61 protein-coding genes (2 of these 61 only partly in view) are annotated in these 54,609 nt (G+C 65.9%); 32 read left to right on the forward strand and 29 right to left on the reverse strand.

Annotated elements, in window-relative coordinates:
- Both J0H39_01345 and J0H39_01350 read right to left on the reverse strand, forming a co-directional pair.
- Window positions 1–429 carry the 5' portion of an RNA-binding protein gene (locus J0H39_01345; protein ID MBN9495371.1) on the reverse strand. Its footprint begins 135 nt before the window's first position, so the window shows 429 of its 564 coding nt (coding positions 1–429); the start codon lies at window positions 427–429; its stop codon lies off the left edge, out of view.
- 259 nt (window positions 430–688) lie between these two features.
- Entirely contained in the window at window positions 689–973 is a 285-nt protein-coding gene (locus J0H39_01350) for a hypothetical protein (protein ID MBN9495372.1), read from the reverse strand.
- Window positions 974–1,174: 201 nt separating this feature from the next.
- Here J0H39_01350 and J0H39_01355 point away from each other — a divergent pair, with 201 nt between their 5' ends.
- Window positions 1,175–1,903: an aldolase gene (locus J0H39_01355; protein ID MBN9495373.1), complete on the forward strand. Its 729-nt coding sequence runs from the start codon at window positions 1,175–1,177 to the stop codon at window positions 1,901–1,903.
- Here the strand turns inward: J0H39_01355 and J0H39_01360 are convergent.
- Window positions 1,900–2,607, reverse strand: coding sequence for a Crp/Fnr family transcriptional regulator (locus tag J0H39_01360; GenBank protein MBN9495374.1), 708 nt, complete (start codon window positions 2,605–2,607; stop codon window positions 1,900–1,902). The two genes, J0H39_01355 and J0H39_01360, sit on opposite strands and share 4 nt — an antisense overlap.
- 104 nt (window positions 2,608–2,711) lie before the next feature.
- On the opposite strand from J0H39_01360, the gene J0H39_01365 reads away from it, so the two are divergent.
- The 8 genes from J0H39_01365 (at window position 2,712) to J0H39_01400 (ending at window position 11,038) form a co-directional block, all read left to right on the forward strand.
- Window positions 2,712–3,158: a MaoC family dehydratase gene (locus J0H39_01365; GenBank protein MBN9495375.1), complete on the forward strand. Its 447-nt coding sequence runs from the start codon at window positions 2,712–2,714 to the stop codon at window positions 3,156–3,158.
- 14 nt (window positions 3,159–3,172) lie between these two features.
- Window positions 3,173–4,117: a bifunctional riboflavin kinase/FAD synthetase gene (locus tag J0H39_01370; protein MBN9495376.1), complete on the forward strand. Its 945-nt coding sequence runs from the start codon at window positions 3,173–3,175 to the stop codon at window positions 4,115–4,117.
- 109 nt (window positions 4,118–4,226) lie between these two features.
- On the forward strand, window positions 4,227–4,745 hold the full coding sequence (locus tag J0H39_01375; protein ID MBN9495377.1) for a sigma-70 family RNA polymerase sigma factor: 519 nt from the start codon (window positions 4,227–4,229) through the stop codon (window positions 4,743–4,745).
- Window positions 4,742–5,542 carry an anti-sigma factor gene (locus J0H39_01380; GenBank protein MBN9495378.1) on the forward strand — a complete coding sequence of 267 codons (801 nt, stop codon included), beginning with the start codon at window positions 4,742–4,744 and terminating at the stop codon, window positions 5,540–5,542. The genes J0H39_01375 and J0H39_01380 overlap by 4 nt, the downstream gene beginning before the upstream one ends.
- 48 nt (window positions 5,543–5,590) lie before the next feature.
- On the forward strand, window positions 5,591–7,312 hold the full coding sequence (locus J0H39_01385; GenBank protein ID MBN9495379.1) for a cation:proton antiporter: 1,722 nt from the start codon (window positions 5,591–5,593) through the stop codon (window positions 7,310–7,312).
- Window positions 7,313–7,365: 53 nt separating this feature from the next.
- Entirely contained in the window at window positions 7,366–9,069 is a 1,704-nt protein-coding gene (locus tag J0H39_01390) for a thiamine pyrophosphate-binding protein (GenBank protein ID MBN9495380.1), read from the forward strand.
- The gene (locus J0H39_01395) at window positions 9,057–10,115 is read left to right on the forward strand and encodes a malate/lactate/ureidoglycolate dehydrogenase (GenBank protein MBN9495381.1); all 1,059 of its coding nucleotides are present in this window, start codon (window positions 9,057–9,059) and stop codon (window positions 10,113–10,115) included. Before J0H39_01390 ends, J0H39_01395 begins: the two co-directional genes overlap by 13 nt.
- A 2-nt stretch (window positions 10,116–10,117) precedes the next feature.
- Window positions 10,118–11,038, forward strand: a complete 921-nt coding sequence (locus J0H39_01400; protein MBN9495382.1) for a hypothetical protein — start codon at window positions 10,118–10,120, stop codon at window positions 11,036–11,038.
- On the opposite strand, the gene J0H39_01405 is transcribed toward J0H39_01400, so the two are convergent.
- The gene (locus J0H39_01405; GenBank protein MBN9495383.1) at window positions 11,035–12,024 is read right to left on the reverse strand and encodes a magnesium transporter CorA family protein; all 990 of its coding nucleotides are present in this window, start codon (window positions 12,022–12,024) and stop codon (window positions 11,035–11,037) included. The two genes, J0H39_01400 and J0H39_01405, sit on opposite strands and share 4 nt — an antisense overlap.
- Before the next feature lie 229 nt (window positions 12,025–12,253).
- On the opposite strand from J0H39_01405, the gene J0H39_01410 reads away from it, so the two are divergent.
- The 5 genes from J0H39_01410 to J0H39_01430 all read left to right on the forward strand — a co-directional run bounded on the left by J0H39_01410 (window position 12,254) and on the right by J0H39_01430 (window position 16,517).
- Window positions 12,254–12,730, forward strand: coding sequence for a GcrA cell cycle regulator (locus tag J0H39_01410; protein MBN9495384.1), 477 nt, complete (start codon window positions 12,254–12,256; stop codon window positions 12,728–12,730).
- Between the two features lie 95 nt (window positions 12,731–12,825).
- The gene (locus J0H39_01415; protein ID MBN9495385.1) at window positions 12,826–14,277 is read left to right on the forward strand and encodes a DUF853 family protein; all 1,452 of its coding nucleotides are present in this window, start codon (window positions 12,826–12,828) and stop codon (window positions 14,275–14,277) included.
- Window positions 14,274–14,798, forward strand: coding sequence for a hypothetical protein (locus J0H39_01420; GenBank protein ID MBN9495386.1), 525 nt, complete (start codon window positions 14,274–14,276; stop codon window positions 14,796–14,798). The genes J0H39_01415 and J0H39_01420 overlap by 4 nt, the downstream gene beginning before the upstream one ends.
- Before the next feature lie 151 nt (window positions 14,799–14,949).
- Window positions 14,950–15,450 (forward strand): RNA polymerase sigma factor, encoded by a 501-nt coding sequence (locus J0H39_01425; GenBank protein ID MBN9495387.1) that lies wholly within the window; start codon window positions 14,950–14,952, stop codon window positions 15,448–15,450.
- Window positions 15,451–15,464: 14 nt separating this feature from the next.
- A complete protein-coding gene (locus J0H39_01430) occupies window positions 15,465–16,517 on the forward strand; it encodes a hypothetical protein (GenBank protein MBN9495388.1) in 1,053 nt (350 codons plus the stop codon).
- A 9-nt stretch (window positions 16,518–16,526) separates the two neighbouring features.
- On the opposite strand, the gene J0H39_01435 is transcribed toward J0H39_01430, so the two are convergent.
- Window positions 16,527–17,066: a helix-turn-helix transcriptional regulator gene (locus J0H39_01435; GenBank protein ID MBN9495389.1), complete on the reverse strand. Its 540-nt coding sequence runs from the start codon at window positions 17,064–17,066 to the stop codon at window positions 16,527–16,529.
- A 203-nt stretch (window positions 17,067–17,269) separates the two neighbouring features.
- On the opposite strand from J0H39_01435, the gene J0H39_01440 reads away from it, so the two are divergent.
- Complete coding sequence (locus tag J0H39_01440; GenBank protein MBN9495390.1) at window positions 17,270–19,180, forward strand: PAS domain S-box protein; 1,911 nt, start codon at window positions 17,270–17,272, stop codon at window positions 19,178–19,180.
- Here the strand turns inward: J0H39_01440 and J0H39_01445 are convergent.
- Entirely contained in the window at window positions 19,177–20,601 is a 1,425-nt protein-coding gene (locus tag J0H39_01445; protein ID MBN9495391.1) for a PAS domain-containing protein, read from the reverse strand. The genes J0H39_01440 and J0H39_01445 overlap by 4 nt on opposite strands.
- Before the next feature lie 157 nt (window positions 20,602–20,758).
- Entirely contained in the window at window positions 20,759–21,292 is a 534-nt protein-coding gene (locus tag J0H39_01450) for an RNA methyltransferase (GenBank protein MBN9495392.1), read from the reverse strand.
- Between the two features lie 52 nt (window positions 21,293–21,344).
- Here J0H39_01450 and J0H39_01455 point away from each other — a divergent pair, with 52 nt between their 5' ends.
- The gene (locus tag J0H39_01455; GenBank protein MBN9495393.1) at window positions 21,345–22,349 is read left to right on the forward strand and encodes an asparaginase; all 1,005 of its coding nucleotides are present in this window, start codon (window positions 21,345–21,347) and stop codon (window positions 22,347–22,349) included.
- Between the two features lie 7 nt (window positions 22,350–22,356).
- On the opposite strand, the gene J0H39_01460 is transcribed toward J0H39_01455, so the two are convergent.
- A complete protein-coding gene (locus J0H39_01460) occupies window positions 22,357–22,656 on the reverse strand; it encodes a BrnA antitoxin family protein (protein ID MBN9495394.1) in 300 nt (99 codons plus the stop codon).
- Window positions 22,634–22,909, reverse strand: a complete 276-nt coding sequence (locus J0H39_01465) for a BrnT family toxin (GenBank protein MBN9495395.1) — start codon at window positions 22,907–22,909, stop codon at window positions 22,634–22,636. Before J0H39_01465 ends, J0H39_01460 begins: the two co-directional genes overlap by 23 nt.
- 112 nt (window positions 22,910–23,021) lie before the next feature.
- Here J0H39_01465 and J0H39_01470 point away from each other — a divergent pair, with 112 nt between their 5' ends.
- The gene (locus J0H39_01470; GenBank protein ID MBN9495396.1) at window positions 23,022–23,999 is read left to right on the forward strand and encodes an NADPH:quinone oxidoreductase family protein; all 978 of its coding nucleotides are present in this window, start codon (window positions 23,022–23,024) and stop codon (window positions 23,997–23,999) included.
- On the opposite strand, the gene J0H39_01475 is transcribed toward J0H39_01470, so the two are convergent.
- Together J0H39_01475 and J0H39_01480 are read right to left on the reverse strand one after the other, a co-directional pair.
- A complete protein-coding gene (locus J0H39_01475) occupies window positions 23,996–24,391 on the reverse strand; it encodes a GFA family protein (protein ID MBN9495397.1) in 396 nt (131 codons plus the stop codon). The genes J0H39_01470 and J0H39_01475 overlap by 4 nt on opposite strands.
- Window positions 24,392–24,401: 10 nt before the next feature.
- The gene (locus J0H39_01480; protein ID MBN9495398.1) at window positions 24,402–24,632 is read right to left on the reverse strand and encodes a DUF1127 domain-containing protein; all 231 of its coding nucleotides are present in this window, start codon (window positions 24,630–24,632) and stop codon (window positions 24,402–24,404) included.
- Window positions 24,633–24,739: 107 nt separating this feature from the next.
- Between J0H39_01480 and gcvA the strand changes: the two genes are divergently transcribed.
- The 8 genes from gcvA (at window position 24,740) to J0H39_01520 (ending at window position 31,497) form a co-directional block, all read left to right on the forward strand.
- Window positions 24,740–25,651 (forward strand): transcriptional regulator GcvA, encoded by a 912-nt coding sequence (gene gcvA / locus J0H39_01485; GenBank protein ID MBN9495399.1) that lies wholly within the window; start codon window positions 24,740–24,742, stop codon window positions 25,649–25,651.
- Entirely contained in the window at window positions 25,644–26,573 is a 930-nt protein-coding gene (locus tag J0H39_01490) for a glycerophosphodiester phosphodiesterase (GenBank protein MBN9495400.1), read from the forward strand. Before gcvA ends, J0H39_01490 begins: the two co-directional genes overlap by 8 nt.
- A 116-nt stretch (window positions 26,574–26,689) precedes the next feature.
- Window positions 26,690–27,391, forward strand: a complete 702-nt coding sequence (locus J0H39_01495; GenBank protein ID MBN9495401.1) for a CoA transferase subunit A — start codon at window positions 26,690–26,692, stop codon at window positions 27,389–27,391.
- Between the two features lie 10 nt (window positions 27,392–27,401).
- Window positions 27,402–28,031, forward strand: coding sequence for a CoA transferase subunit B (locus tag J0H39_01500; protein MBN9495402.1), 630 nt, complete (start codon window positions 27,402–27,404; stop codon window positions 28,029–28,031).
- Between the two features lie 223 nt (window positions 28,032–28,254).
- Window positions 28,255–29,154, forward strand: a complete 900-nt coding sequence (locus J0H39_01505; GenBank protein MBN9495403.1) for a DMT family transporter — start codon at window positions 28,255–28,257, stop codon at window positions 29,152–29,154.
- Window positions 29,151–30,029 (forward strand): DMT family transporter, encoded by an 879-nt coding sequence (locus tag J0H39_01510; protein ID MBN9495404.1) that lies wholly within the window; start codon window positions 29,151–29,153, stop codon window positions 30,027–30,029. Before J0H39_01505 ends, J0H39_01510 begins: the two co-directional genes overlap by 4 nt.
- Entirely contained in the window at window positions 30,026–30,922 is an 897-nt protein-coding gene (locus tag J0H39_01515; GenBank protein ID MBN9495405.1) for a DMT family transporter, read from the forward strand. Before J0H39_01510 ends, J0H39_01515 begins: the two co-directional genes overlap by 4 nt.
- On the forward strand, window positions 30,919–31,497 hold the full coding sequence (locus J0H39_01520) for a hypothetical protein (GenBank protein MBN9495406.1): 579 nt from the start codon (window positions 30,919–30,921) through the stop codon (window positions 31,495–31,497). The genes J0H39_01515 and J0H39_01520 overlap by 4 nt, the downstream gene beginning before the upstream one ends.
- A 12-nt stretch (window positions 31,498–31,509) precedes the next feature.
- On the opposite strand, the gene J0H39_01525 is transcribed toward J0H39_01520, so the two are convergent.
- Entirely contained in the window at window positions 31,510–32,952 is a 1,443-nt protein-coding gene (locus tag J0H39_01525; GenBank protein MBN9495407.1) for a Do family serine endopeptidase, read from the reverse strand.
- Between the two features lie 101 nt (window positions 32,953–33,053).
- Window positions 33,054–33,350, reverse strand: a complete 297-nt coding sequence (locus J0H39_01530; protein ID MBN9495408.1) for a 4a-hydroxytetrahydrobiopterin dehydratase — start codon at window positions 33,348–33,350, stop codon at window positions 33,054–33,056.
- A 54-nt stretch (window positions 33,351–33,404) separates the two neighbouring features.
- On the opposite strand from J0H39_01530, the gene J0H39_01535 reads away from it, so the two are divergent.
- The 3 genes from J0H39_01535 to J0H39_01545 all read left to right on the forward strand — a co-directional run bounded on the left by J0H39_01535 (window position 33,405) and on the right by J0H39_01545 (window position 34,713).
- Window positions 33,405–33,806: a metallopeptidase family protein gene (locus tag J0H39_01535; protein MBN9495409.1), complete on the forward strand. Its 402-nt coding sequence runs from the start codon at window positions 33,405–33,407 to the stop codon at window positions 33,804–33,806.
- A gap of 1 nt (window position 33,807) precedes the next feature.
- The gene (locus J0H39_01540; protein ID MBN9495410.1) at window positions 33,808–34,242 is read left to right on the forward strand and encodes a cytidine deaminase; all 435 of its coding nucleotides are present in this window, start codon (window positions 33,808–33,810) and stop codon (window positions 34,240–34,242) included.
- A 282-nt stretch (window positions 34,243–34,524) separates the two neighbouring features.
- Window positions 34,525–34,713 (forward strand): hypothetical protein, encoded by a 189-nt coding sequence (locus J0H39_01545; protein MBN9495411.1) that lies wholly within the window; start codon window positions 34,525–34,527, stop codon window positions 34,711–34,713.
- 220 nt (window positions 34,714–34,933) lie between these two features.
- Here J0H39_01545 and J0H39_01550 read toward each other — a convergent pair whose 3' ends face one another.
- The 8 genes from J0H39_01550 to J0H39_01585 form a co-directional block, all read right to left on the reverse strand.
- Window positions 34,934–36,169 (reverse strand): methyltransferase domain-containing protein, encoded by a 1,236-nt coding sequence (locus J0H39_01550; GenBank protein MBN9495412.1) that lies wholly within the window; start codon window positions 36,167–36,169, stop codon window positions 34,934–34,936.
- Between the two features lie 31 nt (window positions 36,170–36,200).
- On the reverse strand, window positions 36,201–36,977 hold the full coding sequence (locus J0H39_01555; GenBank protein MBN9495413.1) for a succinate dehydrogenase iron-sulfur subunit: 777 nt from the start codon (window positions 36,975–36,977) through the stop codon (window positions 36,201–36,203).
- A gap of 10 nt (window positions 36,978–36,987) precedes the next feature.
- A complete protein-coding gene (locus J0H39_01560; protein ID MBN9495414.1) occupies window positions 36,988–38,802 on the reverse strand; it encodes a succinate dehydrogenase flavoprotein subunit in 1,815 nt (604 codons plus the stop codon).
- A gap of 4 nt (window positions 38,803–38,806) precedes the next feature.
- Entirely contained in the window at window positions 38,807–39,202 is a 396-nt protein-coding gene (sdhD, locus tag J0H39_01565) for a succinate dehydrogenase, hydrophobic membrane anchor protein (protein MBN9495415.1), read from the reverse strand.
- Between the two features lies 1 nt (window position 39,203).
- A complete protein-coding gene (sdhC, locus tag J0H39_01570; protein ID MBN9495416.1) occupies window positions 39,204–39,626 on the reverse strand; it encodes a succinate dehydrogenase, cytochrome b556 subunit in 423 nt (140 codons plus the stop codon).
- 1,451 nt (window positions 39,627–41,077) lie between these two features.
- Complete coding sequence (locus J0H39_01575; GenBank protein MBN9495417.1) at window positions 41,078–41,761, reverse strand: FkbM family methyltransferase; 684 nt, start codon at window positions 41,759–41,761, stop codon at window positions 41,078–41,080.
- Window positions 41,762–41,770: 9 nt separating this feature from the next.
- On the reverse strand, window positions 41,771–42,445 hold the full coding sequence (locus tag J0H39_01580) for a CPBP family intramembrane metalloprotease (GenBank protein MBN9495418.1): 675 nt from the start codon (window positions 42,443–42,445) through the stop codon (window positions 41,771–41,773).
- On the reverse strand, window positions 42,435–42,593 hold the full coding sequence (locus tag J0H39_01585; GenBank protein MBN9495419.1) for a DUF1674 domain-containing protein: 159 nt from the start codon (window positions 42,591–42,593) through the stop codon (window positions 42,435–42,437). Before J0H39_01585 ends, J0H39_01580 begins: the two co-directional genes overlap by 11 nt.
- Window positions 42,594–42,668: 75 nt before the next feature.
- On the opposite strand from J0H39_01585, the gene htpX reads away from it, so the two are divergent.
- Entirely contained in the window at window positions 42,669–43,607 is a 939-nt protein-coding gene (gene htpX / locus J0H39_01590) for a zinc metalloprotease HtpX (GenBank protein MBN9495420.1), read from the forward strand.
- 4 nt (window positions 43,608–43,611) lie between these two features.
- Here htpX and J0H39_01595 read toward each other — a convergent pair whose 3' ends face one another.
- Window positions 43,612–43,776 (reverse strand): hypothetical protein, encoded by a 165-nt coding sequence (locus J0H39_01595; GenBank protein MBN9495421.1) that lies wholly within the window; start codon window positions 43,774–43,776, stop codon window positions 43,612–43,614.
- Window positions 43,777–43,933: 157 nt separating this feature from the next.
- Here J0H39_01595 and J0H39_01600 point away from each other — a divergent pair, with 157 nt between their 5' ends.
- Window positions 43,934–44,611, forward strand: coding sequence for a hypothetical protein (locus J0H39_01600; protein ID MBN9495422.1), 678 nt, complete (start codon window positions 43,934–43,936; stop codon window positions 44,609–44,611).
- On the opposite strand, the gene J0H39_01605 is transcribed toward J0H39_01600, so the two are convergent.
- Window positions 44,592–45,581 carry a hypothetical protein gene (locus tag J0H39_01605; protein MBN9495423.1) on the reverse strand — a complete coding sequence of 330 codons (990 nt, stop codon included), beginning with the start codon at window positions 45,579–45,581 and terminating at the stop codon, window positions 44,592–44,594. The two genes, J0H39_01600 and J0H39_01605, sit on opposite strands and share 20 nt — an antisense overlap.
- Window positions 45,582–45,662: 81 nt before the next feature.
- Here J0H39_01605 and J0H39_01610 point away from each other — a divergent pair, with 81 nt between their 5' ends.
- Entirely contained in the window at window positions 45,663–46,925 is a 1,263-nt protein-coding gene (locus tag J0H39_01610; protein ID MBN9495424.1) for a methyltransferase domain-containing protein, read from the forward strand.
- 14 nt (window positions 46,926–46,939) lie between these two features.
- Entirely contained in the window at window positions 46,940–47,971 is a 1,032-nt protein-coding gene (rfbG, locus tag J0H39_01615; GenBank protein MBN9495425.1) for a CDP-glucose 4,6-dehydratase, read from the forward strand.
- Here the strand turns inward: rfbG and J0H39_01620 are convergent.
- From J0H39_01620 to J0H39_01645, 6 genes are all read right to left on the reverse strand, one after another.
- Window positions 47,968–49,266 carry a nucleotide sugar dehydrogenase gene (locus tag J0H39_01620; protein ID MBN9495426.1) on the reverse strand — a complete coding sequence of 433 codons (1,299 nt, stop codon included), beginning with the start codon at window positions 49,264–49,266 and terminating at the stop codon, window positions 47,968–47,970. The two genes, rfbG and J0H39_01620, sit on opposite strands and share 4 nt — an antisense overlap.
- A 65-nt stretch (window positions 49,267–49,331) precedes the next feature.
- Window positions 49,332–50,702 carry a glycosyltransferase family 39 protein gene (locus tag J0H39_01625; protein MBN9495427.1) on the reverse strand — a complete coding sequence of 457 codons (1,371 nt, stop codon included), beginning with the start codon at window positions 50,700–50,702 and terminating at the stop codon, window positions 49,332–49,334.
- Complete coding sequence (locus J0H39_01630) at window positions 50,678–52,114, reverse strand: glycosyltransferase (protein ID MBN9495428.1); 1,437 nt, start codon at window positions 52,112–52,114, stop codon at window positions 50,678–50,680. The genes J0H39_01625 and J0H39_01630 overlap by 25 nt, the downstream gene beginning before the upstream one ends.
- Window positions 52,111–52,881: a methyltransferase domain-containing protein gene (locus tag J0H39_01635; protein MBN9495429.1), complete on the reverse strand. Its 771-nt coding sequence runs from the start codon at window positions 52,879–52,881 to the stop codon at window positions 52,111–52,113. Before J0H39_01635 ends, J0H39_01630 begins: the two co-directional genes overlap by 4 nt.
- Window positions 52,848–54,491: a heparinase II/III family protein gene (locus tag J0H39_01640; GenBank protein MBN9495430.1), complete on the reverse strand. Its 1,644-nt coding sequence runs from the start codon at window positions 54,489–54,491 to the stop codon at window positions 52,848–52,850. The genes J0H39_01635 and J0H39_01640 overlap by 34 nt, the downstream gene beginning before the upstream one ends.
- Before the next feature lie 3 nt (window positions 54,492–54,494).
- On the reverse strand, window positions 54,495–54,609 hold the end of the coding sequence (locus J0H39_01645) for a ribulose-phosphate 3-epimerase (GenBank protein ID MBN9495431.1). It continues 548 nt past the right edge of the window; the window shows 115 of its 663 coding nt (coding positions 549–663); the start codon falls outside the window, past its right edge — the gene reads right to left on this strand; the stop codon is at window positions 54,495–54,497.

The following is a 54,609-nucleotide window of genomic DNA, read 5'->3' on the forward strand; positions in this document are numbered from 1 at the left end:
GAAACCGCCGGCACGGGGGGCACGCGCGGCGCGCACGGCCGGAGCTTCGCCATCGCCGAAGCTGGGCGGCGCGAAATTGCCGGGACCCATCAATTTGCGCGGCGCGGGGCCCGCGCGGCGGCGCGCCGGACGCGCGGCCTTGGTCTTGGGCTTCACGTCGGCCAGGCGCACTTCGATGCGCCGTTCCGAAACCGTGCTGCCGTCCAATGCCTCGATCGCGGCCTTGCAATGCTTTTCATGCGCCATGGTGACGAAGCCATAACCGATCGCCTTGCCCGAGGCGGGATCGGTCGGCACCGAGGCTTCGATCACGATTCCGTAGCTGTCGAACAAATCGGCCAGCCGTTCGGCGGTAAAGTCGAACGGCACGTTCCCGACGAAAAGCCGCGTGTTGTACAGCTTCGGTTGCGGGAGGGGGGACTTGTCCATAACGCTTGGTTTCTTTCAGGAACGCGGTAACCCGATAACGGGGCCGCTTTTGATTTGTAAATTCAACGCCACGTGCATTTTTCCATAATTGGCGCCGGGAAGACCCGTGCCATTCGCGCATAGCGGCACGCCGGATTTCGATGCCGCCTTGCGGAGACAACGCAAAGTTAGAGAAAGAATGTGCAAAACCCGTGACAGGTCCGGGGCGCGGGCAAGGTAATCCGCCCTGCCCGTCACCTGAGCCCGCAACCGGAATTCTTCAGGCGGCGATGTCGAGCAGCTGGCCGCGACCGGATGCCGCAGGCGGCGGGGGCGTGGCCGAACCGCCCGACGCGGTCTGCGAAACGCTGTTCGACTGGATGGACTGGCCGCCGACCGACGACTGCGCGCCCGAGGCCGAAGCGGCACCCGCAGCACCCGAGGCCACAGCGGTGGCGGTCGTGCCGGTTTCGCCTTCGCCGCCGGCTTGCGCGCCGCCGCCCGAAGACCGCAGCGCGGTGAGATCGGCGTAGCTGTTCGAGGCGGACGAGATGCTCAGCGACATGATCTTGGCTCCAACGCGGATTGATTCGTTGCGATGGCGCGATTAAGCGCGTGCTGGCTTAATGCCGAGTGAAGATCGCGCGCGGCTTGAACATGGCGCGCATGCGCGCCGCGCGACGTTCGGGCTTTGCCGAAAATCCGCGACGAAAGCCGATAAAATCCCGTCGCAATATGCGACGCTGTTCCGCGAGGGAGGTCCTGAATGTCCGCAACGAGTTTCGCCAATGCCCGTGCCGATCTTGCCTGCGCGCTGCGTTGGGCCGCGCGCCTCGGCCTCAACGAAGGGACCTGCAATCATTTCAGCCTTCAGGTCGCCGAAGATCGCTTTTTGGTGAATCCCTGGGGCCCGCATTGGCGGGAAATGAAAGCCTCCGACCTGCTGCTGATCGACGGCACGGGCAAGGTGCTGGAAGGCGCTTGGCCGCTGGAGGAAACGGCGCTGCATATCCACACGCGCATCCATCTGCGCCATCCGCATGCGACCGCCGTGTTCCACACGCATATGCCTTACGCGACGGCGCTCTGTTCGATCGAGAACGGGCGTTTGGAACCGTGCGTGCAGACGGCGCTGAAATTCTTCGGCCGCATCGCCTATGACGACGATTACAACGGCCTGGCCTGCGACGCCGCCGAAGGCGATCGGATGGCCGCGAAGATGGACGGCAAGCCCGTGCTGTTCCTCGCCAATCACGGCGTGATCGTCACGGCGCCCGATGTCGCGCAAGCCTTCGACCGGCTTTACTACCTCGAGCGCGCGGCGCAAGCGCAAGTGCTGGCGATGTCGACCGGGCGGCCCTTGAAGCTCGTGCCGGGGCAAATCGCCGAGCGCACGGTGCGCGAAATGGATGCCGGCAACGCGGCCTATGCGCGCGTGCATTTCGCGGCGCTCGCCCGCATGCTGGCGCGCGAGGAACCCGAATATCTCGGCTAAGCCGTCTTGAATTCGCGGACCATCGCTTTGAGACGCGACGGGGCCGCGATCGTCAAACCGCCGCCTTCCTTCACCACGATGTTCTTGCGCGCAAGCTCCGAAAAAACCCGCGCCACCGTTTCGCGCGTCGTCGAAACGCGCGCGGCGATATCGCCATGCACGGGGATCGGCTTGATGACGAGCTTGCCCGAGACCGGTTTGGCGAGGCGCAGGATTTCGGCGTAGACGCGGTTATGCGCACCCAGCGTCGAGAGATCGAGAATGCGCGTCGTGGCGACGCGCACCATCGCCGCCATCCGGCGCAGCAAGGCGAGCGTGGCGGCGGGGGCGGTCACCGCGACGTCGAGAAGAACCTGGCGCGGCAGAATGGCGCAGAGCGTTTGCTCCAACGCTTCGACCGAAGCCGAACGCGGGCCGCCATCGATCGCCGCGAGTTCGCCCACGCAGCCGCCCGGCCCCATTTCGTCGAACGCCACTTCGCGGCCCGATTCCGAATGGATGACCACGCGCACCGATCCCGCCACGACGAAATACACGTCCGTCTCCGGCGCTTCGCGGTCGATGACGCTCGCCCCCTTCGGAAACTCGCGCCAGCGGCAGCGCGCTTCGATCGCGGCGCGCTGGGCGGCCGTCAACGCCGCGAACAGGTCGATTTTCGCCAGACTGCGCGCCGCACCGGTCGGACCGGATTTACCCTTCGCCATGGTGCCTTACCTTTGTTCCGGGGAAGATTGCCGCTCCACCGGGCGATGGCTATAGTCGCAAGCCGTTTATTGCGCTGCAATACCAGACGGGATTGGACCCGAAGATGAGTACGAACGACGAGCTGCACGGGCTTTACTTCGAGGATCTCCATGTCGGCCAAACCGCCGTCTATGCGCGCACGCTGACCGAGACGGATATCGTGCTGTTCGCGGGCGTGACGGGCGACAACAACCCGGTCCATATCAACGAAGTCTTCGCCAAGGAAACGCCGTTCTCGGGCCGTATCGCGCACGGCATGCTGACCGCGTCGTTCATCTCGACCGTGTTGGGCACCAAATTGCCGGGGCCGGGCGCGATCTATCTGTCGCAATCGGTGCGCTTCAAGGCGCCGGTGCGCGCCGGCGACACGCTGGTCGCGCGCGCCACGGTCAAGGAACTCGTGCCGGAAAAGCGCCGCTGCACGCTGACCACCACGATCAGCGTCGACGACAAGACGGTGGTCGAGGGCGAAGCCGTCGTCCTGGTCGCGAACAAACCCGCCGCCGGCTGAACGAACGGATCGCCATGCGCCTTTATCGCGATTGGAATTCGCTGCCGGCAGCGGCGCGTGGCGCCGTCGCCGCCATCGGCAATTTCGACGGCGTGCATCGCGGCCATGCGGCGGTGATCGGCGAAGCGGTTGCGCGCGCGCGCCAGGCCGGGCGCCCCGCCGCGATCGTGACGTTCGAGCCGCATCCGCGGCGCTTCTTCAAACCCGATCTGCCGCCGTTTCTGCTGGCGAGCCCGCATTTGAAGATCGACGCGCTGCGCGATCTGGGCGTGGATCTGTGTTTCGTGCTGCGCTTCGACAAGCGCCTGTCGTCGATGACCGCCGACGCCTTCGCGGGCGAGGTGCTGGCGAAGGGCTTGGGCCTTGCGTGCGTCGTCGCCGGCTACGATTTCGTGTTCGGCAAAGGGCGCGGCGGCAATGCCGATACGCTGATCGCCGATATGCGCGCGCATGGGGCCGACGCCGCCATCGTGCCGGCCGCGCGCGACGACAGCGGCGGGGAATTGCTCGTCTTCTCCTCCACCGCCGTGCGCGAAGCGTTGAAGGGGGGCGATCCCAAAACCGCCGCGCGCATTCTGGGCCGCAACTTCGCCATCGACGGGCGCGTGCGCAAAGGCGACCAGCGCGGCCGCACGATCGGCTTTCCCACGGCGAATATCGCGCTGGGGCCGTATATGCCGCCCAAGCTCGGCGTCTATGCCGTGCGGGTAAAAGGCGCCGCCGCAGGCCCCGTGAACGGTGTGGCCAATATCGGTATCCGGCCGACGGCGGGCGGCGATCCCGCCCCGCGCTTGGAAGCGCATTTGTTCGACTTCGCCGGCGATCTCTACGGCAAGCGCCTGATCGTCGAGCTGATCGAATTCGTGCGCGAAGAGCGCAAATTCGAGAGCTTCGACGCGCTCAAAACCCAGATCGCGCGCGACGCCGAAACGGCGCGGGCGATTTTGGCCAGCACGTGACCCAGCATCTTGTGTTTGCACCCGAAATCGGGCGCATAATGCTGGGTATGCGCGGCGGGGGAATAGGCCCGCACCGCCGGTGTTCACCGAATATGCGAAGGCCCCCACTTTGAGCGACACGAGCGACAAGGACGCGCAAGCCCGCAGCGACGCCATCGTCGCTTGCCTGCCGCGTCTGCGCCGCTATGCGCGCGCCTTGGCGGGATCGCGCGGCCAAGCCGACGATCTGGTCCACGACACGATCGCGCGTGCGCTGGATCGCTGGCATTTGTGGCGCGAAGGCGGCGATCTGCGCGCCTGGCTGTTCGCGATCATGCACAACATCAACGCGAACCAGGCGCGCAAGAAGGCGCGCTCGCCGGTGACGCTCGACTACGACGATTTGCGCGACGGCACGCAAGCCGATCAGCACGACAGATTAGCGGCGCGCGAAATCCTGGATCGCGTCGCGATGCTGGGCGAAGACCAACGCGCGGTGGTGCTGCTCGTGGGGCTGGAAGGCCTCGCTTACGAGGACGCCGCGAAAATCTTGGACGTGCCCGTGGGAACGGTCATGTCGCGTTTGTCGCGCGCCCGTGCGCGGTTACGCGAGGACGTTCCGCGCGCGCGGCTGAAGGTGATAAAATGACCGATAAGATGGAAGACAAATTGCTGCGCTATGTGGACGGGCGTTTGACCCCGGCCGAACACGCGGAGGTGGATGCCTGGCTCGCCGCCGATCCCGCCTTGGCGCAGCGCGTGCGCGCGGATCTGGCCGATATCGTCGCGTTGCGCGGCGCCACGGCCCATGTGCTGGAGGAGGAAATTCCCCAGCATCTGATCGCCGCCGCCCGCGCCCGCCCGCAAGCCAAGCGCCGCTTCCCCGTCGCGATCGCGGCCAGTGCGGCGATGCTGGCGATCGGCTTGGGGCTGGGCTTCACGCTGGCGCGCGAATTCGCCGCCCCGCCCGCCCCCGCCGCCGCCACGAACGCGGCCGATACGATCATGGCCGATATCCCGCCGCCCGCGGTCGCCGCACATCGGCTTTACGTCGCCGAAGTGCGCCACCCGGTCGAAGTCCCGGCGAGCGAGGAAGAACATCTGGTCAATTGGCTGTCGCGGCGCTTGGGCACGAAGCTGATCGTGCCGCGCCTGGATACCTATGGCTTCACGCTGGTCGGCGGGCGATTGCTGCCTGGCGGTGCAGGCCCGGCCGCGCAATTCATGTACGAAACGCGCGACGGTAAACGCCTGACTCTTTACGTGTGCAGCGAATCCGAAGCGCGCCAGACGTCGTTCCGCTTCCAGGAAACCAACGGCGTGTCGATGTTCTACTGGCAGGAAGGCAAATTCGGTTACGCGCTGCTGTCGGAATCCTCGCGCGATACGCTGTTGCCGGTCGCCAAGCGCGTCTACGCCACGCTGATCGAAGATCGCAAGGATTGACGCGAGCGGGATTGTACAATCCCCGCGCTTGATGCGAAGTTCGCGCCCGTGATGGAAACCGGCGCGCATTCAGCACAATTGCCGTTCCTGCGCGAGGCGCTCGTCTTCCTCGTCGCGGCGGGAATCATCGTGCCGGCCTTGCGCGCGTTGCGCGTGCCCGCCGCGATCGGCTTCCTTGCGGCGGGCATCGCGGTCGGGCCGTTCGGCATCGGGCGCTGGGCCGAGGCGTTTCCGCCGCTGGCGCATGCGACGATCGGCGATCCCGCGACGGTGCGCACGATCGCCGAGCTCGGCATCGTGTTCCTGATGTTCACGATCGGGCTGGAGCTTTCGTTGCGCCGCTTGTGGACGATGCGCGCGGCCGTCGCCGGCTGGGGCGGCGCGCAGATCGCGCTTTGCGGCGTCGCGATCGGCGCGGTCGCGTGGAGCTACGACAACGGCCTTGCCGCGATTCTCGCGATCGGCGTGGCACTGGCCTTTTCCTCGACCGCGATGGTGATGCACACGCTGTCCGAGCGCGGTCAGACGGGCGCGCCGATCGGCCGGTTCTGTTTCGCGATCCTGCTCGCCCAAGATCTCGCCGTCGTGCCGATACTGGTGGCGCTGGAACGCGCGGCCGGCGCACCGGGCGAGCCGTGGCTCGCGGCGGCGATTTCCTTCGCGGCGGCGGCGGGCATCGTCGCGGCCGGACGCTGGTTGCTGCGGCCGCTTTTCGCGCGCGCCGCCGCAACCCGCGCGCGCGAAGCCTTTCTGGCGATCACGCTGTTGACCGCGATGGGAGCCGCCGCAGGGACCGGCTGGGCCGGCTTATCCCCCGCTTTGGGCGCATTCCTGGCGGGCGTGATGCTGGGCGAAAGCGAGTACCGGCACGAAATCGAGATCGATATCGAGCCGATCAAAGGCCTGTTGATGGGCCTGTTCTTCATGTCGGTCGGAATCGGCATCGACTTCGCGCTGATCGCGCGTTGGCCGCTGGCGATTCCGCTGTCGGTCGCGGGGCTGATCGCGTTGAAGACCGCGATCGTGTTCGCGCTGGCGCGCGGCGCCGGATTGCCGCACGCACGCGCGCTGCATGCCGGCCTGCTGATGGGACCGGCGGGCGAATTCGCCTTCGTCGTGCTGGGAGCGGCAATTTTCGCGGGCGCGCTCGACGCCGAAATCGGCCGCTTCATGTTGCTGGTCGCGACGTTGTCCATGGCCGCCTTGCCGGCCTTGGACGCGCTGGGCCGCGCGATGCGCGCCGCACCCGCCATCGCCGACGGCCCCGCCGACGGCGCACCGGAAGGCCACACGATCGTGTTGGGATTCGGGCGCGTGGGCCGCGTCGTCGCGCGCGCGCTCGACGAACAGGAAATCGCCTGGACCGCGATCGACGCCGATCCCGCCGCGTTCGCGCGCGCCGACGCGCCCAAAGGCCGCTTGATCTTCGGCGATGCGACGCGCGCCGCGATGCTGCGCAAAGCGGGTGCCGATTCCGCCGCCGCCGTGGTCGTGACGATCGACGATGCCCACGCTGCGTCGCGCGCGGCGCGCACGGTGCGTCAATACTGGCCGAAATTGCCGGTGCTGGCCCGCGCGCGCGATACGGCGCATGCGCTGGAATTGCGCGCGTTGAACGTGGCCGATCCCGTGCCCGAAGCGATCGAATCGGGATTGGCGCTGGCCCGTCAAACGCTCGACCAATTGGGCCTGCCGCGCGAAACGGCGCTGCATCGGATCGAAACGCGCCGCGCCGCGGAATTCGCGCGCGCGCAAGCCGCACCCGATTGACAGCCGCACCCGCCCCATGCCCCACTCCGGGGCTTCGGGGGAGGAGCTAAGCCTTGGCGGATAATCGGCTTTCGGGTGCGGAAGCGTTCGTAAAGATTTTGACGGCGCATGGCGTCGATACGGTGTTCGGTCTTTGCGGCGACACGTCCTTGCCGCTTTACGACGCGCTCGCGCGCTTGGGCGGGCCCGGCGGTCACGGCATTCGCCATATCCTGACCCGCGACGAACGCTCGGCCGGTTACATGGCCGATACCTATGCGCGCGTGACCGGCAAGGTCGGCGTGTGCGAAGGCCCGTCGGGCGGCGGCGCCACCTATATTCTGCCGGCCGTCGCCGAAGCGAATGAAAGCTCGGTCGCGATGCTCGCCGTCACCACCGATATTTCGGTGTCGAGCCGGGGCAAATACACGCTGACCGAACTCGATCAAGAAGCCTTGTTCCGTCCCGTGTCGAAATGGAACAAGGTCATCGACCGCGCGGCCGATATTCCCAACATCCTGCGCCGCGCCTTCCGCGAGGCGACGACGGGCCGCCCCGGTGCGGTGCATCTGGGCTTGCCCTACGACGTGCAGAAGGACGCGCTGGACGAAGCCGATGTGCGGGGCGATGCACGCTACGGCGTATTCCCCGCCTCGCGCGTCGGGCCCGATCCCGCCGACGTCAAGAAATGCGCCGAAGCGCTCGCCAAAGCCGTGCGGCCCGTGTGCATCGTCGGCGGCGGCGTGGTGATTTCGAACGCGCATGACGAATTGGCACGCGTGGCCGAAATACTCGGCATGCCGGTCGCGACGACGATTTCGGGGCAAGGCGCCTTGCCGGATTCGCATCCGTTGAGCGTGGGCGTCGTCGGCTCGAACGGCGGCACGTTGCCCACGCGCGCGTTGGTGGAGGGCGCCGATCTCGTTTTCTTCGTCGGCTGCCGAGCGGGCTCCGTCACCACCGAACGCTGGCGCTTCCCGGCGAAGGGGACACGCATCGTCCATCTCGACATCGATCCCGGCGTGATCGGCGCCATCTATCCGACCGAAGCGGCGATGATCGGCGACGCGAAGCTCGGCCTCGCCGCGTTGGCCGGCGAACTCGCCAAACTTTCGCGCGCACCCGATCTGGGCGCGCCGGGCCGTGTGGCGCAAACGCGGCTGGAGCGCGAAGCGGCGTTCCGAGCACTTGCCCAATCGGACGATTCACCGATCAAGCCCGAGCGTTTGGTCGCGACGATGGCGAGCTTGCTGCCCGAGGACGCGGTGATCGTCGCTGATCCCGGCACGCCCTGCCCGTATTTCTCGGCCTTCTACCCCAAGCGCCGCGCCGGACGCTGGTTCGTGTCCAACCGCGCGCATGGCGCCTTGGGCTATTCGCTGCCCGCCGTTGTCGGGGCCGCGATCGGAAGGCCGCAAAGCAAATGCGTCGCCGTGATGGGCGACGGCAGTTTCGGTTTCGCCTGCGGCGAGATGGAAACCATCGCGCGCTTGAACCTGCCCGTGACGCTCGTCGTCGTGTCCAACGCCGTCTATGGCTGGATCAAGGCGGGGCAGCGTTCGGGCTATGGCGCGCGTTATTTCTCCGTCGACTTCCAGCGCACCGATCACGCGCGCGTCGCCGAAGCCTTCGGGCTGAAGGCGTGGCGCGTCGAGGATCCGGCCGCGTTGAAGCCCGCCTTGAAGGCGGCGTTCGAACATGGCGGCCCGACTTTGGTCGACGTCGTCTGCCAACCCCTCCACGAAGCAAAGGCACCGGTGAGCGAATGGGTAGCGTAAATATCACGCCGAAACGCGCGGTCGATCTGGTCGCGGCGATCGCGATGGCGAGCGGCTCGCCGGAATCCGAAGCGCGGGGCCTCGGCGAAAATCTCGTCGACGCTAATCTGACGGGCCACGACTCGCATGGCGTGTCGATGCTGCCGCTTTATATCGACATGGTGCGCGCGGGCACGATGAATGTGGGTGCCAAGCCCAAGATTGTCGCCGAAACGGCGGCGACACTCGTGGTCGAAGGCAATCGCGGCTACGGCCAGACGATCATGGCGCAGGCGACCGACATGTTGTGCGCCAAAGCCAAGAAATCGGGTGCGGCCGTTCTCGCCTTGCGCGAGACGCATCATATCGGGCGCATCGGCGCCTGGGCGGAGCGTTGCGCGGCACAAGGCCTCGCCTCGATCTTCCTGGTCGACGTCGTGGCGGTCGATGCGAAGGTCGCCCCGCATAACGGGCGCGATGCGCGGCTCGGCACCAATCCGATTTGCTTGGGCTTTCCGCGCAAGGGCAAGCCGCCGATCGTCGCCGATATGGCGACGAGCCGCGTGGCCGTGGGCAAGATCCGCGTCTCGCTCAACAAGGGCGAGCGGATCGCCGAAGGCCTGATCATCGACGCCGAAGGCAAGCCCAGCACCGATCCCGCGACGATGTTCACCGATCCGATGGGCGCGTTGCTGACCATGGCCGATCACAAAGGCTATGCGCTGTCGGTGATGATGGAGATGTTCGCGGGCGCTTTGGGCGGCGGACAGACGATCGCGACGCTGCAGCCGCATTTGAAGCGCATCGTGAATAATTGCATCGGCGTGGCGATCGATCCCGCGGCACTGGGCACCGAAGATACGATGACCGCCGAGGCCGATCGTATGGAAGCCTGGCTCAAAGCCAGCCCCAAGCGCGGCACGGACGAGGTGCTGCTGCCCGGCGAACCCGAGCTTGCCTCGCGCGGCAAACGCGCCGTCACGTTCCCGATCGACGACGGCACGTGGAAGCTGCTGGCCGACATCGCGCGCGATTACGGCATCGACGCGAAAACCTATCTCGCCTGAGCATGCGCGGCGGCACGATCTGGCTTGTCCTGGCGGGCGCGATCTTGGTCGCGGCCGGCGGGGCGAGTCTGTTCGTGACCTTCGCACCCGCACCGCCGCCGCCAAGCGCATCGCCGGCGCCGGCACCCGTCCCCGCACCGCAAGCGGCGGCACCGCAAACGGCGGCGCCTGCACCCGCGCCAGCACCGGTCGCGGCAACGCCCGCGCCGCCACCGGCACAAAGCGGCCCGCTATCGGTCGATAGCCTGCCGCCGGGTTATGCGCTCGACACGTGGCAGCGCGCGCGCGGGGCAGCGGGCAAGATCGAAAGCGTGATGCTGACGACGGAGGAGCCGCTGCCGTCGCGTGCCTTGAACGATGGCGACGTGATCGAGATTTCGGGCTGGGCGGGCGACAACGATCTGGGGGCCCGCACCGCTTTCGTCGCGATCGCGATTTGCGGGCGCGTGATCGCGACCCCCGCCGTCGACGGGCAGCGCCCGGATATCGCGCGCGGCATCCATCCCAATCTCGGCCGATCGGGCTGGCGCGCGCGCGTGGCGATCGCGCATGTGCCGCGCTGCGCCGATGCGAAGCTCGAGATCCTCGCACCCATGGGCCCGTTCCCCTTCGCGGTCCCGCTCGATGGCGCCCGCGAATTGACGCTCGCTTCCGGCGGCACGGCGCCGGCATTGCGCGGGCCCGCCGCCCCGTTGCGCCGGGCGCCGACCGCAGCACCCGAGCCGCGCCGCTTGACCGTTCAAGGGACGGGCAACATCAATCTGCGCCGTTGTGCGTCGACCGAATGTTCGGTGCTGGGGGCGTTACGCGCCGGCGTGCATCAGGCGATCGTGGTGGAGAATGCGGCCGACTGGCTGCTGGTCGCCGTCCCATCGGCGGGCGCTTCGGGTTGGATCGCCAAGCGCGTGGCGCGTTTGGATTAGAACCAGCCGCGCCGCTTGAAATAGAGATAGGGCAGAATGGCGGAGGCGAGCATCGCCACAAGCGCCACGGGATAGCCGAAATCCCAGCTCAGTTCCGGCATGTTCGCGAAATTCATGCCGTAGATCGTGCCGACCAGCGTGGGCGGCATCAACACCACCGACACGACCGAGAACAGCTTGATGATGCGGTTCTGTTCGATGTTGATCTGGCCGAGCGTGGCGTCGAGCAGGAAATTGACTTTGCGCGCGTCGTAATCGGCGTGTTCCATCAGCGACACCACGTCGCGCGCCATCGACTTCAAACGCTGCTTGAACTCGCGCGCTTGTTTCTTGCCGTCGGCTTCCAGCGCCGTCGTCAGGAAACTCGACAGGCGTTGCAAGCCCAGCATGCTTTCGCGCGCGGTGGAGCACAGATCGTCGAGCCGGCCCAGATCGCGCAACACTTGCTGCAGATCGCGCTCCTGCTCCACCTGGCGCGCGGGCTTGGTCGCGTCGTGGAAGATCGCGCGGCTGATCGCGTCGAGATCCAGACCGATCCGCTCCAGCACGTCGGCCAAGCGGTCGACGAAAGCTTCGATGAGGCCGAGCAGCACGTCGCCGCCCGACGGATGGCCGCCCGCACGCACCAGTTTCTGCGCGAACAGGTGCAACGGCCGCGGATCGTTGTAGCGCAACGTGACCAGCGACTGCTTGGCCAGCACGAAGGTGAAGGCGTCGGCGACCGGCTGCTTCTCGTCGGCGCGCGCCAGCACGGTGACGGTCATGAAAATGGCGCCGTTCTCGACGTAGTAGCGCGCCGACGGTTCGATCTCGCGCATTTCCTCGTGCGTGGGCAGCGCCAAGCCATAGGCGGCGTCGACGCGCGCGCGCTCGTCCGGCGTGGGCTGGAACAGATCGATCCAGACGGCGCCGTCGGGCAAGCTGTCGCCCGGGGCGATCTCGCGGCGCTCCAAACCCATGCCGACAGCGACGAAAGCGACGATCATGCGGATTCCACTTCTCTGAGGCGCCTCGTGCCACAGAGACGGTGACCGGATCAACCGCGCGCGCGGTAACGGGAAGTTTTCTCGAAATTCGGACTTACCCACAACCTATTGTGGGGAGGTGCTTGACGGTCATACCCATGGTGCTTCACAATATGTTGTAGGGGATATGGAGTTATCCACAAACTCTAGATGCCCCGAAAAACCTTAGTGAAACCAAGGGGATGGCGCGATGGATTGGACTCCCGAACAGATTTCGGAGTTGACCCGTCTGTGGGGCGAAGGCCTGACGACGGCCGAAATCGGCAAGCGCTTGGGCATCTCCAAGAACGCGGTGGTCGGCAAGGCGCATCGCCTGCACCTGCCCGCGCGCCCCTCGCCGATCAAGCGCACGGGCCCGCGCCCGCAGGTCTTCCGCCAGACGGCGACGGTCCGTCCATCCGCACCGCGTATCGCGGCGCCCCGCCCCGCCCCGGCGGCGCAAGCCCCGACCTCGGCCCAGGCGCTGCGCGCTTTGGCCAACCAGCCTTCCGCCAAGCGCCTGCCGATGATGGCGCTGAACTCGTCGACCTGCCGCTGGCCGATCGGCGATCCCGGCGACGCGGAATTCCATTTCTGCGGCGAGAAGGCCGAAGACGGCAAACCCTATTGCACGGCGCACGCGTCGATCGCCTATGTGAAGGTGAAGCCGCGCACCGTTGCCGCTTGATATCCGATCGAAGTTCGGATTGATTTGAACGGGGCGTCCTTCGGGGCGCCCCGTTTCGCGTCGGAGGGGACGTGTCCGAAGGGCTCGAGAACGGAATCGCGATCGCCAAAGGCGGCGAAACGCATCTGCTGCGTCTGGAATTCGCCAACCGCCACGGTTTGATCGCGGGCGCCACGGGGACGGGCAAGACCGTGACGTTGCGCGCGATGGCCGAAGGTCTGAGCGCGCAAGGCGTGCCGGTCTTCGTCGCCGACGTGAAAGGCGATTTGTCGGGCCTCGCCAAGCAAGGCGCCGAGAACCCCAAATTCCGCGCGCGCGCCGCCGAACTCGGCGTGCCCGATTTCGATTTCGCCGCGCCGCCCGTGCTGTTCTGGGACGTGTTCGGCGAAAACGGCCATCCGCTGCGCGCGACGATTTCCGAAATGGGGCCTTTGCTTCTGGCTCGCCTGCTGGAACTCAACGACACGCAAGCGGGCGTGCTGCAGCTCGTGTTCAATGTCGCGGACGACGAAGGCCTGCTGCTGCTCGATCTTAAAGATCTGCGCGCGCTGCTGACGCATGTGGCGGAGAACGCCGCCGAATATCGCGAGCGTTACGGCAATGTCGCGTCGGCCTCGGTCGGCGCCATTCAGCGCGGGCTGCTGGCGCTGGAAGCCCAAGGGGCGGACAAATTCTTCGGCGAGCCCGAGCTCGACCTTCAACATTTGATGGGCGTGCTGCCCGACGGGCGCGGCATCGTCTCGGTGCTGGCGGCCGAAGTGCTGTATCAACGGCCCAAGCTCTACGCGACGTTCCTGCTGTGGCTGCTGTCGGAATTATTCGAACGCTTGCCCGAAGCGGGCGACGTGGCGAAGCCCAAGCTCGTCTTCTTCTTCGACGAAGCGCATCTGCTGTTCACCGACGCGCCCAAAGCGTTGGTGGAAAAGGTCGAGCAGGTCGTGCGCTTGATCCGCTCGAAGGGTGTGGGCGTCTATTTCGTGACGCAAAACCCGCTCGACATTCCCGACGCGGTGCTGGGCCAGCTCGGCAATCGCGTGCAGCACGCGCTGCGCGCCTTCACGCCGCGCGATCAGAAGGCGGTGAAGGCGGCAGCACAGACCTTCCGTGCACGGCCGGGGCTCAATACCGAAGCGGCGATTCTCGAACTCGCCGTCGGCGAAGCGCTCGTCTCCTTCCTCGACGCGAAGGGCACGCCCGTGCCCGTGGAGCGCGCGCGCATTGTGCCGCCGCGCACGCGATTGGGCCCGGTCGATGCCGGGGAGCGTTTGGGCCTGATCAACAACTCGCCGCTCTACGGCGTCTACGACGAAGCCGTCGATCGCGAGAGCGCCTACGAGAAACTGCAAGCCGCCAAGCCCAAGAAAGGCAGCGGCATCGCCGATGCGATTTTCGGCGGCACGACGCGCCCGGCACCCCGTGGCCGCGCGCAGCCCAAATCCTTCGGCGAACAAGTCGCGACGTCCGTCGCACGCTCGGTCGCGTCGTCGATCGGCCGGCAGATCGGCACGCGCATCGTGCGCGGCATTCTGGGGTCGATCCTCAAATGAGAATTCTGGTCGCGGTCTTTCTGCTGTTGGGATTCGGCGTGGCGAACGCGCAAACGTCGTCGCGCATCACGCCCGACACGGCGAATGTCGCCTGCATCGGCAAGGCCGACACGCCGCAATGCGCGACCGCGACCTTCTTCGCCTGCGCCGTGCGGCGCATGCCGGAGATTTGCGCCGTCGTGGGATTGGCCGAGCCGCCGCGATTGTTCGATACGCCGGTCGCGGTCGAATTTCTGTTCGATCGCGCGTCGATCATTCGCGAGCGCGACGTGACCGAAGATCTGCAACATTTCGCCTGGTTCAAGGCGGGCAACACGCTGGTCGAGGCGCAAGTGCGCCGCTGCGCGCCCGAAACGGCGGATTGTTCGGCCGAAGACTGGGCCGATTGGCAGGTCTATTTGGCGCCGATCGAGGGCGGAAAATTCCAAGTCGTCGGCTGGCGCGGCGACAACGAAGCCGAAGGCCCGACCGAAATTCCCGACGCTTTCCAGCCGGCGCAGGCCCCCGAGTCCGCCCAATAAGCCTTTGGAAATCCGGCGGCTTCTGCCATTATGTTGCCGCAATGTCACAGAGGACAGCCACCATCGTGACGCCGGCGAATAAGCCCCGTTCCCCATCGTTATCCCTGTGTCCGTCGTGAACGAGGACACGCTGCGCCAGGTGCGCGAGGAGATGGTCGCGTTGCTGCCGCGCTTGCGGCGCTTCGCGCGCGGTCTGGCCGGCGTGCCCGATCAGGCGGACGATCTGGTGCAGGCGGCGTGCGAACGCGCGCTGACCCGCATCGACCAGTGGCAGCCGGGAACCCGGTTGGACAGCTGGATGTTCCGTATCGTCCAGACGATCTGGCTGGACGAGCGGCGCGCCGTCAAGGTTCGCACCGGCGAAGGCCGGATCGACGCCGAGATGGCCGAAGACGAACTCGCCTTCGACGGCGGGCGCGGGCTCGAGGCGCATATGACCTACGAGGCCGTGCGCGCGGCGATGGCGACGCTACCGGAAGACCAGCGCGCCGTGCTCGTGCTCGTGTGCGTCGAAGGCCAAAGCTACAAGGAAGCGGCGGCCGCGCTGGATATTCCGATCGGCACGGTGATGAGCCGTCTGGCGCGCGCGCGCGCCGGGCTCGTCAAACGGCTGGGCGAAAGCGGGGAAAGCCTCGCTTCACCCGCCGAATAGAGGGACGAAGAAGGATGAGCCGCGACTTCGACGCCGAATTGGCCATGCGCTACGCCGACGGGATGACCGACGCGGCGGAGACGGCGCGTGTCGAAGCCGAACTCGGCGCCAATCCCGAGCTCGCGGAATTCGTGCGCGCGATGCGCGCTTCCGCGTCGCTCGCGCGCGGCGCCATGAACGAAGTGCTGCACGAACCCGTCCCGCAGCGTTTGCTCGACGCGGTGATGGCGGCCCCCAAGATCGACGACGAAACCCTGGTCGCGTGGTGCGACGGGGAGCTCGATGCCGCGTCGTCTTCGCGCGTGGCCGCCGCGGTCGCGAAGAGTCCCAAACTTGCCGCGCGTGCGGCCGCCTTCCGCCGCGCCGGCGAAATGGCGCGCGGTGCTTATGCCGGCGTGCTGAACGAACCCGTCCCCGATCGCCTGATCGCCGCCGTGCGCGAAGCAGCACCGGTCTCCAACGTCGTCGCCTTCGCGCCGCGCAAGGAATCCGGGGCGCGCGTGTCGCGCGGCGCGTTGGGCTGGGCGGTGGCGGCGTCGATCCTGGTGGTCGCGATGCTGGGCGCCGGCGGTCTCGTCACCGGCCGGATCCAGCCGCCGACGGGTTTGCAGCTCGTCTCGGCCGACACCGATCGCTGGCTCGACAATGTCGCGGGCAATTACGATCTCTACGCCGGCACCAAGGAACGCGAAGGCCGCTTGCTGGTCGATTTCACCGCCGAAGACGTGCCCCAGCTCGCCAAGCGTTTCGGCGCCAATCTCAACCGCAATCTCGCGATTCCCGATCTGGCGCCGCAGGGCTTCGAGCTGCAAGGCGGGCGCATGGTCGTGATCGGCGGCCGGCCCGGCGCGCAGCTTCTCTATTCCAACGCGGCGGGCGAACTGGTCACGCTGTCGATCTCGTTCTCGCGCAGCAAGGATCGCGAAGCGCGTACCGACCAGCGCGGCGACGTGAATCTCATTCACTGGCACCGCAACGGCTATGGCTACGCCTTCGCGGGCCGCGTCGAGCCCGCCCGGTTGAAGGCCTTGGCCGACCAGGCGGGCAACGAACTCGCGGCGATCTAAAAACGCTTTTTAGCGCTTCGGCGGACGGCCACGGCGCGGACGCGCGTGGATGGCGCTGGTTTCGTCCGTGCGCGCCAAAGCGCGCATCGTATTGACCATCTGCTGGCGCAGCTTGCGATCGGTGATGTCGTAATACGCGCGCACCAACTCGATCGTTTCGCGCTTGGCCATCGGGTCGAGGCCGTAGATCGGCGTCGGGCCTTCGGCCACGCCCTGCAGATGCTTGCGCCCGAAGCTCGACACGTCCGACGGCATTTCCTCGAAGAAGTAGCTCACCGGCACGTCGAGCACGCGCGCGCATTCGAAAATACGCGACGCCGACAGGCGATTCGTGCCGCGCTCGTTCTTCTGCAATTGCTGGAACGTGATGCCGATCAAACGGCCGAGTTCCTGCTGGCTCATGCCCAGCAGCGTGCGCCGTTCGCGCAGACGCTTGCCGACATGGATGTCGATCGGATTCGGCCCCGGCGACGCGCGGCCGCGGCGGCCGCGCAGACGCAGCGGCTTTTCGGCGGTACGCGCGGCGGCGTTTCGGGAAGCACGGGCCATAACGAATTTCTCCTGTAGATCGTGGGCCCGACGATGGGCGCCGTAAAGTTTAAGGTTGTCGATTTAACGTTAACGACACGATGAATTCGGGTCACACCAATGTAGTACCGTGCCGCACCGCCCGGCAACAGAAATAGATTGTTTCCATACGTATCGCGAGTTGCCTCGCGATCCGGGAAACACCGCGCTAAACTGCAACCGCCATGAAAATTTTCGGATTCGGTAAGAGAAGCGGCGGCGACTGGCGCGCATTCCTGGATGCCGCACCGGTGGGTTTGTTCGAAACGGTCGCCGACGGAAAATTCACCTACGCGAACGCGCGATTCGCGGAGATGCTCGGCCGTCCGCGCGTCGAAATCCTCGGTGGATTGCGATTGGCGGATATTCTCGACGATCCGCCGGCGAATGGCGGACCCGGCGCCGTGTTCGCGGAGCCGGAACGGCTGTCGGGCGAAACAAGGTTGCGCCGATTGTCCGGCCCGCCGGTCCTGGTATCGATCGAATTGACGCGCGAACGCGATATTTTGCGGGGCGTCGTGCGCGATGCGGGCCGCGAGCGCGAGATGGCGGCGGCGTTGCAGCGCGGGGAACGCACGTTCCGGCGCTTCTTCGACAATGCGCCCGTGGGTATCGCCTTGATCGATTCTCATGGCCGCCTGACCGAAACGAATGCGTCGTTCCGTCGCCTTGCGGGCGTCGAACGCGAAGACGCGATCGGGCGCAGCCTCGGCGAATTCGTCGCCGCCGAGGACCGCAACAATCTGATCGACCGCATCCGCACCCTCGCCGCGAATTCCGCCGGACGCGACGCGCCGGACCGGATCGTGCTGCGCCTCGCCACCCGCGCGGGCAAGGAAATCGACGTCGCGATCTTCGCCCGGCCGCTCGACGAAACGGCGGGCCCGGACGGTGCGATCATCGTCCATCTTCTGGATATGACCGAACAGAAGCGGCTGGAAACGCAATTCGCCCAGTCGCAGAAGATGCAGGCGGTCGGTCAGCTCGCCGGCGGCGTGGCGCATGATTTCAACAATCTTCTGACCGCGATGATCGGCTTCTGCGACCTGCTTTTGCTGCGCCACCAACCGGGCGATTCGTCCTTCGCCGACATCATGCAAATTCGCCAAAATGCGAACCGCGCGGCGAACCTCGTGCGCCAGCTTTTGGCCTTCTCGCGCCAACAAACATTGCAACCCAAGGTCCTGGACGTTACCGAGGTATTGACCGAACTTTCGCATCTGCTGCGCCGGCTGATCGGTGCGGCGATCGAATTGAAGGTCGTGCACGCGCGCGACCCGTGGCTGCTGCGCGTCGACCAAGGTCAGCTCGAACAGGTCATCATCAATTTGGCGGTCAACGCGCGCGACGCGATGGGCAAGGGCGGCGTCTTGACGATCCGCACGTCGAACGCGGCGCGCTTGGCGCCCGAGCGCCACGGCGACGAGGAGATTCCCGCCGGCGACTATGTGCGCATCGACGTGGAGGATACCGGGACCGGCATCGCCGCCGATATTCTGAGCCGCATTTTCGAGCCGTTCTTCTCGACCAAGGCCGTGGGTTCGGGCACGGGATTGGGCCTTTCCACCGTCTACGGCATCGTGCGCCAGACCGGCGGCTTCGTGCTGGTCGATTCGACCGTCGGCAAGGGCTCGACCTTCACGCTGCTGCTGCCGCGATTCGTCGGCCCGGCGCCCGGCGAGGCGGATAGCGCCGTGCAAGCCCGCCGCCGCGACCTAACGGGTGCGGGCACCGTGCTGCTGGTCGAGGACGAGGATGCGGTGCGCCTGTTTGGTGCACGCGCCTTGCGCAACAAAGGCTACAAGGTCGTCGAGGCGAAGACCGGCGACGCGGCGCTGGATATCGTGCGCGAGATGGGCGTGGAGATCGATCTGATGATCACCGACGTCGTCATGCCGCAGATGGACGGCACGACGCTGATCCGCGAAGCGCGCAAACTATTTCCCGAAATGAAGATCGTCTGCATCTCGGGCTATGCCGAGGAACAATTCCGCCAGAATCTCGAAGGCTTCGAGAACGTGCATTTCCTGCCGAAGCCGTTCAGCCTCGACCAGCTCGCCGCCAAGGCGAAGGAAGCGATGCGCCCGCCGACTTAGATTTCCGGCACGCGCACCCAGAAGCGGAAGACCGAGCCCACGCCCGGCGCGCTTTCGGCGGAAATGCCGCCGCCCATCGCCTCGGTCAAACGCTTGCAGATCGCAAGCCCCAGCCCCGTGCCGCCGCGTTTGCGCGTGCTCGACGCATCGGCTTGGAAGAACGGCGAGAACAGCTGCTTGAGCGTGGCGTCGTCCATGCCGATGCCGGTATCGGCGACCGCGACGGTCAACCGCCAAAACCCGTCGGCTTCGCGGGCACCCGTCAGCGTCACCGACACGCCGCCGCGATCGGTGAATTTGATCGCGTTGCCGATCAGATTGACCACGATCTGGCGCAAACGTCCGCTATCGCCCGCGACGCGCACGGGCATATCTTCGCCGCGATCGAATTCCAGCGTCAGCCCGCGCGCTTGCGCGCGCGCGCGCTGGCTTTCGACGGCGGCGGCGAGCGTTACGCACGGATCGAAGCCCGCTTGGCTCAAGCCCAGCTTGCCCGCGTCGAGCTTCGCGAGATCGAGCAGATCGTCGACGATGGCGATCAGCGATTCGGCCGAGCCGCGCGCGATCTGCGCCCAGCGCTGCTGTTGGGGATCGAGCGGCGAATCCTCGATCAAATCCAGCGTGCCGACGACGCCGTTGAGCGGCGTGCGCAATTCGTGGCTGATCATCGCGAGGAAATCGGATTTGGCGCGGTTCGCCGCCTCCGCCGCCAAACGCGCGCGCTCGACCTCGGTCATGTCCTGCACGGTCGCGAACAGGCGCGTCGCCAGGCCCATCGCGTCGCGCTCGATGCGGAATTCCTCGCGCACATGGCGCAGCGTGCCGTCGTCGCGCACGACGCGATAGACATGGCTGCCGCGCGTGCCCGGAAACGCGACGAGATCGATCAGCGTGTCGCGATCGGCCGGATAAACGCGTTCGCGCCACGTGCGATAGCGCGCGGGCGCATCGAGCGACACGCCCCAGATCGCGCGCGCGCGCGGCGACCAGATATGCGTGCGCGCCTCAAGGTCGACCGACCACCAGCCGAGTTCGGCGACGTCGAGCGCCAAAGCGAGATTGGCCTCCGCCGATTTAAGTGCGGTCACATCGACGACGGTGCCGACGCGCAGGTTTTCGGCCTCGGTTTGCCCGACCTCGCGATACCAGCGATAGACGCCGCGGTCGTTGCGCCCGCGATAGACGATGTCCATGCGCCGGCCTTCGCGCAGATCGCGATGCGCGGAAAGATAGGCGCGGCGGTCGTCGGGATGCAGGCGGCGCGACAAGGCGAGGAACCCGGCGCGCGCGAATTCTTCCGGGTCGAGTCCCCAAACGCGCGGCAGATTGGGCGAGTAGCGCATCGAATCGGCCGCGATGTCCCATTCCCAGGTCGCGGCACCCGAGATCTCGAGCGCATGCTCAAGCAGCTGCGCTTTCATCGCTCGATCGTGAGGCTGGCTTCCGCCGTTCACGCAGTGCGGCTCCCGTCCGGCAAAATTGCGGGCTCCCGAGTCTAACAGCGCGCGACGCCATACGGGAGTTGTCCGATCCCGCGCATAGACCGAAATTCTTGCGGTTTTTGCAGCCGGGTAGCGGCTAACGTTTCGAACGCAGCCGGGGCGGCCCGAAATTATGCGGATCGAGGGCCGCTTCGGGCGGACCGCCGGCCGCCACGGGGCGCGGCGGATATTTGCCCATGCTGAGCACGCGGTCGTACATCACGAGCCCGCCGGCGAGCGCCACGTTGACGCAGAACTTGGTCGGGATCTTGATCACGTATTCGCACAGCTTCGTCGCTTCGGGCGACAGCGAGCCGCGCTCCGGCCCCAGGATATAGGCCGCCGCGCGCGGATGGCGGAAGCTCGGCAGTTCGATCGCGTCCGGCGTCAATTCGATGCCGACCAACGTGCAGCCAATCGGCAAGCGCAGATCGTCGAGCGTGGGCCAATCGTAGATCGGCACGCTGTCGGCGGCGTCCGACGTATCGGCCTGGTTGGCGACGCGGCGGTCGAACACGGACGCGACCGTGAACACGAACGACGCGCCGAACGCGTGCGCGGTGCGCGTCAGCGCCCCGAGATTCATGGGTTTGGAGATGCCCTCCACCCCGATTCCGAAATAGCCCTTCATGATGGGGCGCAACTTGCCTCGCCGCGCGCGCCGGGGCAAGGTTGGCTTCATCATGAACGCACCCCTGATCGTCGAAGTGACGCGCGGCTCCGCCGTCGAATCCCGCCACAGCGTCGCCGTCGCGATCGCGACCGCCGACGGCCGCATCGTCGAATCGCATGGCGACGTGGCGGCGCCGGTCTTCCCGCGCTCGGCGATCAAGCCGATTCAATCGCTGGGCCTGCTCGAATCCGGAGCTGCCGACGCCTTTGCCGTGCCCGAAGCACGCATCGCTTTGTCGGCCGCCAGCCATGGCGGCGAGCCGATGCACACGACCGCCGTGCTCGATTGGCTCGCGAAGATCGGGCTCGACGAAAGCGCCCTCGAATGCGGGCCGCATATGCCCACGCATGGCGCCACGGCCGAAGCGATGATCCGCACGAGCACGCCGCCGGGCCGCGCGCATAACAATTGTTCGGGCAAGCATACCGGCATGCTGACCGTGTGCCGCCATCTGGATTTGCCGACGCGCGGCTATACCGATCCCGCCCATCCGCTGCAAAAGCGGATCGAGAAAACCTACGAAGACTTTTTATCGGTGAAGCTCGACGGTCAGCCCCGCGGCATCGACGGTTGTTCGCTGCCCCAGATCGCCGTGCCGGTTTCGGCGCTGGCCGTCGGCATTGCGCGGCTCGGCAAACCGGACGGCGTGTTCGACGCATCGCGCGCCGCCGCGTGCAAGCGCATGGCGGCGGCGATCGTCGCCAACCCATTCATGCTGGCGGGTACCGGGCGCTTCTGCACGCGCGCCTTGATCGCGGCGCGCGGCCATGCGGTGCTGAAGACCGGCGCCGAGGGTGTCTATATGGCCGCGATTCCGGCCAAGGGAATCGGCATCGCGTTGAAGGTCGCGGACGGGGCCGGTCGCGCGGCGGAAGTCGCGATGGCCCGCCTGCTCGACAAGCATGGCGGCTTCCCCGACAGCCCACGCGCCGAAATCGACGCGCTGATCAATCCCGTGCTGAAGAACTACGCGGGCCTGACCGTCGGCAATATCCGCCCCGCCCCGAATTGGTGAGCGGCCGCTAAATCCGCGCGGCCTTGCGCAAGATCGCGTTGACGCGGCTTTGCCAGCCGCGCCCGCCTTCGCGGAAATGCGCGACGACATCGGCATCAAGCCGGATGCTGACGGGCGCCTTCACCGGCGCTTTTTGTTTGCCGCGCGCGCGCCGGGCCCGCTCCGCGCGCACGCCCGCGAAGAATTCCGGCAGCAAGACTTCGCGCGCCGGCCGGAACGCGGCGCGATCGCCCGACTTGATCTCGCGCACTTCGCCATCTTCACGCGTCAACGGCTTGGCGGGTTTAGCGGCGGAGCGGTTTTTCATGGCGGCGCGCCTCCTTGGCATTGGCTTTGCGCAGCGAGATCACGCGCAAACCCCGATCGGTGACGACGAAACACAACACATGCAGCCGACCATCGAGATAGCCGAGCGCCACATAGCGCGTCTCGCCATATTCCTTGCGCCGGTCGATCGCGATCGACGCGGTTTCAAAATCGAATTCGATCGCCCGATCGAAAGGCAAACCACGCAAAACGGCGTTGCGTGCACTTTTGTCAGGATCGAATTCGAACTTCACGGCGACACACAGCAAACCACGCATCGCCGCGCGCCGTCAATTAAATCGTATATACGATTTGATTGATTCGATTCGGCGTCGCGAACGGCATCGAAGCCGCTAAGCTGGCGCCATGCGCGCCGTCCTCTGTTCGCGATTCGCCGATCCGCCGGAACTCGTCTTGGGCGAGATCGCCACGCCCGAGCCCAAACCGGGCGAGATCCGCATCCGCGTGAAAGCGGCGGGCGTCAATTTCGCCGATACGCTGATGGTGCGCGGGACCTATCAGGCCAAGCCCGCGTTCCCCTTCGTGCCGGGCATGGAACTTGCCGGCACGATCGACGCGTTGGGCCAAGGCGTGAAGGGCTTCAGCGTCCATCAGCGCGTGCTCGCCACGGTCGAGCACGGCGCCTTCGCCGAATATGCGATCGCACGTGCCGCCGATTGCGCGCCGATCCCGGGATCGATGGACGACGCCACCGCCGCGACTTTCCCCATCGTTTACGGCACGGCGCATGCGGGGCTCGATTGGCGCGCCGGGCTGAAACGCGCCGAAACGCTGCTGGTGCTGGGCGCCGCGGGGGGTGCAGGTCTCGCCGCCGTCGAAGTGGGCCGCGCGATGGGGGCGCGCATCATCGCGGCCGCGCGCGGGCTGGAGCGTTGCGCGCTGGCGCAAGCCCATGGCGCGGACGCGACGGTCGACTACACCAAGGACGATCTGCGCGAGGCGGTGAAGAAATTCACCGGCGGCGAAGGCGTGAACGTCGTCTTCGATCCCGTCGGCGGCGATATCGCCGATTTGGCGTTGCGCTGCCTCGCCTGGGAAGGGCGGCATGTCGTGGTCGGCTTCGCTTCGGGCCGTGTACCCCAGATCCCGGCGAATATTCTGCTGATCAAGAACATCGCCGCGATCGGCTTGTTCTGGGGCGCCTATCGCAAGCGCAATCCCGAACGCTTGGCGGCCTCGATCGACGCGCTGTTGAGCATGTGGGAGCGCGGTGCGTTGAAGCCGCTGGTGTCCGAGCGCTTCAAGCTGGCGCAAGCGGGTGAGGCCTTGGCGCGGCTGTCGCAGCGCCAGGCCAAAGGCAAAATCGCGATCGAAATCGACTAAGCGCCGCGCTCGGGAAATTCCGGCAGTTCCGGATCGAGCGTGAAACGCGCGACGCGGTGCGACGTCCAAATGTGATTGGACGGGACCAGATCGCCGGGATCGTCGATCGCGCCGAAGGCGATATCGATCGTGTCGCGGCCCAGCCGCCGCCAAAACAGCAGCGACCCGCAAGACGCGCAGCGCGTCCAGCGCACATCGGCCGACGACGCATCGTCTTTGGTTTCGCCGGCAACGGAAACCGCGTCGGCCGGGAACGTCGCCCAAGTCATCGCCAGCGCGCCGGACATTTTCCGGCACGAGCGGCAATGGCAGTGATTGGCGCCCAAGGCGGCCGCGCGCGCGGTGAACGTAACCGCACCGCAGCGGCAGCCGCCGTGGAATTCGCCCTTCATGGGCGCCCCCTCATGGACGCCACGGCGCCTTGTGCGATTCGCGCATCGCGTCGCCGCGCGTCATGCCCATATCCTTCAACACCCGCTCGTCCAGTTCCGACAGCCGCGCGCGCTGGCGCGCGCGTTCCTGCCAGATCAGCAGAGCGGTGACGCTCGCCGCAAGGGCGATCTTCACCGCGCGGCCCGCCTGCATCCAAGCGGCCCCGAGTTCCATCCGATTTTCCAGCGCCAGGCTCGACATGACTCAATCTCCCTCATTCGTCGCATCGACGATGATGGGATATTGTGCTTATTATATTGGGGTCACAAACGATCCTTTCTCGCGCAACGCATAAGCAGGATTTGTGCATGAGCTTGAATCGCCTGCCGCCCTTGGGCAGCTTGCGCGCCTTCGAAGCGGCGGCGCGGCATCTGTCCTTCACCAAAGCGGCGGAAGAACTGGGCGTCACGCAAGCGGCGGTCAGCCATCAAGTGAAGACGCTGGAAGATTCGCTCGGCACCAAATTGTTCCGGCGCTTGACGCGCGCCTTGGCGTTGACCGATGCCGGATCGTCGCTGGCCCCGGAGCTGGGCGAAGCGTTCGAGCGCATGACCCGCGCCGTGCAGCGCGTGCAGGAGCGCGAGGCGCATGGCACGCTGCGCGTGTCGCTGCTCTACACTTTCGCGCTCGCCTATCTCGTGCCGCGGCTGGGTCATTTTTCGTCGCGTCATCCGGCGATCGATTTGAAGCTGGAAACGAATAGCCGCGTGATCGATTTCGACCGCGAGCCGTTCGACGCGGCGATCCGCTACGGGCGCGGCCCCTATCCCAGCCTGCACGCCGATCTGCTGTTCCCCGATGCGCTCACGCCGCTTTGCGCGCCGGCACTCGCGCGCAAAATCAAAAAGCCGGCCGATGTGATGAATTTCAAACTGCTCGACGACCAGAATTTCTGGGACGATTGGGCGGTCTGGCTGGTCGCGGCGGGGCTCGATCCCAAAGCACCGCGCCAGCGCACGACCGTGTTCGATTCGACGCGCTTGGCCGTCGAAGCGGCGATGGAAGGTTTGGGCGTGGCGCTGGGGGCGCCCTTCCTGTTCGAAAGCGAGCTTAAATCCGGGCGCCTCGTCCAGCCGCTGAAGCTGGTCGTGCCGGCGGGCAAATCCTATTGGCTCGTCTGCCCCAAGCGCGACGCGGATCGGCCAAACATGCTTGCCTTCCGCCAATGGCTGGTCGAAGAAACGCGCAGCCTTCGCGAAAGGAAGATCGAGCATGCGTAAGGTTCTGGTCGCCGCGCTCGCGGCGCTCGCTTTGCCCGTTCATGCGTTCGATTTACAGGGCCATCGCGGGGCGCGCGGCTTGGCGCCGGAAAACACCCTGCCCGCTTTCGCGCGCGCGGCGGAAATCGGCGTCGCGACGCTGGAACTCGACACGGGCATCACCAAAGACGGCGTCGTGATCGTCGCGCATGACCGGCGCTTGAATCCCGATATCACGCGCGGCGCAAACGGTGATTGGATCGCGGCACCCGGCCCGCGCGCGCGCGACCTCACCTTGGCCGAATTGAAACGCTTCGACGTCGGTACGATCAAGCCCGGCACGGATTACGCCAAGCAGTTTTCTTCGCAAGCCGCCATGCCGGGCACGACGATGCCGACCTTGGCGGAGGTGGCGGCCTTTCCGGGGCGCTTCAATATCGAAACCAAGATTTCACCCTTGGTGCCGGACGACACGCTCGATCCCGAAGCGTTTGCCCGCACGTTGATCGCCGAGATACGGCGCTTGGACTTGACGTCGCGTGCGACGATCCAAAGTTTCGATTGGCGCACGCTTGCCGTCGCCGCACGCGAAGCGCCGGAAATCGCGCGCGCCTATCTGACGACCGAGCGCGGCGCCAACGAAACGGTGTTCAAGGGCAAGGGCGCTTCGCCCTGGACCGGAATCGACGCCGCACAACACGGCAATTCGACGCCGCGCGTGGTGAAAGCGGCGGGCGGGACCATCTGGTCGCCGTTCTGGCGCGACATAACACCCGAGATCGTCGCGGAGGCGAAGGCGCTGGGGCTTACGGTGATTCCCTGGACGGTCAACGACCCGGCCGAGATGGCGCGATTGATCGACATGAAGATCGACGGGCTGATCACCGATTATCCCGATCGCGCGAAAGCGTTGCTCGACGCGCGCGGAATCGCGGTGCGTTAGTCAATTCGCGCCGGACGAACACGATAAAGCGCGCCAAGGCCTTACCGCCCTTGATTCCGCCCGCCAGTCTTGTTGTACTCGCCACCGGCTGCGCAAGGCCCGCATCGGGAGGAGCTATGAAGAAAGTCTACAAGAACGCGAAAGAGGCGCTCGACGGCCTTCTGTTCGACGGCATGCTGATCGCCGCGGGCGGTTTCGGCCTTTGCGGCATTCCCGAGTTGCTGATCGCCGAGATCAAGGAAGCGGGCCCCAAGAATCTGACGGTGGCGTCCAACAACGCGGGCGTCGACGGGTTCGGGCTGGGCATCCTGCTCGCCACGCGCCAGGTCAAGAAGATGATCTCGTCCTATGTGGGCGAGAACGCGGAATTCATGCGCCAATATCTCGCGGGCGAGCTCGAGATCGAGTTCAACCCCCAAGGCACGCTGGCCGAGCGCATGCGCGCGGGCGGCGCGGGCATTCCCGGCTTCTACACGCGCACGGGCGTGGGCACCGTCATCGCCGAGGGCAAGGAGCACAAGGATTTCGACGGCAAGACGTATATCCTGGAGCGCGGCATCGTCGCCGATCTCGCGATCGTCAAGGCGTGGAAGGCCGATCCCTCGGGCAATCTCGTGTTCCGCAAGGCCGCGCGCAACTTCAATCCGCCCGCCGCGATGTGCGGCAAGACCTGCGTGGTGGAGGTCGAGGAGATCGTGCCGCTGGGCTCGCTCGATCCCGACAGCATCCACCTGCCCGGCGTCTACGTGCATCGCCTGATCCAGGGCAAGCACGAGAAGCGCATCGAGCAGCGCACCACCCGCAAGCGCGCAAGCTGAGGAGACGATCATGGCCTGGAACCGCGACCAGATGGCGGCGCGCGCCGCGAAAGACCTGCAGGACGGCTGGTACGTCAATCTCGGCATCGGCATTCCGACGCTGGTGTCCAACTACATCCCCGAGGGCGTGAACGTCACGCTGCAATCGGAAAACGGCATGCTCGGCATGGGCCCCTTCCCGTTCGAGGGCGAGGAAGACCCCGACCTTATCAACGCCGGCAAGCAGACGATCACCGAATTGCCGCAGACCTCGTTCTTCGACTCCGCGACCAGCTTCGCGATGATCCGCGGCGGCAAGATCGCCATGGCCATCCTCGGCGCCATGGAAGTTTCGGAAGGCGGCGATCTCGCCAACTGGATGATCCCAGGCAAGCTCGTGAAGGGCATGGGCGGCGCCATGGATCTCGTGGCCGGCGTGGGGCGCGTCGTCGTCGTCATGGACCACACGAACAAGGCGGGCGAATCGAAGGTCCTGAAGAAGTGCACGCTGCCCTTGACCGGCAAGGGCGTGGTCAACCGCGTCATCACCAATCTCGGCGTGATGGATGTGGTGCCGGGCGGGCTCAAGCTCGTCGAACTGGCGGACGGCGTCAGCGAACAGGAATTCCGCAAGGCGACCGAAGCGACATTGGTCGCCTGAGTCGGGGGTCGCCTGATTTTCCGGGCGCGGGGTCACGCCCCGCGCCCTCGGCACCTTTTACCGCGAGCCCCGTGGCATCGGCAGAGCCGCGTTGCGCGGGCTTCGCTGGCCGTCCGGTATCCGCCCGGTTACTGTGTATGCCGGAAAGGAAACGCGGAAAATGTGGGGGTTGGCGCGCGCCCGGTTGAGGGCGCTCCCGGGGCCGTTGCAAGGCGCCATTTTAATGACGATCGCGGCCGGTGCCTTCGCGGGCATGAACGTCCTCATCCGCGCCCTGAGTTTCGAACTCCACCCGTTCCAGATCTCGTTTCTGCGCGTCGTCGGCAGCTTGGTTTTCATGCTGCCCTGGCTCGCCCATGCCGGGATCTCCGCCCTCGCCTCGGCCAGCCACAAATTGTATTTGTCGCGGACCATCGTCGGCTACATCTCGATGCTGTGCTGGTTCACCTCGCTCGCGATCCTGCCGGTGTCGGAGGCGACGGCGTTGTCCTTCACCTCGCCCTTGTTCGCGACGGCCGCCGCCGCGCTGCTGCTGGGCGAGATCGTGCGCGCGCGGCGCTGGACGGCGACGATCGTCGGATTCCTCGGCGCGATGATCGTCATCCGGCCGGGATTTCAAGCGGTGGAATTGGCGCATATTCTGGTGCTGGTTTCGGCGGCGCTGGGCGGCTGGAACGCGATCACGGTCAAGCAGCTGACCAAGACCGACGCGCCCAACGTCATCGTCATCTACATGACGATCTACCTGACGCCCGTGTCTCTGCTTCCGGCGCTGTTCGTCTGGCAATGGCCGTCGCTGGAAGCGTGGCTGATGGTGGCGCTGCTGGGCCTGTGCGGCACGATCGGCCACCAGACTTTCACCCGGGCGCTGGCGGTATGCGAAGCGTCCTACGTGCTGCCCTTCGATTTCGCGCGCCTGCCGATGGTCGCGCTCATCGCTTATTTCGCCTTCGCCGAAATTCCCGATCCGTGGACTTGGGTGGGCGGCGGCATCATCGTCGCTTCCACCGTCTATATCGCGCGGCGCGAGGCCAGCCTGGCGCGGCTGACGCCGCCCGCGGCCACGGCCAGCGAAACCGGCACCGTCGCCAAACGCCCTGACCCGGCGAAAGCCGGCGAATGATCCTCGCTCCCTCCGCGCGCGGCGCCTTGTGGATGATCGCGGCGGGAGCGGCCTTCTCGGTCCAGGCGGCGATCGTCAAACATGTCGGCCTGCGCCTCGACCCGTTCGTCATCGCGTTCTTCAACGCGGCGTTCGGCCTCGTGTTCCTGGCGCCCGTCGTCCTGCGCGGCGGACCCGGCCTTCTGAAAACGGCGCGGCCCTTCATGCATCTGGCGCGCGGCCTTGCGGGGGCCGGCGGGTTGATCGGCATGGTCTATTCGATGGTGCATCTGCCGCTGGCCGACGCCACCGCCATCGCCTTCACCAAGCCGTTGTTCGGCGTGCTGCTCGCGGGATTCTTCCTGGGCGAGCGCGTCGGCGTGCCGCGCTGGCTCGCGACCGTGCTGGGTTTCGCGGGCGTCTTGTTCATCGTGCGGCCGGGCTCGGCCCAGCTCGAACTCGCGCATCTGGTGGCGCTGCTCGGCGCGTTCTGCGCGGCCGACGTCATCATCCTGGTGAAGAAGCTGCAAGGCACGGAACGCAACACGACGATCCTGATCTATTTCGCGTTCGTGTCGTGCCTGCTGTGTCTGGGCCCCGCCCTGTGGACGTGGTCGACGCCGGATTTGCGCGAGTTCGCGTTGCTCGCCGCGATCGCGTCGCTGACGCTGGCGCTGCAATACTGCACGCTGCGCGCGATGCGCGTCGCCGACGCCTCGGCCGTCGTGCCGTTCGACTATATGCGCCTGTTCTTCGTCGTGGCGCTGGGCTACGCGCTGTTCGGCGAAATTCCGGACGGCTGGTCATCGATCGGCATCGCCATCATCAGCGTCGCCACGCTCTACCTCACCTATCACGAGGCCGCGCGCCGGACGCCGCGCGGTGCCGCGCCATGATCGGCGGCGGACTCTCGACTTGGGCGCATGCGCTGCCCAACGGCACGCGCGGCGCCATGTGGGCGCTGGCCGCCGCCATCGCCTTCGGCACGATGGAGGTGATGGTTAAGTTGATCGGCGCGTCGCTGCATCCGTTCCAGATCGCGTTCTTCCGCAGTCTGGTGGCGTTGCTCACGCTGATGCCGCTCTTCGTCGCCTATGGCCGCGCGCTGTTCAACACGCGGCGTTTGGGCGGGCATTTCCTGCGCGCGATTCTGGGCTATTCGTCGATGATCTTCGGCTTCTACGCGCTGGTGCATCTGCCGCTGGCCGAGGCCGTGGCGCTGGGCTATGTGCGCGGGCTGTTCCTGGTGCCGCTCGCGGTGATGCTGCTGGGCGAATCGATCAATTGGCGGCGCTGGCTCGCCATGGGCTGCGGGTTCGCCGGCGTGCTGGTGATGTTGCGCCCCGGGGCCGGCGTCTTCGACCCCGCCGCGATCTATCCGCTGCTCGCCGGATTCTTCGTCGCCTTCGTCAGCGTGTTCATGAAACGTCTGGCCGAAACCGAACGCCCGCAAGTCATCATCTTCTGGTTTGCGGCCTTCACCACGTTGCTGGCGGCGGGCCCGGCCATCGCGGTGTGGCGCTGGCCCGAGCCCGCTTTGTGGCCGGCGGTGCTGGCCTTGGGCGTGCTGGGCTCGCTCGGCCAATATTGCATTGTGCGCGCCTTCCGCATCGCCGACGCGACGGCGGTCGATTCGGTCGACTACACAAGGCTGATCTATTCGGCGAGCATCGGCATGATCCTGTTCGGCGAGGCGCTGACGCTGCCGACGGTCGCCGGTGCGCTGATCATCGCCGCCAGCACGCTTTACATCGCGCGCCAAGGTGCCCGAAGATCGCCGCCGCCATGACCCTTCGCAACCGTGTGACACCATTCTCGACCATCGAAGCCAATCCCGCGCGCGGGATGTTCATGGGCAATCGCGGCTGCCTGCACGGCGAGTACAAGAATCTCGAAGTCGAGGAAACGCGCGAGAAGCGCTGGCTCGTCTGTTCGCTGAACTTCAAAGGCCGCAAGCGCGTGCTGATGCGGCCCGGCGCCTATACCGAACTGTTCTTCCTCGACGAGGCGACAGCGCTGGCCGCCGGGCATCGGCCTTGCGCCGAATGCCGGCGCAAGAACTACGACGCGTTTCTGAAGCTGTTCCCCGGCAAGCCCGCCAACGCCGAATGGCTCGACCGCAATCTCGCCTCGCAGCGTGGCCGGCCTTATCCCGACGAATTCGCCAATCTGCCCGACGGCGCGATGTACGAGCTGAACGGCGAGGCGTTCCTGAAATGGCATAGCCGCGCGTTTCGCTGGTCCCATGACGGTTACGGGCCCGCCGAGAAACCCGACGGGCCCGTTGAAGTCATCACGCCCGAAGGCACGGTCGAGGCGATCGCCAAAGGCTATCGCCCCGCCGTGCATCCTTCGGCGCGTTAGCCGCGCCCCCGCTTAGCCACGGGCCGTGGGGACGGGCAACGCCAGATAAAGCGGCGTGCCGTCGCGCTCGACGAAGATCGCGACCGCCTCGCGATGTTCGGCGCGCGCCGTGCGCAAGGCGGCGGCGACATCCTCGGCCTTCGTCACCTTCTTGCGATCGATCTCGACCAGACGGTCGCCGCGCGCCAAGCCGGCCTTCTCCGCCGGGCTGCCTTCCAGCATATCGACCACCACGACCTCGCCGCGCGGGCCTTGCGCCAGGCGCAAGCCCACGCCGGCGGCTGCGTTGCCGCGATCATTCTGGCCGACCACCGCCGCTTCCGGTTTCTGATCGGGCAGGCTTGCCAGCGTCACGCGGATCTCCGCGCGCCGCCCGTCGCGCCAATATTCGATATTGGCTTCGTCCTTGGCCCGGCGATCGCCGACCTTGCGGGCCAGATCGCGCGGATCGTTGATCGCGGTGCCATCCAGCGACAGGATCACGTCGCCGCGCCGCAGACCCGCCCGCGCCGCCGGCCCGTTGGGCTCGACCCCGCCGATCAACGCCCCCTTGGCGGCAGGCAGTTTCAGCGCGGCCGCAAGGGCGGAATCGACACCTTGGGTCGACACGCCCATCCACGCGCGATCGATACGGCCATGTTCGCGCAATTCGGCGACGACCTTCTTCACGACATTCGCCGGAATGGCGAAGCCCAGGCCCACCGAGCCGCCATTGGGCGAGTAGATCGCCGTGTTGACGCCGATCACGTTGCCGTCGCGATCGAAGGTCGGTCCGCCGGAATTGCCCTGGTTGATCGCGGCGTCGATCTGCAGGAAATCGTCATAGGGCCCCGCCCCGATATCGCGCGAGCGCGCCGAAACGATGCCCGACGTCACAGTACCGCCCAGGCCGAACGGATTGCCGACGGCGAGCACCCATTGCCCGACGCGCACTTGATCGGAATCGCCGAATTGGACATGCGCGAGCGGCTTGGGCGCTTCGACCTTCAGCAAAGCGAGATCGGTGCGCTCGTCGCCGCCGATGCGCTTGGCGGGCAAACGCGAGCCGTCGGCGAATACGACTTGGATTTCGTCGGCGCGGCCGGCGACGTGGAAATTGGTGACGATGTAGCCCGACGGATCGATCACGAAGCCCGAGCCCAGGCCGCGCACGCGATGGGGCTGCGCCTTGCCTTGGCCGTTGAAGAACGGCGCGAAGGGCGTGCCGCGGAATTGCGGGGGCACGTCGCCTTCGGGATCGATTTCGGTGGCGGTGACGGCGATCTGGACGACGGCCGGGCTGACGGCGGCGGAAAGATCGGCGAAATCGGGAAGGTTCTGGGTGGCGACGCGCGCGGGCATCGACGCGGGATTCGTCTGTGCGGGCAGCGGCGACAGCGGCGAGAAGACCATCAACGCCGCCGCGGCGACGGCGCCCAGCAGGCCGGCGCGGATCGTATTCTTCTTGGTCAGCATGATTCGAACTCCTCTTGGGGTGTGACCCAAGAGCTAGGCTTCGATTGGGGAGGAATCTGGGCGGGCCCGGGGCGAAGCGGGGGAATCCGCGCCACAATCGGTTACGGCGTATTTCCAGCCGCCGCTTCGATGAAGCGGGCAAGTTCGATATCGCGACGGGTCAAACCGCCGGCGTCATGGGTCGACAAAACGATATCGACGCGGTTGTAAACGTTGAACCATTCGGGATGGTGGTCCTTCGTCTCGGCATAGAGCGCGACGCGCGCCATAAAGCCGAACGCCGCGTTGAAATCGGCGAATTTGAAGGATTTGGCGATCGCGTCGCGGCCGGGCAATTCGGCCCAGCCGGGCAAGGCGGCAAGCGCTTGGGCGCGCGCGGGACCGGCGAGTTTCTCCATGGCCGCATCTTCGCGCAGTTGGCGCGAAGATCAAGCCGGGATAGCGTCGCACCCATGAGCGAAACCAAACTCTATGCCCCCGACCTTGCGATGATCGAGCGCCTCGCCGAAGAAGCCCGCGCCAGCCTGCCCAAAGAACTCGCCGTGCATGTGCGCGACGTGGTGCTGCGCGTCGAGGATTTCTGCGACGAAGAAACCGAGCGCGAGATGGAGCTCGAGAGCCCTTACGATCTGCTCGGCCTCTATCGCGGCGTCGATCTGCTGCGCGACAGCGTGGCCACCACGCGCACGCAGCCCGACATGATCTTCCTCTATCGCGTGCCGCTGCTCGCCTATTGGGTCGAGACGGGCGAGGAGCTTGGCGCCATCATCCGCCACACGATGATCCACGAGATCGGCCATCATTTCGGATTCTCGGACGACGACATGGATTGGCTGGAGAAGCAGGGCGACTGACATGAGTCTCGATCCCCAGGACGATGCGTTGGTCCAGTCGGCGCGCGACGCGATCGCGAAGCTCTACAAGGAGAACCGCCACCATATCGGGGCGGCTTTGCGCACCAAGGCGGGCCGCGTCTACACGGGCGTGCATCTCGACACCTATGTCGGGCGCGCGTCGGTCTGCGCCGAGGCGGTGGCGCTGGGCCGCGCGTTGGCGGAGGGCGAGACCGAGATCGAGGCGATTGTTTCCGTCCGCCATCCCCGCCCGGCCGAGCCCGATAGGACCATCCGGATCGTCAGCCCCTGCGGCATTTGCCGCGAGATGTTGGCCGATTTCGCGAAAAATTGCCGGGTCGTCGTTCCGGGCGACTCGGGGCCCGTCGCCGTCGCGGTCGACGAGCTTCTGCCGCGAAAATATGCCGTGCCAAAGAGTCGCGCCGATCGGACTTGATCGCAAGTTAGTGAATTCCGTTTATTATCAGAAAGTTAAGACGGCCCCTTCAGTTGACCGTTTAAGCGGCATGCGGTAGATTCAACACTATCGTCAAGGGACTTGTCGGACGGCCGGCGTTTGCCCTATCTGTCTTCAGAGGGACGCAATCCGGTGTGGCAAGGCGATATTCGCAAATTGCCATCGGCAGGTTCGAGAGAGCGAAAAACCGTAATGTTCGGCTTGTTCGGCAAAAAAGCACCGCCCCCCGCCAAACCCGGCGTGCAGCCGGCGAAAGGCGTGATGCCCGGTGCGACGGCCGACGGCAAACAGCCCATCGGCACGGTGGTTTTGACGGGTCAAACCTGCCCCGAAAGCGGCATCTGGGAAAGCCAGGGCACGCCGTCGGGTCGGTCGTCCTTCTCCAGGGGCACCCGCATGCCGCCGTTCGACAAAAAGTCGGTGGTCTGGAAGCTTGTCCGCTATCCCTGATTTTTTCCGAAGACAGCCGAAAAAGCGCCGCATTCGCACGGCATACAGACGCGGTCGTTCGCTCGTTTTCAGGGGTCTTGCGTTTAAATGCGTCTCTTCGCTTTGGCCATCATGGCCGCCATGTTGATCGCCGCCGGTTTGTCGACCATGGCGGAAGTGCCCGCGCAACGCGGCGACATGTCGATCTACGCGATCGACGCGAGCGAGTAACGCTCGCCTTCTAAATAATCTCGATCTCGGGCAGCGGCACGATGAATTTGCCGCCCGCGCGCCGGAACTCTTCCTCGCGCCGCAGAATCCCGTCTTTGAAATGCCAGGGCAGCAGCAGGAAGTAGTCGGGCTTCATCGCCCGCGCTTCGGCTTCCGACACGATCGGAATATTGCTGCCCGGCGTGAATCGCCCGAACTTGGTCTCGTTGACCTCGGCGATCGCCGCGATATGCCGCGGGCCCAAGCCGCAGAATTGCAGGATCACGTTGCCCTTGGTCGACGCGCCATAGCCGATCACGCGCCGCCCGCCTTCGGCCAGGCGTTCGAGCAAGCGCACCAGATCGTTGCGATGGCGGAAGGTGCGTTCCTCGAATTCGCGATAGGGGCGCGGCGTGGCGAGGCCCATCGCGTCTTCCTGCTCCAGCAGCCAGCGCACGATCAGATCGTTGGCCTTCCAGCCCGAGCCGCGCTTGGCCGCCGTGACCGCGAAACTGCCGCCGTTGATCGAGTTCATCTCGACGTCGACGACATACATATCGGCGGCGTCGAGAATCTTGCGCACCGTCGCCAGCGAATAATATTCGAGATGCTCGTGGCAGATCGTGTCGTAGGAGCCCATGCGCAGCATCGAGGGCATGTAGCTCTGCTCGAAATGCCACAGCCCGCGCGGGGCGAGCGAATCCGCGACGTCGCGCGCGAAGCGCACGGGATCGTCGAGATCGTAGAACATCGCGATCGACGTGATCAGCGACGCGGGGGCCACTTTCGCCGCGCGCAATTTCGCGGCCGAAAAGAAATCCGGGATCAGCGTGCAACCGGCATCGTAATACTCGCGGAATTTTGCACCCGTCGGATCGACGCCGACGCGGTGCAAGCCTTGCGTGGTGTAGCCGCGCAAACCCGTGCCGTCGTTCGAGCCGATATCGACGACCGTGTCGCCCGCTTTGAGTTCGGCAAGGCGTTCGAGCGCGCGAAATTTGCGTTCGAGATGGGCGACCATCGAGCCGTTGAGGCCCGAACGATAGCCGTAATTATCGCCATACATCTCCGACGCGACGAAGGTATGGCCGAGTTGCAGCAGCCCGCTATCGGGGCACCAGACGAGGTCCAGCGGACCTTTGGTGATTTTCTCGTCGCGCGACGAAGGGAAGACGCCGGTCAGGCATTGCTCGCCCAGGCTCAGCACCGTGACGAGATGGCTCGAGCCGCCGAGGCGGCATTTGTCGAGCTTCCGGTATCCGCCCATTCGCTCTCCCTTTTGGGGCGATGGTCCCGCGCTATTTGCGCGCGACCATCAGCTTCTTGATCTCGCCGATCGCCTTGGCCGGGTTCAGACCCTTCGGGCAGGTCTTCGTGCAGTTCATGATCGTGTGGCAGCGATAGAGGCGGAACGGATCCTCGAGATTGTCGAGGCGTTCGCCGGTCGCTTCGTCGCGGCTGTCGGCGATCCAGCGATAGGCCTGGAGCAGCACGGCCGGCCCGAGATAACGATCGCCGTTCCACCAATAGCTGGGGCACGAGGTCGAGCACGAGAAGCACAGGATGCATTCCCACAGACCGTCGAGCTTGGCGCGCTCCTCCTGCGTTTGCAGGCGTTCGCGATCGGGCGGCGGCGTTTCGGATTTGAGCCACGGCTCGACCGAGCGCAATTGCGCGTAAGCCTGCGAGAGGTCCGGCACGAGATCCTTCACCACCGGCATATGCGGCAGCGGATAGATATGCACGTCGCCCTTCACGTCGTCGATCGCCTTGGTGCAGGCGAGCGTGTTCGACCCGTCGATATTCATCGCGCACGACCCGCACACGCCTTCGCGGCAGGAGCGGCGGAAGGTCAGCGTCGAATCGACCTCGTTCTTGATCTTGATCAGCGCGTCGAGAACCATCGGCGCGCATTGATCGAGATCGAGCGTGTAGGTATCGACCGTCGGGTTGCCCTCGCCATCCGGGTCCCAGCGATAGATCTTGAAGTTCTTGGTCCGCGTGGCGCCGGCGGGGGCCGGCCACGATTTGCCTTGCTGGACCTTCGAATTGGCGGGGAGGGTGAATTCGGCCATCGGTCGATCCTTAGTACACGCGCGCCTTGGGCGGGAAGGCTTGGACTTCGTTGGTCAGCGAGGTCAGCGTCACCGGGCGATAGTCGAAGGCGACTTTGCCCTTGCCGTCGACCCAGGCCAGCGTGTGCTTCATCCAGTTCTGATCGTCGCGGTTGGGATAATCCTCGCGCGCATGCGCACCGCGGCTTTCCTTGCGGTTGGCGGCCGACGCGATCGTCGCCTTCGCCTGGACGATCAGGTTTTCGTATTCCAGCGTTTCCACCAAATCCGAATTCCAGATCATGCCGCGATCGGTGCAGGCGATGTCGGGCGACTTCGCCAGCGTCTTGTCGATCAGGCCGACACCTTCTTCCAGCACCTCGCCGGTGCGGTAGACGGCGCAGTTGTTCTGCATGATGCCCTGCATTTCCGAGCGCAATTCGGCGGTCGGGATCGGACCCTTGGCGTAGCGCAAGCCATCGAAACGCGCGATGTGCTTGTCGGCCGCATCCTTGGCGACGGGCTTGTGCGGCGTGCCGGGCTTGACGATTTCGGCGGCGCGAATCGCGGCCGCACGGCCGAACACGACGAGGTCGAGCAGCGAGTTGGAACCGAGGCGGTTGGCGCCGTGCACCGACACGCAAGCCGCTTCGCCGATCGCCATCAGACCCGGCACGACGGTCGCCTTGCCGTTCTTCATCGTCACGACTTCGCCGTACAGATTGGTCGGGATGCCGCCCATGTTGTAGTGCACGGTCGGCAGCACCGGGATCGGCTCCTTCGTCACGTCCACGCCCGCGAAGATCTTCGCGGTTTCGGAAATGCCGGGCAGACGTTCGTGCAGCAGCTTGGCGTCGAGATGCTCGAGGTGCAGATGGATGTGATCCTTCTTCGCCCCCACGCCGCGACCTTCGCGGATTTCCATGGTCATCGCGCGCGACACGACATCGCGCGAGGCGAGATCCTTCGCCGACGGCGCGTAACGCTCCATGAAGCGCTCGCCGTTGGAGTTGGTGAGATACCCGCCTTCGCCGCGCGAGCCTTCGGTGATTAGGCAGCCCGAACCGTAAATGCCGGTCGGGTGGAACTGCACGAATTCCATGTCCTGCAGCGGCAGACCGGCGCGCAGCACCATGCCGCCGCCATCGCCCGTGCAGGTATGCGCCGAGGTCGCCGAGAAATAGGCGCGGCCGTAACCGCCGGTGGCGAGCACGGTCTGGTGCCCGATGAAGCGGTGCAGCGTGCCTTCGAGCAGATTCCAAGCAAGCACGCCGCGCACCGAGCCGTCCTCGTCCTTGATCAGGTCGAGGGCGAAATACTCGATGAAGAACTCGGCGTTGTTGCGAAGGCTTTGCTGATAGAGCGTGTGCAGGATCGCGTGGCCCGTGCGGTCGGCGGCGGCGCAAGTGCGCTGCGCCGTGCCCTTGCCGTATTCGGTCGTCATGCCGCCGAAGGGGCGCTGATAGATCTTCCCTTCCTTGGTGCGGCTGAACGGCACGCCGTAATGCTCGAGCTCGATGATCGCCGGAATCGCTTCCTTGCACATGTATTCGATCGAGTCTTGGTCGCCGAGCCAGTCGGAGCCCTTGACCGTGTCGTACATGTGCCAGCGCCAATCGTCGGCGCCCATGTTGCCGAGTGCGGCCGAGATGCCGCCTTGCGCGGCGACCGTATGACTGCGTGTCGGGAAGACTTTGCTGATGCAGGCGGTCTTCAAGCCCTTCGCCGCCATGCCGAACGTGGCGCGCAAACCCGCACCGCCCGCCCCGACAACGACGACGTCGTAATAATGATCGACGACCTTATAGGCCTTGCCGCCCAGAGCGGGCGCGGAACCGTCGGGCATGGAACTAGCCTCCGAACGCGATCTTGAGAACCGAGAAAGCGGCGATGCCGCCGAACAGCCACGCGGCACCTTTGACCGCGAGCAGCAGGACGAGCTTCACGCCTTCGGCATGGACGTAATCTTCGATCACGACTTGCAGGCCGAGCTGCGCGTGATGGAACACGGCGACGATCAGCGACAGCAGCAGCACCGCCGAAATCGGCGAGGCGATCCACGCCTGCACCGCCGGCAAAGGCGCGCCCGCGAGCGACACGATGCTGGCGACGAACCACAGCAGCAGCGGGATCATCGCGATGGCGGTGACGCGCTGCGCCCACCAATGATGCGTGCCGTCCTTGGCGGAGCCAAGGCCGCGCGCGCGGCCGAGCGGGGAGCGCAGCGACGGGGTGGTGTTGCTCATCTCAGCGCCCTCCCAGCACGGCGAAGCCGACGATCCAGGCGAGCAGCGTGGCGGCCACGGCGAAGGCGATCACCGCGTAAGCCGATTTCTCCGCCGTCGCGATGTCGAACCCAAGCCCCGCATCCCAGAACAGATGCCGGATGCCGTTGCCCAGGTGATAGAACAGCGCCAGCGACCAGCCGAACAACAGGATCAGCCCGATCGGCGACCCGATGAACGCCGACACGCTGGCGAACGCCGCCGGGCCGTTCGCCGCGGCGACCAGCCAGCAGACCAGTAGCAGCGTGCCCACACTCAACGCCACGCCGGTGGCGCGATGCGTGATCGACGACAGCGCCGTCACCGGCAGGCGATAGATTTGAAGATGCGGGGATAGCGGCCGCGGGCGTTTGCCGCCGGCGGCTTGCGTCTGATCGTTGGCCATGCTCCCTCGTGCGGACGAATCCGCGTGCAAAAATCCGTATGCCCTCATGGATTTAGACCGGGTTGGCCAAAGCGTCAATCGCAGTGCGGCTATGCAAGCCGTCGTTTCGTCCTGTGGATCGATCTGTGGATGGCGGTTGAATGGCCTGTGCGCAATGCGGACTTCCATCAACAAGATTCTGCCGGCGCGCGGGCGATTGCGATTGTCGCCCCGGGGGGCGTTTTGAGACCCTTTCCCTCGGCAAGCGTGAGAGGGGAGATCCAGAGCCGCCACCCCGACGACACCCGCAGCCGGCGTTGAGCTGACGCCGAGAGTCACTGGCAGACGCCCGACCCGAAAGGGCTTGGGCGCGGGGTCGAGAGGTGGGGGACGATCTTCCGGAGCTTTCCAGGCCCAAGCCGGGGTTAACCCGGCGGCGGCGGGAAACTCCTTCCCGATGCGACGGTCGTCCGGTTCCCTTGAGGGGCCGGGCCACGCCAAGTCGGTCGGGGCGGCATCGGCGGTTCGCCGAGCCATCGCTGTCGGCCCCGTGATCGGGGTCTCGACGTCCCGCAAGGGGCGGGTTGTCGGCGGAACGACGGGTGGGCGCCCTCAAGGGGTCGTCGCACCGGGGCCGCCGGGGATCGCGAGGGACGCGTCCGCATCCGCCGCAAGGGGGATGGGCCCGCAAGGGCCGACGGGCGCGAGGCTCGCACGAGGCGCGGGTTGGGGACGGCGACGACGGCAAGGCGACCGGGATGTCTCGAACGACGGGGTGGCGGGGCCGCGCGTGGCGCCCTCATCCCCTGCCGGTGGAACGCGCGGGATCGGCCGGACCAGGGGCCGGTTCCGGGTGCGAAGCAGGTCCACCGGCGGCGGGTTCGAGTTCAAGGCTGCCAGGAGGCCATCGACCCCGGCGGGAGCACCCGCCAAGGCCGGTGCGACAGTCACGACCGGCGGTGCATACCGGTCCGACCAGCCTCGATTGAGGCGTCAGGGAGCCTTTTGTCCCGCCCGGACAACGGCCCGCGATCGCAAGATCGCCCCTGACGCCTCATTTTATTTCGGGATTTTATCGGGGAGAGGTGGTCCCGGCAGCTCGCTTGCGCGAGCCGCCGGAACCTCCATCGGAACGTCGGAGCCTTGGTTGTCCCGCCCGGACAAAACGGCGCGAATGTCAAAAGACGGTTCGCTTTCCTGACGTCGATTTGGGTAGCACGCGGGGGGCCCCCCGCAAACGGATTTTGACCCATTTTCTTAAGTCATTGTTTTAGAATAGATAAAAATGGAACGTCCAAAATGGCGGATGCCCCCCGTCCCCGAGTCGCACGGGCCCCTTAAATCGCGTCGGGCGTTGATTTTACTGCAAAAATAGCTGTCGGGCCGGTTCGCCAGAGGACACTTGCCCTGCGCGGGCTGTCCGCGTGATTTCCTGTCAAGACATCAGCTTGGCCGATGCGCCGCCCGAAATTCTAAGATTTCTTGACGTAAAACCCGTCGCCCCAGCTGGGATGGTACGGCGTTGCCGTCGCCACCCGCACGAAGCCGAACGCGGCCAGATGGGCGTCGATCTGCGGGGCGAGCGCGCAGCCTTCGTAGAGTTCTTCGAAGGCGAGTTCGCAATTGATCGCGCGCACGCGACCGACCAGATCGGGGCAGCCGCGCATCGCCATCAACTCGGCCCCTTGGATGTCGAGATTGAGCAGATCGAATCGCGCGGCGGCGAAACCCGCTTCGACGAGCGCATCGTCGAGACGGCGCACCGGCACCTTGATCGTGCCGGTCTCGACGATCTCCGGATAGATCTCGGCGTGGCGCTTGAGCTTCAACAGCGAGCTCGATTGATCGAACGAGGTGAGGTGGAATTCCGCCTCGCCCGGCGCTTCGCCCGCCGCGAAGGCGAAGATCGAAATTTCCGGCCGCGCGGCGAAGCGCGCGCGCAACGCAGCGGCGAGATTGGGATTGGCTTCGACGAAGACGACGCGTTTCACGCCCATCGCATCGTAGGTCGCGATCTCGTCGCCGCGATTGGCGCCGACATGCACGACGCTTTCGATCGCCAGCCCGTGTTCGCGGCACAAGGCGGGCAGATCGAGCACCGCCGGCGCGGGTTCCGGCTTCTTCTTGCCGCCGAAGAGTTTTTTCCAGATCGACATGATGCGATTCTAACCCGGGAAGCCCAGCCCTTGCAGCGCGTTGTTGGCCAGATGCAGCAGCATCGCCGCGAGCACAAAGCCTGTCGTGCGCACGGTGAAGCCGAGCAACACGCCGAATACAAAGACTTGCGCCAATAACAGCGTCAGCGTTTGCGCGTCGAGTTCGATCAACGCGATCCAACCCGGCAAGTTGATTGCCGCGAACAACGCCGACGCGATCAGATTGGCGGGCCAGAAGGCGAAGCGGGCGCGCAGCGCCTTCAGCACCAGCCCGTAAAAGACATAAACCTCGACCAATGCCACGAAGGCGAGCCCGACCAGCGACACGTAAAACGCCATCGGCGGCAAATCGGCGGGGATCAGATGCCAATGCTCGCCCACCGCCATGCCCGCAGCACGGCTGGCGATCAGGTAAGCGACGGCGAAGACCCAGCCGAGCCAGGGTCGCGTGCCCGGCCGTTGATCGGCGGCGCCACGCGGGTCGATCTTCTCGACCGCCACGCACCAAGCGATCGGCAGCACGAGCCACAACAGAAGCCGCCAGCCATCGGCGATCATCCGCGCGGCATCGACCGTTTCGGCCGCCGCGTCTGTCCAGGGGATCAGCAGAATACGGATCGTCCAGGCGGCGAAAAACACCGCCAGGAACAACGGCAAGCGTTTGAGCGTGGGCTCAGAAGTCAACGCAGCGCCCGCCGCGTTCCCAATCGCCGTAGCGCGTCGGTTCGGGGCCTTCCGGTCCGCCAATTTCCGGCTTCTTGGCGGTGGGTTTCTTCGGATCGGTCGGCTCAGCCGGCGGCGGCGGTACCGAAGGGGCGTTTTTCTCGTCCATGGGACAGGGATATGCCTCCGAACCCTGCCCCCGGCAAGGCTTGAACGGGAGGCGGGTTTCGCTACATCTCAAGCCATGAATTACACCAAGACCGCCCTCCTGCTCGCCGCCATGACCGGCCTGTTCCTCGCCGTGGGTTTCGCCTTAGGCGGCGAACAGGGGATGCTGATCGCCTTCGTCGTGGCGCTGGGCATGAATCTGTTCAGCTACTGGAACGCGGACAAGATGGTCCTGCGCATGCACGGTGCCCGCGAAGTGACGCCGCAGGAAGCGCCCAACTTCCACGCGATGGTCGCGGAACTGGCCCAGCGCGCGCAATTGCCGATGCCCAAGGTCTATATCATCGACAATCCGCAGCCCAACGCCTTCGCCACCGGCCGCAACCCCGAGAACGCCGCCGTCGCCGCGACAACCGGGCTGTTCGACATTCTGGACAGCGACGAAGTCGCGGCCGTGATGGCGCACGAACTCGCGCATGTGAAGAACCGCGACACGCTGATCATGACCGTCACCGCGACGATCGCGGGAGCGATCGGCATGCTGGCCCAGTTCGGCATGATGTTCGGCGCGGGGCGCAGCAATGACGGCCGTTCGTCGGGCTTCGGCATGATCGGTACGCTGATCGCCGTGATCATCGCGCCGCTGGCCGCGATGCTGGTGCAGATGGCGATCAGCCGGTCGCGCGAATACGCGGCCGATCACGCGGGCGGCGAAATCGTCGGCGATCCGCGCTTGCTGGCGCGCGCCTTGGCCAAAATTTCGCGCGGCGTCGAAGCGATCCCGAACGAAAGCGCCGAGCGCAATCCCGCGACCGCGCATCTGTTCATCATGAATCCGCTGACCGGGGCGGGCGTCGACAATCTGTTCTCGACCCACCCCAATCCGGCGAACCGCATCGCGGCGCTGGAAGAACAGGCGCAGGCGATGGGTCTGGCAAACCGTGGCACGGCCGCTCCCGCGCGCGGACGCAGCTCCGTGCCGTCGGCCGGAAAACGGGGCCCTTGGTCGCGCTGAGGTTTTAGCGAAGCCCTTCGGGCAGCTGGGCGGTCGGCAGATCGGGGACGTAATCGGCCCGCGCGATCGCGACACCCGCGACGATCAGCAGCAGCGCGATCGCCAAAGCCTGCAAGCGCCCCAAAGAGCGCGGCGGTTTAACGGACGTGCGGGCGATCATGTCGGCCACTGGTACCCTTCCCGAAGCGGGGCATATCGATTCCCCGTTCGTGGGAATAACGCAAGAAACATTCCGCTTATTCCGCCAAGAATCTTCGCCGCCCCTTCCCTCCACCCGCCCGGTGGGGTAGTCAGGCCATCGTCGTTTCTAATGGGAAGCTTTCGGGATGGGCGCCGTCGATTTCGGGATACCGCGAACCCTGGCCACGCTGCTGAAATCGAAGCTGGCGCTCGCCAATTTCGTCGAAACCGGCACCTATAAGGGCGATACGGCCGCTTGGGCGTCGGGCGAGTTCGCCAAGGTTTGGACGGTCGAGGCCGATCCGGCCCTCGCCGCCGCCGCCCGCACGCGTTTCGCCGGTGCCCCGCATGTCACGGTGGTCGAGGGCGATAGCGTCGCCGGCCTCGAACAGCTCGTCCCCACTTTGCCCGGACCGGCGCTTTTTTGGCTCGATGCCCATTGGTGCGGCACCGATCAGACCGTGACGGCGGGCGAGCTCGACCAATGCCCGCTGCTGCGCGAGCTGGCCGTCATCGCCCGCTCGCCGCACGAACACGTCATCCTGGTCGACGATGCGCGCTATTTCCTGGCCCCGCCGCCCTCGCCAAACCGGCTGGAGCAATGGCCCGATGCCGGGGCGACGGTCGCCGCGCTGAAAGACGGGCGCGACGATCGCTTCGTCTGCGTGATCGACGACGTGTTCATCCGCGTGCCCGCGACGATGAAGGCCGAATTGCAGGCCCATATCGATCGCATCACCGCGCATCGCGAGGCGCGCGCGCGCAAACGCGACGCAAGGCCGATGCGGCGCTTGAAGCGCTGGATCAAATCCCTCGGCGCTTGAACCAGGCCTTCAGGCGCTTGCGCCACGGCCGGGATTTGAGCCGCGTCGCCGGATCGTCCTTGGCCGCGACCGGCCCGAAATGCGCCCAAAACGGCCGGTCGTTCCAGGTGTCGCAAGCGACCAGCGCCTTGGCGTTGAAGTTCGCGACCGCTTGGCGCTGCCCTTCCGCCGCCAGCAGCCCGGCCAAGCGGCCATACGACGAATTCCCGAAACCCAGCGCATCGGCGCGCGACAGTGCCAGCAAATCGGCAATGCGATCGTCGGCGGCGAATGTCGCGACCGGCAGCGGGTTCCAGCGCGCGAAAGCCGGCAGAATCGCGTCGCGGCTATCCGACGCGATATAGAGCTTCGCGTCCGGCGTTTTCGCCATTTCGCCGGCGACCCAGTCGACGAACCAGTCGACCGGCACGGGCGCGAATTGTGGAATTCCGGCATGGACCGGATCGGCCAAATCGCCGCGCCGAACATGCACGGCGATCAGTTTGCCGGGAATGCCCGCGCGCCACGCATCGGCGGCATGTTCGGCGCCAAAGCGCAGCAGCTTGCGGAACAGCGCGCGATGCGGGGCCCAGCACGCGGGCAATTCCTGGAAATACCCGTCGAAATCGACATTGGCGAACGGAGTGGGCTGCTCCCACAGCGCCAACGCCGCCGCATCTTCGAACGGCCCGTAAGCGATGGTCGGCACATCGTCGAAAGCGGGTTGCGGGACCGCACCCACCAGCTTGCCCGCTGGGAACGCGGGCGCTTCGATCCGTAGATCGTGGCGCCAAGCATAGAAATTCAGGAAGGCCCATTGCAGCAGCTGATTGGCCATCCGGCCGTTGAGGCCGAGATTGCGCATCGACACGACGCCGCTTGTCCCCGTCGCGATCTCGCCGGGCTCGATCTCGGCCGATTTCACGTACACGCCGTCGCGGCGGCGCACGCGGCCGCGATCGAATTCGGCGATATGGGCGCTGAGATCCATGCCCTGCCCTTATCGACAGGCGGACAGGCCCGGGTCAAGCCGCGCTTGCGCATCCGGTCCCGGTCCCCTACTTAGCGGCCCATGAAAACAGCACCCTCCGCACGCCTTGCCGCCGCCCAATTGCTCGACGCCGTGCTGCAAGGCAAGCGCACGCTGGAGGATGCGATGGCCGGCGTGCAGACCCTGCGCGTGCTGGAACCGCGCGATCGCGGCTTCGCGCGGATGCTGTCGGCAACGGTGCTGCGCCGTCTGGGCACCATCGACGCCATTCTGGCGCAATGTCTGGACAAGGGTGCGCCGCCCAAGCCGGTCGAATCGCCGTTGCGGTTGGGCGTCGCCCAATTGCTATTCCTGGGCACGCCCGCCCATGCGGCGGTCGGCGAGACGGTCGATCTGGCCCCCGAAAAACTGCGCGGCCTGGTCAACGCCGTGCTGCGCCGCGTGTCGCGCGACGGCGAAAAACTGCTGGCCGCGATCGACGCCCCGCGCGCCGACACGCCCGCTTGGCTCTGGGCCATCCTGGTCGATAGCTGGGGTGAGGCAAAAGCGCGCGACATCGTCGCCGGGCAATTGCGCGAGCCGCCGCTCGACATCACGGTGAAATCGAACGCCGCCGACTGGGCCACGAAGCTCGGCGCCAAATTACTGCCGACCGGCATGCTGCGCTTGGAAGAAGCGGGCAATGTCGCCGAATTGCCGGGCTTCGAAGAAGGGGCGTGGTGGGTGCAGGACGAAGCCGCCGCCTTGCCCGCGCGCTTGCTGGGCGACATTTCGGGCAAGCGCGTGCTGGATCTGTGCGCCGCCCCCGGCGGCAAAACGCTGCAGCTCGCCGCGGCCGGCGGCAAAGTCACCGCCGTCGATCAATCCGCCAAGCGTCTCGACCGGGTGGTCGAGAATCTCGCGCGCACGATGCTGGAAGCGGAGATCGTCAACGCCGACGCGTCGAAATGGACGCCGAAGGCGCCCTATCCTTTCATCCTGTTGGATGCGCCGTGTACGGCGACGGGCACGCTGCGCCGCCATCCGGAAATCGCGCATCTCAAAAACTCCGCCGACGCGGTCAAGCTGATGGCCGCGCAAGATCGTTTGCTGGATGCCGCCGCGAAGATGCTCGAGCCCGGCGGCACGCTGGTTTACGCCGTCTGCTCGCTCGACAAGCGCGAAGGCAGTGCGCGCGTGGCGGCGTTCCTGGATCGTCATCGCGATTTCGCACGCATCCCCGTGACCGCCGCCGAGATCGGCGGGCGCGGCGAATTGATCGACACGGCGGGCGATCTCGTCACCACGCCCGCGAACGGCATGGACGGGTTCCAGGCGGCGCGCTTGCGGCGACGCGCCAACTGACGCAAGCTTGCGGCATGTTCGCGCCGTTTTTCGCCGGCAAACGCGTATTCCTGACCGGGCATACCGGCTTCAAAGGAAGCTGGCTGCTCGCCTGGCTGCATTCGATGAAGGCGCAGGTTTGCGGCTTCGCATTGCCGCCCGCGACCAAGCCCGCTCTGTTCGATCTGATCGGCGGATCGAAACTCTGCGCGCGCCATGTCGTGGGCGATATCCGCGACATCGATGCACTTCGCGGCACGATCGCCGAGTTCCAGCCCGAAATCGCGATCCATATGGCGGCGCAAGCCTTGGTGCTGCCGTCCTATGAAGATCCCGCCGCGACGTTCGAGACCAACGTCACCGGCACGGCCAACGTGTTGGACGCCTTGCGCGGCGTGAAGACGCTCACGCGCATTCTGGTCGTGACGTCGGACAAGGTTTACGCGAATGACGGCTCGGGCCGCGCTTTCGTCGAAAGCGACCGGCTGGGCGGGCACGATCCTTATTCGGCCAGCAAGGCGGCGGCGGAGATCGTGGTCGAATCCTTCCGTGCCTCGTTCTTCAAGAACGACGTGGCGCTCGCCGTCGGGCGTGCGGGCAACGTCATCGGCGGCGGCGATTGGGCGGCCCATCGCATCGTGCCCGACGCGGTGCGTGCGCTGACCGAGAACAAGCCGCTGGTGCTGCGCCGGCCCGGCGCCATCCGCCCGTGGCAGCATGTGCTGGATCCGCTTTCGGGCTATCTGGCGCTGATCCAATCGGGCGAATCGGGCGCCTATAATTTCGGGCCCGACCCGAAGAATCGCCGCACCGTGGGCGAATTGATCGAGCGTTTCGCCGCCCTCAACGGCGGCAACCCCACCGTGACGCTCGAGAATGCGCCCACACCGGACGAAGCGCCCTATCTGCTGCTGTCGTCGGAAAAAGCGGCGCGCGAGTTGGTGTGGCGGCCCGAAATGGATTTCGCGCACGCGGTCGATGCGACGGCCAAATGGTACGCCGATTGGCGCGCGGGTAAGGATCCCGCTGCTTTGGTCCGCGCGGAAATCGCGGCTTACGTGGGTTAAAGCTCCCAGCGCGCGAAGCCGGGCAAATCCCGGCCGCGCCACATGCCCTTGATGTCGGCGATCAAGGCGCCGGGTTTCGCGGCGTTCTGGAAATCCGCAACCTTCCACGCCGCGAATGCGTCGTGCGAAACCGCGCCGACGATCGCGTCGTAGCCCGCCTTGGCTTGCAGCATCTTCAATGGTGCAAAACCGTATTCGTGTTTGGCTTCGTCACCATCGCAAATCGGATCGAGCACGTCGACCTGATGGCCCCATTCGCCCAAGGCGCGCACCAGATCGGCGACCTTGGAATTGCGCAGATCGGGAACGTTTTCCTTGAAGGTCAGGCCAAGCACCAAAATACGCCGCGCCCCCGCCCCGCCGATCCCGACGAGTTCACGCGCGATACGCGTGGCGACGTAGCCCGCCATCGCATCGTTGATGCGCCGCCCGGCGAGAATGACTTCCGGATGATGGCCCAGGCGCTGCGAAAGATCGGCGAGGTAATAGGGATCGACGCCGATGCAATGCCCGCCGACGAGACCCGGCGTGAAGCGCAGGAAGTTCCACTTCGTGCCGGCGGCGGCCAAAACGTCGTGCACCGACACGCCGATCTTGCCGAAGATCATCGCGATCTCGTTCATGAAGGCGATGTTGATGTCGCGTTGCGCGTTCTCGATCACCTTGGCGGCTTCGGCGGTTTTGATGTCGCGCGCGCGGAACGTGCCGCCGCTGGTGACGAGGCCGTAGAGCCCCGCGAGCAGATCGGCGACTTCGGGTGTTTGTCCTGCGACGACCTTGGTGATGCGGTCGACCGTGTGTTCGCGATCGCCCGGATTGATGCGCTCCGGGCTATAGCCCAGGAAGAAATCGACGCCGGATTTGAGGCCCGATTCCTTTTCGAGCGCCGGCCCCGCGACGTCTTCGGTGACACCGGGATAGACGGTCGATTCGAGGACGACGACGGCCCCCTTGCGCATGACCTTGCCGACCGTGCGGCACGCGGACAGCACCGCACCCAGATCGGGCCGGTTGGCGACATCGACCGGGGTCGGCACGGTCACGATATAGACGTCGAGCCCGGCGATATCGGCGACATCCGACGTGACCTTCAGCTTGCTGGCGGTCAGGCGGTCCTTCTCGATTTCGTTCGTGCGGTCATGGCCGCGCGCGAGCTCGCCGACGCGCGCCTTGTCGATATCGAAGCCGATCGTCGTGACCCCGCGCGCCAAAGCCACCGCCAACGGCAGGCCGACATAGCCAAGGCCGATAACGCCCACGCGGGCTTTGGCGGGTTCGGGCAGCTTCACGCTCATGCTCTCGCTCCGACTGACAATCCGGCCTCGTGCGGCACACCGGCCGCGCTTCGTGGCGACACTTTCTAGACGCTATCCGGGCGCCGCCAAAGGGCAAAAGAATCCCGGCGGCGGTGCGCGCCGGCGGCACAGGCCGCGCCTGCCAGCGCCATCGCGATTGGTTCGATCGGCAGGCGATATTTGGCCGAGGCGACCGGCCCCTGCACCGCCAGAATGAAGCCAATCCAGGCGATGGCGAAAATCGCGGGGGCGCGCGTCGGGCGATTTCGCAGCAATAGCCACAATCCGAGTACGCCCAGCAGACGCATCGGCCATTCGATCAGCGCGCCGCCGGCCATCCAGGCGAGATAGCGCGCGGTCGAGCTATCGGTGATGAAGTTGCGCATTTTCGACAACGGCGTTTCGCCCTCGGTATCGTAGAATCCGATGCGCCGGATCTTCATCACTTGCGGGATCATCAATGTCGCGGGCGAGGCGAGATTGATCGCCATGCCCGACAGCCAAGCCTTGACGAAAGCTTGCGGCGGCAACGCCCAAAGATATTCGCGGGTCAATTCGCGGTAGATCGCGGCGGCATCGAACGGATTGCGGTCTCCGTGCGGCGCTGCGCGGCCTGCACGTAATTCGAAGTAACGCGCGCGCATTTCGGCAAAGGATTGCGGATAGGGTGTGCCGTCCTCCGCTTCGCGGACCAGCGGGTACCACCACAGCGCCATATGGATCGGCCCTTGCGAGGACAGCGCGAAGTTTCCATGGACGAATCCGTTGCGCAGGATCATCGGCGCCGCGAAGGCCGCGACGATGCCGAGTACGATCACCGCATCGCGCACGCCGATTCGGCCGCGCTTGAGGAGAAAAATCGCGAGGCCGAGCACCGGCAGGAACGGCCACACCACCGCGCGGTTGAACAGCGCCAAGCCGAACCAAAACCCAATCGCGGCGGGCCCGCCTTCGCCCTTCCACAGCCGGGCGAGCGACAGAAAACCGAACGCCAAGCAAGCGACGAAGATCGTGTCGCCGAGCATCGTCGCGGCCAGCACGATCTGCGTCGGGTTCAACGCGGCAAACAATCCGGCATAGCGCCCCGCCCCCGGCTTGACGATCTCGGCCGTGCGGGCGATGGCGATGCAGGCGATCGCATCGATCGCCATCTGCACGACGATCGGCGCCCAATAAGAGTCGGGCCCGAACGGCATCATCGTCAGATGTAGAAACAACGTATAGCCCGGCATCCGGTCGGCCGAGCCCTGCCACCAATCCGGCCCGGCGGCGAGCGTCAAGAACATCGGGCTGTCGGGGTGAAACGTCGCGGGCTCCGAAACGCCGGTGAAGGCGAGCCAGGCGAGCCGCAGCGCGAAAGCCAGCGCAAACAGTGCCGCCGGCTTTTCGAGGCCCAGCTTATCAAGAATGGTCAATACGCCTTGAGCTTGCGCCATGCGAACACGACCATTTGCAGCAGCAGGAAGCCGTGCCGGAAGCGCGAGATCTGCGTTTCGCCGTAGGTGCGCGCGAGATAGCGGATCGGCACTTCGACGACTTTCAGATTGAGCTTCACCGCGCCGAAGATGAGATCAAAATCGCCGAACGGATCGAAATCGCCGAAATAAAGGCGGTTCGCGGCGATACGTTCGTAATGCGTTTTGCGCAAAACTTTGGTGCCGCACAGCGTGTCGGTGAAACGCTGATTGAGCAGCCAGGAGAAGATCACCGAGAAGCCGTGATTGGCGATCCAGTTCAAGGCGCGCATCGCCTCTTCTTCCATCGGATAGACGAGGCGCGTGCCGTTGACGAATTCGCCCCGCCCGTCCGCGATCTGGCGGAAGAATTTGGGCATCTGCTCCGGCGGCACGGTCAGATCCGCGTCGAGGATCATCAGCACGTCGCCGGTCGCTTCGGCGAAGCCCTTTCGCACCGCGTCGCCCTTGCCCTTGCCTTCCTGCACGAACACCTTGATGTCGCGATCGGGATAGGCGGCCTGCACGCGGCGCATTTCGTCGAGCGTGCCATCCTTCGAATGGCCTTCGACGAACACGATCTCCACGCGCTCGCAGAAAATCGGCAGGCGCTTGACCGCCGCTTCGATATTGCCGCGTTCGTTGCGCGCGGGGATAATCACGCTGGCCGAAGTCGGCACGGGATGCTGGATCTGGCGCGAACGCGCGACCAGATAATGGCGCAGGCACAGGCCGCGCAAAATCGGCAACGGGGCCAGCACGCGATTGACGAGGCCGCCCAGGCCCAGCAAGCGCAGCGGCGACAAGGTGCGCCATTCGCGGCGGATCACTTCGAACCCGGCGAGGTCGAGCAACGCCGCGAGATCGCGCATGCCGAGCCAATTGGTCGGCGGCATCGGCGCCTTCAGCCCGAAGCTTTGAGCGACGCGCAACGCGGGCTCCCAAATCGGCGAGTGATAGGACAGCACGATGCGCGTATCGGGATGGCAAACCGCGTGCAGGCGGCCGAGCACGAGCTCGATATCCTCGATCCAGCCGATCGTGTCCGATAGCAGGACGAAATCGAACTTCTCGTCGAGGGCGGTCAACGCGTCTTCGGTTTCGAAATCGGCGACGCGGAATTCGCAATTGGGGTGTGCTGCGCGTGCCGCTTCGATCGCGGGTGCGGAGGGATCGATGCCAAGGCCGCGGCGCGGCTCGAGTGCGGCCAAAGTCGCCCCGTCGCCGCACCCCACGGCGAGGACGCTCGCACCCGGCGGAATCACGAAGCGCAACGCGCGCGCGTCTTCGGAATGATAGAACGGATGGCGGCGGCGCCAGTTTTCGCGCTGCGGCTCGTTGCGGTCACGGAACGCGGCGACTTGGCTGCGGCGATCGGTCGTCGTGGTCGTCATGTCGCCGCCCTTACGTCGCGTTCGAGAATGAAAAAGGCGCGCAAGGCCAAAGCCCGCAACACCGCTTGCGGCAAGGCGCCCTCGATCGCCGTCAAAGCCCGGACGAGACCGGCGGGGGCGCCGCGCGGCTGGAAGCCACCCGTGGCGAGATAGCCTAAGCCCCCGAAAGCTTCAACCCGTACGACGCTTAAACCCGGCGCATGGGCGCCCAATTCGCTCGCCCGGCGCCACAAAAGTGCGCGCGGGATCCAGGCATTACCGTCCATCGCGTCCTTGCCGGGCGCGAAAGCATCGGTCCAAGGCTGGGCCACCGCGCGGCAATCCTCGTGATGCAGAAAGCGATAGACGGGCCAGCCCGCCGGTCCCGCCCAAGGCTCGACCAACAGGCAGCGCCCGCCGGGTTTCAGCAAACGCGAGATTTCCGCCAATGCCTTGCCTGGTGCGGAAAAGTGATGCAGCACATCGATGCCGACGACATTGGCGAAAGCGCCGCTCGCGAAGGGCAGCGCATGCACGTCGCACGCGACGTCCACACCCGACTGCACGCCCAAATCGACATTGACGAAATCCGGCCGCCCGGCGCCATAGAAGCCGGGCCCGCAGCCAAGCTGCAAGGTGCGGCCCGGCGTCAGATTCGCGTCGAGCCGCGCGAAAATCTGGCTGCCATACCATTCGGACAGGATCGGTTTCGCGGCCCAAACGTCGCGATGACGCGTGACCCAATCGGGATCGATCACTTGCCGCCCGCGATCCGTTTGAACGCCCATTTGACGGTCGCACCGGAAGCGCCCGCCATTGCCGTGACGACGACTTGTTCGCCGCGCCGCGCGGAGCCACGCTTGCCGAAATAGACGCTTTCGCCCAGATCGACGCGGGCTCCCGCCGTTTGCAGGCGCCACGCCTGACCCGACGGCAGACGCAGCAACGCGGCCGCGCCGTTTTGAATGACGGAGACCTGCACGTCAGGATGCAGATGGAAGCGGATATCAAAGCGCGTCGTCGTCAGCACCGGCGGTTTGCCGTCGACGGACACGAGCGAATCTTCGCCGCGCAGATCCTGGCCGTCGCCGGCGACGAAAATCCGGCGACGATGAACGAAACCCAAGCGGCCGACATAGCCGTCATGCGCGAGGTCGAGCCAGACATTGCCGTCGGCCTCCTCGCGATTGGCGTCGACATGGCTGGGCCGGCTGAGCAAGCCGCCCGGCGCCACCGGCGAGGAATCGGCGTCTTCGGCGCACAGCGTCGAGTGCGCGGCTGTCGCGCGCAAGGCGAGTGACCATTCGCTGTCGTCGCGCGGACCGGCCCCGCAATTGACGATCAAGCGCTCGCGGCCACACGACATTTCGAAGGACAGCGTGCCGGCATGGGCTTGCGCCGCGTAATTGCCGTCGACCGGCAGGCCGGAATCGACGATCAGCGTCAGACGATCGGCGGTGATGCGATCGAATCCCGCCGCGACCGCGCGCGCGGTCGGCAGATCGGGCCACTGCGCGCGCGCCAAGACGGCGTCGATGGCGGCGGCTTCTTCCTCGTTCGAATCGTTGAACAGCGCGAACGCGCCGTCGCCGTGGCGGAAGAACCGCACGGCGGGGGCGAGTTTTTCGATCGCGCGATGCAGCGCATCGGGCGTGCGCCCGCTTGCCCCTTCGATCGCGGCACGCGCATCGACCAGGCAGGCCAATGCACGCAATTGCGCGGAGGGCGAGCGCGACGCGTGAAACCCATCGGTCAACATATCCATGCCCGCCGCGCGCGCCATTGCTTCGGCCAAACCGGGCAAACCGGCGCCGTTCACCACGCCGCAGGCCTGGGCATAAACGAGACCGCGCAACGCCGACAAGCGGCCGAGGCCCGTGGGTTCGTCCATCGCCACGCGTGCCAGATGGCGCGCTTGGCGGGCGACGGATTCGAGCAAAAGCGGGCCCAGTGCATCGCCTTCGCCGCGCGACAGGAAGGGGGCGTGCGCGAGCCACGACGCGATACGCTTGCCCGTCGGCTCGGCATCCCACGCGACCGGCTTCCAGCCGCGATGGGCAAGGATCCAATCTTCGACCAAGGCGCGCGCGCGCGCTTGCGCATGCTCGGTGCCGAGGGCCGCGAGATCGTCGAGCCATTCGAAGGCGTTCAATTCGACGACGGCGGCGCGCGACAGATCGGGTGCGGTCCAATCCGGCCGTTCGGGCTTCAGCGCGCGGCCCGCACAAACCAAACGCCCGCCGACGATCGCTTCGCCGCGCGCGATGGAGCCGGGCAAGGGCGGCGGGGCGAGACGTGTCAGGCGCGACGGCGCGCGCCCGCCGATCAGCATGCCGTAGAGGAACGAGCCGTGCCAGGCATCGGCCATGCGCGAGCGCGTGGCTTTGCGCTTCGGCATCGTTCAGGCTCCGCGCAAGCGGCGCAGATTGTCCGCGTATTTGGCGGGGCCGCCGGCGAAACCCGCCGTGCCCGCAACCAGCACATCCGCGCCGGCGGTGCGCACCAGCGGTGCGGTC

The sequence above is a fragment of the Alphaproteobacteria bacterium genome (genome assembly GCA_017308135.1).
Taxonomy (GTDB): Bacteria; Pseudomonadota; Alphaproteobacteria; order CACIAM-22H2; family CACIAM-22H2; genus Tagaea.

What these genes read in the sequence shown, in the direction of transcription:
- J0H39_01350 (MBN9495372.1), bottom strand. Translation starts at nt 973, where the DNA reads ATGTCGCTGAGCATCTCGTCCGCCTCGAACAGCTACGCCGATCTCACC.
- J0H39_01355 (MBN9495373.1), top strand. Translation starts at nt 1,175, where the DNA reads ATGTCCGCAACGAGTTTCGCCAATGCCCGTGCCGATCTTGCCTGCGCG.
- J0H39_01360 (MBN9495374.1), bottom strand. Translation starts at nt 2,607, where the DNA reads ATGGCGAAGGGTAAATCCGGTCCGACCGGTGCGGCGCGCAGTCTGGCG.
- J0H39_01365 (MBN9495375.1), top strand. Translation starts at nt 2,712, where the DNA reads ATGAGTACGAACGACGAGCTGCACGGGCTTTACTTCGAGGATCTCCAT.
- J0H39_01370 (MBN9495376.1), top strand. Translation starts at nt 3,173, where the DNA reads ATGCGCCTTTATCGCGATTGGAATTCGCTGCCGGCAGCGGCGCGTGGC.
- J0H39_01380 (MBN9495378.1), top strand. Translation starts at nt 4,742, where the DNA reads ATGACCGATAAGATGGAAGACAAATTGCTGCGCTATGTGGACGGGCGT.
- J0H39_01395 (MBN9495381.1), top strand. Translation starts at nt 9,057, where the DNA reads ATGGGTAGCGTAAATATCACGCCGAAACGCGCGGTCGATCTGGTCGCG.
- J0H39_01400 (MBN9495382.1), top strand. Translation starts at nt 10,118, where the DNA reads ATGCGCGGCGGCACGATCTGGCTTGTCCTGGCGGGCGCGATCTTGGTC.
- J0H39_01405 (MBN9495383.1), bottom strand. Translation starts at nt 12,024, where the DNA reads ATGATCGTCGCTTTCGTCGCTGTCGGCATGGGTTTGGAGCGCCGCGAG.
- J0H39_01410 (MBN9495384.1), top strand. Translation starts at nt 12,254, where the DNA reads ATGGATTGGACTCCCGAACAGATTTCGGAGTTGACCCGTCTGTGGGGC.
- J0H39_01420 (MBN9495386.1), top strand. Translation starts at nt 14,274, where the DNA reads ATGAGAATTCTGGTCGCGGTCTTTCTGCTGTTGGGATTCGGCGTGGCG.
- J0H39_01425 (MBN9495387.1), top strand. Translation starts at nt 14,950, where the DNA reads ATGGTCGCGTTGCTGCCGCGCTTGCGGCGCTTCGCGCGCGGTCTGGCC.
- J0H39_01430 (MBN9495388.1), top strand. Translation starts at nt 15,465, where the DNA reads ATGAGCCGCGACTTCGACGCCGAATTGGCCATGCGCTACGCCGACGGG.
- J0H39_01435 (MBN9495389.1), bottom strand. Translation starts at nt 17,066, where the DNA reads ATGGCCCGTGCTTCCCGAAACGCCGCCGCGCGTACCGCCGAAAAGCCG.
- J0H39_01440 (MBN9495390.1), top strand. Translation starts at nt 17,270, where the DNA reads ATGAAAATTTTCGGATTCGGTAAGAGAAGCGGCGGCGACTGGCGCGCA.
- J0H39_01445 (MBN9495391.1), bottom strand. Translation starts at nt 20,601, where the DNA reads ATGAAAGCGCAGCTGCTTGAGCATGCGCTCGAGATCTCGGGTGCCGCG.
- J0H39_01450 (MBN9495392.1), bottom strand. Translation starts at nt 21,292, where the DNA reads ATGAAGGGCTATTTCGGAATCGGGGTGGAGGGCATCTCCAAACCCATG.
- J0H39_01455 (MBN9495393.1), top strand. Translation starts at nt 21,345, where the DNA reads ATGAACGCACCCCTGATCGTCGAAGTGACGCGCGGCTCCGCCGTCGAA.
- J0H39_01460 (MBN9495394.1), bottom strand. Translation starts at nt 22,656, where the DNA reads ATGAAAAACCGCTCCGCCGCTAAACCCGCCAAGCCGTTGACGCGTGAA.
- J0H39_01470 (MBN9495396.1), top strand. Translation starts at nt 23,022, where the DNA reads ATGCGCGCCGTCCTCTGTTCGCGATTCGCCGATCCGCCGGAACTCGTC.
- J0H39_01475 (MBN9495397.1), bottom strand. Translation starts at nt 24,391, where the DNA reads ATGAAGGGCGAATTCCACGGCGGCTGCCGCTGCGGTGCGGTTACGTTC.
- J0H39_01480 (MBN9495398.1), bottom strand. Translation starts at nt 24,632, where the DNA reads ATGTCGAGCCTGGCGCTGGAAAATCGGATGGAACTCGGGGCCGCTTGG.
- gcvA (MBN9495399.1), top strand. Translation starts at nt 24,740, where the DNA reads ATGAGCTTGAATCGCCTGCCGCCCTTGGGCAGCTTGCGCGCCTTCGAA.
- J0H39_01490 (MBN9495400.1), top strand. Translation starts at nt 25,644, where the DNA reads ATGCGTAAGGTTCTGGTCGCCGCGCTCGCGGCGCTCGCTTTGCCCGTT.
- J0H39_01495 (MBN9495401.1), top strand. Translation starts at nt 26,690, where the DNA reads ATGAAGAAAGTCTACAAGAACGCGAAAGAGGCGCTCGACGGCCTTCTG.
- J0H39_01500 (MBN9495402.1), top strand. Translation starts at nt 27,402, where the DNA reads ATGGCCTGGAACCGCGACCAGATGGCGGCGCGCGCCGCGAAAGACCTG.
- J0H39_01505 (MBN9495403.1), top strand. Translation starts at nt 28,255, where the DNA reads ATGACGATCGCGGCCGGTGCCTTCGCGGGCATGAACGTCCTCATCCGC.
- J0H39_01510 (MBN9495404.1), top strand. Translation starts at nt 29,151, where the DNA reads ATGATCCTCGCTCCCTCCGCGCGCGGCGCCTTGTGGATGATCGCGGCG.
- J0H39_01515 (MBN9495405.1), top strand. Translation starts at nt 30,026, where the DNA reads ATGATCGGCGGCGGACTCTCGACTTGGGCGCATGCGCTGCCCAACGGC.
- J0H39_01520 (MBN9495406.1), top strand. Translation starts at nt 30,919, where the DNA reads ATGACCCTTCGCAACCGTGTGACACCATTCTCGACCATCGAAGCCAAT.
- J0H39_01525 (MBN9495407.1), bottom strand. Translation starts at nt 32,952, where the DNA reads ATGCTGACCAAGAAGAATACGATCCGCGCCGGCCTGCTGGGCGCCGTC.
- J0H39_01530 (MBN9495408.1), bottom strand. Translation starts at nt 33,350, where the DNA reads ATGGAGAAACTCGCCGGTCCCGCGCGCGCCCAAGCGCTTGCCGCCTTG.
- J0H39_01535 (MBN9495409.1), top strand. Translation starts at nt 33,405, where the DNA reads ATGAGCGAAACCAAACTCTATGCCCCCGACCTTGCGATGATCGAGCGC.
- J0H39_01540 (MBN9495410.1), top strand. Translation starts at nt 33,808, where the DNA reads ATGAGTCTCGATCCCCAGGACGATGCGTTGGTCCAGTCGGCGCGCGAC.
- J0H39_01545 (MBN9495411.1), top strand. Translation starts at nt 34,525, where the DNA reads ATGCCCGGTGCGACGGCCGACGGCAAACAGCCCATCGGCACGGTGGTT.
- J0H39_01550 (MBN9495412.1), bottom strand. Translation starts at nt 36,169, where the DNA reads ATGGGCGGATACCGGAAGCTCGACAAATGCCGCCTCGGCGGCTCGAGC.
- J0H39_01555 (MBN9495413.1), bottom strand. Translation starts at nt 36,977, where the DNA reads ATGGCCGAATTCACCCTCCCCGCCAATTCGAAGGTCCAGCAAGGCAAA.
- J0H39_01560 (MBN9495414.1), bottom strand. Translation starts at nt 38,802, where the DNA reads ATGCCCGACGGTTCCGCGCCCGCTCTGGGCGGCAAGGCCTATAAGGTC.
- sdhD (MBN9495415.1), bottom strand. Translation starts at nt 39,202, where the DNA reads ATGAGCAACACCACCCCGTCGCTGCGCTCCCCGCTCGGCCGCGCGCGC.
- sdhC (MBN9495416.1), bottom strand. Translation starts at nt 39,626, where the DNA reads ATGGCCAACGATCAGACGCAAGCCGCCGGCGGCAAACGCCCGCGGCCG.
- J0H39_01575 (MBN9495417.1), bottom strand. Translation starts at nt 41,761, where the DNA reads ATGTCGATCTGGAAAAAACTCTTCGGCGGCAAGAAGAAGCCGGAACCC.
- J0H39_01585 (MBN9495419.1), bottom strand. Translation starts at nt 42,593, where the DNA reads ATGGACGAGAAAAACGCCCCTTCGGTACCGCCGCCGCCGGCTGAGCCG.
- htpX (MBN9495420.1), top strand. Translation starts at nt 42,669, where the DNA reads ATGAATTACACCAAGACCGCCCTCCTGCTCGCCGCCATGACCGGCCTG.
- J0H39_01600 (MBN9495422.1), top strand. Translation starts at nt 43,934, where the DNA reads ATGGGCGCCGTCGATTTCGGGATACCGCGAACCCTGGCCACGCTGCTG.
- J0H39_01605 (MBN9495423.1), bottom strand. Translation starts at nt 45,581, where the DNA reads ATGGATCTCAGCGCCCATATCGCCGAATTCGATCGCGGCCGCGTGCGC.
- J0H39_01610 (MBN9495424.1), top strand. Translation starts at nt 45,663, where the DNA reads ATGAAAACAGCACCCTCCGCACGCCTTGCCGCCGCCCAATTGCTCGAC.
- rfbG (MBN9495425.1), top strand. Translation starts at nt 46,940, where the DNA reads ATGTTCGCGCCGTTTTTCGCCGGCAAACGCGTATTCCTGACCGGGCAT.
- J0H39_01620 (MBN9495426.1), bottom strand. Translation starts at nt 49,266, where the DNA reads ATGAGCGTGAAGCTGCCCGAACCCGCCAAAGCCCGCGTGGGCGTTATC.
- J0H39_01625 (MBN9495427.1), bottom strand. Translation starts at nt 50,702, where the DNA reads ATGGCGCAAGCTCAAGGCGTATTGACCATTCTTGATAAGCTGGGCCTC.
- J0H39_01630 (MBN9495428.1), bottom strand. Translation starts at nt 52,114, where the DNA reads ATGACGACCACGACGACCGATCGCCGCAGCCAAGTCGCCGCGTTCCGT.
- J0H39_01635 (MBN9495429.1), bottom strand. Translation starts at nt 52,881, where the DNA reads ATGGGCGTTCAAACGGATCGCGGGCGGCAAGTGATCGATCCCGATTGG.
- J0H39_01640 (MBN9495430.1), bottom strand. Translation starts at nt 54,491, where the DNA reads ATGCCGAAGCGCAAAGCCACGCGCTCGCGCATGGCCGATGCCTGGCAC.